This is a genomic window from Streptomyces sp. NBC_01384 (assembly GCF_045040035.1).
Lineage (GTDB): Bacteria > Actinomycetota > Actinomycetes > Streptomycetales > Streptomycetaceae > Streptomyces.
This window is the reverse complement of sequence record NZ_CP109559.1, coordinates 4,698,889-4,755,437: the sequence shown is the minus strand read 5'-3', so window position 1 is coordinate 4,755,437 and position 56,549 is coordinate 4,698,889. Positions and strand designations below refer to the sequence as shown.

At 70.6% G+C, this 56,549-nt stretch carries 53 protein-coding genes and 2 pseudogenes (1 of these 55 running past the window's edge); 41 read left to right on the top strand and 14 right to left on the bottom strand.

Features of this window, described 5'->3' with window-relative positions:
- Both OG747_RS21740 and OG747_RS21735 read left to right on the top strand, forming a co-directional pair.
- Positions 1 to 367, top strand: the end of a protein-coding gene (locus OG747_RS21740) for a diiron oxygenase (protein ID WP_405881007.1). It extends 731 nt beyond the left edge of the window; 367 of the gene's 1,098 nt are visible here — the last part of the coding sequence; its start codon lies off the left edge, out of view; its stop codon occupies positions 365 to 367.
- A gap of 12 nt (positions 368 to 379) precedes the next feature.
- Entirely contained in the window at positions 380 to 1,705 is a 1,326-nt protein-coding gene (locus OG747_RS21735) for an MFS transporter (protein ID WP_405881006.1), read from the top strand.
- Here OG747_RS21735 and OG747_RS21730 read toward each other — a convergent pair.
- Positions 1,687 to 2,214, bottom strand: a complete 528-nt coding sequence (locus OG747_RS21730) for a GNAT family N-acetyltransferase (RefSeq protein WP_405881005.1) — start codon at positions 2,212 to 2,214, stop codon at positions 1,687 to 1,689. The genes OG747_RS21735 and OG747_RS21730 overlap by 19 nt on opposite strands.
- Positions 2,215 to 2,403: 189 nt before the next feature.
- Between OG747_RS21730 and OG747_RS21725 the strand changes: the two genes are divergently transcribed.
- Positions 2,404 to 3,036, top strand: a complete 633-nt coding sequence (locus tag OG747_RS21725) for an O-methyltransferase (RefSeq protein ID WP_405881004.1) — start codon at positions 2,404 to 2,406, stop codon at positions 3,034 to 3,036.
- Between the two features lie 63 nt (positions 3,037 to 3,099).
- Here the strand turns inward: OG747_RS21725 and OG747_RS21720 are convergent, their stop codons facing one another.
- Positions 3,100 to 4,890, bottom strand: a complete 1,791-nt coding sequence (locus OG747_RS21720) for an FAD-dependent oxidoreductase (protein ID WP_405881003.1) — start codon at positions 4,888 to 4,890, stop codon at positions 3,100 to 3,102.
- A gap of 721 nt (positions 4,891 to 5,611) precedes the next feature.
- Between OG747_RS21720 and OG747_RS21715 the strand changes: the two genes are divergently transcribed.
- From OG747_RS21715 to OG747_RS21640, 16 genes and pseudogenes are all read left to right on the top strand, one after another.
- Complete coding sequence (locus OG747_RS21715; RefSeq protein ID WP_405881002.1) at positions 5,612 to 7,084, top strand: FAD-binding oxidoreductase; 1,473 nt, start codon at positions 5,612 to 5,614, stop codon at positions 7,082 to 7,084.
- Positions 7,068 to 8,060: an aspartate carbamoyltransferase gene (locus OG747_RS21710; protein WP_405881001.1), complete on the top strand. Its 993-nt coding sequence runs from the start codon at positions 7,068 to 7,070 to the stop codon at positions 8,058 to 8,060. Before OG747_RS21715 ends, OG747_RS21710 begins: the two co-directional genes overlap by 17 nt.
- A gap of 53 nt (positions 8,061 to 8,113) precedes the next feature.
- On the top strand, positions 8,114 to 9,340 hold the full coding sequence (locus tag OG747_RS21705) for an acyl-CoA dehydrogenase family protein (protein WP_405881000.1): 1,227 nt from the start codon (positions 8,114 to 8,116) through the stop codon (positions 9,338 to 9,340).
- A gap of 38 nt (positions 9,341 to 9,378) precedes the next feature.
- Positions 9,379 to 10,425, top strand: coding sequence for a phosphotransferase (locus OG747_RS21700; protein ID WP_405880999.1), 1,047 nt, complete (start codon positions 9,379 to 9,381; stop codon positions 10,423 to 10,425).
- Entirely contained in the window at positions 10,412 to 11,230 is an 819-nt protein-coding gene (locus tag OG747_RS21695) for a hypothetical protein (RefSeq protein ID WP_405880998.1), read from the top strand. Before OG747_RS21700 ends, OG747_RS21695 begins: the two co-directional genes overlap by 14 nt.
- A 124-nt stretch (positions 11,231 to 11,354) precedes the next feature.
- Positions 11,355 to 11,633 (top strand): hypothetical protein, encoded by a 279-nt coding sequence (locus OG747_RS21690; protein WP_405880997.1) that lies wholly within the window; start codon positions 11,355 to 11,357, stop codon positions 11,631 to 11,633.
- Positions 11,634 to 11,666: 33 nt separating this feature from the next.
- Positions 11,667 to 13,310, top strand: coding sequence for a carbamoyltransferase N-terminal domain-containing protein (locus tag OG747_RS21685; RefSeq protein ID WP_405880996.1), 1,644 nt, complete (start codon positions 11,667 to 11,669; stop codon positions 13,308 to 13,310).
- A gap of 22 nt (positions 13,311 to 13,332) precedes the next feature.
- Positions 13,333 to 14,394, top strand: a complete 1,062-nt coding sequence (locus tag OG747_RS21680; RefSeq protein WP_405880995.1) for a pyruvate kinase — start codon at positions 13,333 to 13,335, stop codon at positions 14,392 to 14,394.
- A 108-nt stretch (positions 14,395 to 14,502) separates the two neighbouring features.
- Positions 14,503 to 15,579 (top strand): pyruvate kinase, encoded by a 1,077-nt coding sequence (locus OG747_RS21675; RefSeq protein ID WP_405880994.1) that lies wholly within the window; start codon positions 14,503 to 14,505, stop codon positions 15,577 to 15,579.
- A gap of 2 nt (positions 15,580 to 15,581) precedes the next feature.
- Entirely contained in the window at positions 15,582 to 16,145 is a 564-nt protein-coding gene (locus OG747_RS21670; RefSeq protein ID WP_405880993.1) for an NUDIX hydrolase, read from the top strand.
- A gap of 81 nt (positions 16,146 to 16,226) precedes the next feature.
- Positions 16,227 to 16,982: a hypothetical protein gene (locus OG747_RS21665; protein ID WP_405880992.1), complete on the top strand. Its 756-nt coding sequence runs from the start codon at positions 16,227 to 16,229 to the stop codon at positions 16,980 to 16,982.
- Positions 16,979 to 18,325 (top strand): flavin-containing monooxygenase, encoded by a 1,347-nt coding sequence (locus OG747_RS21660; protein ID WP_405880991.1) that lies wholly within the window; start codon positions 16,979 to 16,981, stop codon positions 18,323 to 18,325. Before OG747_RS21665 ends, OG747_RS21660 begins: the two co-directional genes overlap by 4 nt.
- A gap of 68 nt (positions 18,326 to 18,393) precedes the next feature.
- Positions 18,394 to 19,053, top strand: a complete 660-nt coding sequence (locus OG747_RS21655) for a hypothetical protein (RefSeq protein ID WP_405880990.1) — start codon at positions 18,394 to 18,396, stop codon at positions 19,051 to 19,053.
- A 5-nt stretch (positions 19,054 to 19,058) separates the two neighbouring features.
- Positions 19,059 to 19,874 carry an aldo/keto reductase gene (locus tag OG747_RS21650; protein ID WP_405880988.1) on the top strand — a complete coding sequence of 272 codons (816 nt, stop codon included), beginning with the start codon at positions 19,059 to 19,061 and terminating at the stop codon, positions 19,872 to 19,874.
- Positions 19,875 to 20,238: 364 nt separating this feature from the next.
- A pseudogene (locus OG747_RS21645) lies at positions 20,239 to 20,508 on the top strand (carboxyl transferase domain-containing protein); the annotation flags it as partial.
- 34 nt (positions 20,509 to 20,542) lie between these two features.
- On the top strand, positions 20,543 to 20,773 hold the full coding sequence (locus OG747_RS21640; RefSeq protein ID WP_405880987.1) for an acyl-CoA carboxylase subunit epsilon: 231 nt from the start codon (positions 20,543 to 20,545) through the stop codon (positions 20,771 to 20,773).
- A 486-nt stretch (positions 20,774 to 21,259) separates the two neighbouring features.
- On the opposite strand, the gene OG747_RS21635 is transcribed toward OG747_RS21640, so the two are convergent.
- Together OG747_RS21635 and OG747_RS21630 are read right to left on the bottom strand one after the other, a co-directional pair.
- Complete coding sequence (locus OG747_RS21635; protein WP_405880986.1) at positions 21,260 to 21,565, bottom strand: antibiotic biosynthesis monooxygenase family protein; 306 nt, start codon at positions 21,563 to 21,565, stop codon at positions 21,260 to 21,262.
- 230 nt (positions 21,566 to 21,795) lie between these two features.
- On the bottom strand, positions 21,796 to 22,260 hold the full coding sequence (locus tag OG747_RS21630) for a winged helix-turn-helix transcriptional regulator (protein ID WP_405880985.1): 465 nt from the start codon (positions 22,258 to 22,260) through the stop codon (positions 21,796 to 21,798).
- A 137-nt stretch (positions 22,261 to 22,397) separates the two neighbouring features.
- On the opposite strand from OG747_RS21630, the gene OG747_RS21625 reads away from it, so the two are divergent.
- The 3 genes and pseudogenes from OG747_RS21625 to OG747_RS21615 all read left to right on the top strand — a co-directional run.
- Complete coding sequence (locus OG747_RS21625; RefSeq protein WP_405880984.1) at positions 22,398 to 23,891, top strand: MFS transporter; 1,494 nt, start codon at positions 22,398 to 22,400, stop codon at positions 23,889 to 23,891.
- 90 nt (positions 23,892 to 23,981) lie between these two features.
- Positions 23,982 to 24,377, top strand: coding sequence for a pyridoxamine 5'-phosphate oxidase family protein (locus tag OG747_RS21620; protein ID WP_405880983.1), 396 nt, complete (start codon positions 23,982 to 23,984; stop codon positions 24,375 to 24,377).
- 362 nt (positions 24,378 to 24,739) lie between these two features.
- A pseudogene (locus OG747_RS21615) lies at positions 24,740 to 25,180 on the top strand (FAD-dependent monooxygenase); the annotation flags it as partial.
- A gap of 63 nt (positions 25,181 to 25,243) precedes the next feature.
- Here the strand turns inward: OG747_RS21615 and OG747_RS21610 are convergent.
- On the bottom strand, positions 25,244 to 25,834 hold the full coding sequence (locus OG747_RS21610; RefSeq protein WP_405880981.1) for a TIGR03086 family metal-binding protein: 591 nt from the start codon (positions 25,832 to 25,834) through the stop codon (positions 25,244 to 25,246).
- Between the two features lie 133 nt (positions 25,835 to 25,967).
- On the opposite strand from OG747_RS21610, the gene OG747_RS21605 reads away from it, so the two are divergent.
- A complete protein-coding gene (locus OG747_RS21605; RefSeq protein ID WP_405880980.1) occupies positions 25,968 to 27,080 on the top strand; it encodes a helix-turn-helix transcriptional regulator in 1,113 nt (370 codons plus the stop codon).
- Positions 27,081 to 27,179: 99 nt separating this feature from the next.
- Positions 27,180 to 28,022 (top strand): NAD(P)H-binding protein, encoded by an 843-nt coding sequence (locus OG747_RS21600; RefSeq protein ID WP_405880979.1) that lies wholly within the window; start codon positions 27,180 to 27,182, stop codon positions 28,020 to 28,022.
- A 198-nt stretch (positions 28,023 to 28,220) separates the two neighbouring features.
- Here the strand turns inward: OG747_RS21600 and OG747_RS21595 are convergent, their stop codons facing one another.
- On the bottom strand, positions 28,221 to 28,874 hold the full coding sequence (locus OG747_RS21595) for an FMN-dependent NADH-azoreductase (protein WP_405880978.1): 654 nt from the start codon (positions 28,872 to 28,874) through the stop codon (positions 28,221 to 28,223).
- 105 nt (positions 28,875 to 28,979) lie between these two features.
- Between OG747_RS21595 and OG747_RS21590 the strand changes: the two genes are divergently transcribed.
- From OG747_RS21590 to OG747_RS21575, 4 genes are all read left to right on the top strand, one after another.
- Complete coding sequence (locus OG747_RS21590) at positions 28,980 to 29,351, top strand: winged helix-turn-helix transcriptional regulator (protein ID WP_405880977.1); 372 nt, start codon at positions 28,980 to 28,982, stop codon at positions 29,349 to 29,351.
- Between the two features lie 162 nt (positions 29,352 to 29,513).
- Positions 29,514 to 30,944 (top strand): DUF2252 domain-containing protein, encoded by a 1,431-nt coding sequence (locus tag OG747_RS21585; RefSeq protein WP_405880976.1) that lies wholly within the window; start codon positions 29,514 to 29,516, stop codon positions 30,942 to 30,944.
- A 345-nt stretch (positions 30,945 to 31,289) separates the two neighbouring features.
- Positions 31,290 to 32,120, top strand: coding sequence for a hypothetical protein (locus OG747_RS21580; RefSeq protein WP_405885623.1), 831 nt, complete (start codon positions 31,290 to 31,292; stop codon positions 32,118 to 32,120).
- A 115-nt stretch (positions 32,121 to 32,235) separates the two neighbouring features.
- A complete protein-coding gene (locus tag OG747_RS21575) occupies positions 32,236 to 32,565 on the top strand; it encodes a rhodanese-like domain-containing protein (protein WP_405885622.1) in 330 nt (109 codons plus the stop codon).
- A gap of 46 nt (positions 32,566 to 32,611) precedes the next feature.
- Here the strand turns inward: OG747_RS21575 and OG747_RS21570 are convergent, their stop codons facing one another.
- On the bottom strand, positions 32,612 to 33,745 hold the full coding sequence (locus OG747_RS21570) for an acyl-CoA dehydrogenase family protein (RefSeq protein WP_405880975.1): 1,134 nt from the start codon (positions 33,743 to 33,745) through the stop codon (positions 32,612 to 32,614).
- A gap of 370 nt (positions 33,746 to 34,115) precedes the next feature.
- Between OG747_RS21570 and OG747_RS21565 the strand changes: the two genes are divergently transcribed.
- From OG747_RS21565 to OG747_RS21555, 3 genes are all read left to right on the top strand, one after another.
- Positions 34,116 to 35,012, top strand: coding sequence for a DUF5819 family protein (locus tag OG747_RS21565; RefSeq protein ID WP_405880974.1), 897 nt, complete (start codon positions 34,116 to 34,118; stop codon positions 35,010 to 35,012).
- On the top strand, positions 35,009 to 36,325 hold the full coding sequence (locus tag OG747_RS21560; RefSeq protein WP_405880973.1) for an HTTM domain-containing protein: 1,317 nt from the start codon (positions 35,009 to 35,011) through the stop codon (positions 36,323 to 36,325). The genes OG747_RS21565 and OG747_RS21560 overlap by 4 nt, the downstream gene beginning before the upstream one ends.
- Positions 36,326 to 36,438: 113 nt before the next feature.
- A complete protein-coding gene (locus OG747_RS21555) occupies positions 36,439 to 37,161 on the top strand; it encodes a TrmH family RNA methyltransferase (RefSeq protein WP_405880972.1) in 723 nt (240 codons plus the stop codon).
- Between the two features lie 20 nt (positions 37,162 to 37,181).
- Here OG747_RS21555 and paaN read toward each other — a convergent pair whose 3' ends face one another.
- The gene (gene paaN / locus OG747_RS21550) at positions 37,182 to 38,882 is read right to left on the bottom strand and encodes a phenylacetic acid degradation protein PaaN (protein ID WP_405880971.1); all 1,701 of its coding nucleotides are present in this window, start codon (positions 38,880 to 38,882) and stop codon (positions 37,182 to 37,184) included.
- Between the two features lie 148 nt (positions 38,883 to 39,030).
- Between paaN and OG747_RS21545 the strand changes: the two genes are divergently transcribed.
- Both OG747_RS21545 and OG747_RS21540 read left to right on the top strand, forming a co-directional pair.
- Positions 39,031 to 40,545 (top strand): 3-hydroxyacyl-CoA dehydrogenase, encoded by a 1,515-nt coding sequence (locus tag OG747_RS21545; RefSeq protein ID WP_405880970.1) that lies wholly within the window; start codon positions 39,031 to 39,033, stop codon positions 40,543 to 40,545.
- Between the two features lie 25 nt (positions 40,546 to 40,570).
- Positions 40,571 to 41,161 (top strand): TetR/AcrR family transcriptional regulator, encoded by a 591-nt coding sequence (locus tag OG747_RS21540; RefSeq protein WP_405880969.1) that lies wholly within the window; start codon positions 40,571 to 40,573, stop codon positions 41,159 to 41,161.
- 67 nt (positions 41,162 to 41,228) lie between these two features.
- Here OG747_RS21540 and OG747_RS21535 read toward each other — a convergent pair whose 3' ends face one another.
- On the bottom strand, positions 41,229 to 41,729 hold the full coding sequence (locus OG747_RS21535; protein ID WP_373558965.1) for an Lrp/AsnC family transcriptional regulator: 501 nt from the start codon (positions 41,727 to 41,729) through the stop codon (positions 41,229 to 41,231).
- Between the two features lie 174 nt (positions 41,730 to 41,903).
- On the opposite strand from OG747_RS21535, the gene pdhA reads away from it, so the two are divergent.
- From pdhA to OG747_RS21505, 6 genes are all read left to right on the top strand, one after another.
- Positions 41,904 to 43,070, top strand: coding sequence for a pyruvate dehydrogenase (acetyl-transferring) E1 component subunit alpha (pdhA, locus tag OG747_RS21530; protein WP_405880968.1), 1,167 nt, complete (start codon positions 41,904 to 41,906; stop codon positions 43,068 to 43,070).
- Positions 43,067 to 44,071 carry an alpha-ketoacid dehydrogenase subunit beta gene (locus OG747_RS21525; protein ID WP_405880966.1) on the top strand — a complete coding sequence of 335 codons (1,005 nt, stop codon included), beginning with the start codon at positions 43,067 to 43,069 and terminating at the stop codon, positions 44,069 to 44,071. The genes pdhA and OG747_RS21525 overlap by 4 nt, the downstream gene beginning before the upstream one ends.
- A complete protein-coding gene (locus OG747_RS21520; protein ID WP_405880965.1) occupies positions 44,071 to 45,450 on the top strand; it encodes a dihydrolipoamide acetyltransferase family protein in 1,380 nt (459 codons plus the stop codon). Before OG747_RS21525 ends, OG747_RS21520 begins: the two co-directional genes overlap by 1 nt.
- A gap of 25 nt (positions 45,451 to 45,475) precedes the next feature.
- Entirely contained in the window at positions 45,476 to 46,423 is a 948-nt protein-coding gene (locus OG747_RS21515) for an NTP transferase domain-containing protein (RefSeq protein ID WP_405880964.1), read from the top strand.
- Positions 46,420 to 47,775 carry a molybdopterin molybdotransferase MoeA gene (locus OG747_RS21510; protein ID WP_405880962.1) on the top strand — a complete coding sequence of 452 codons (1,356 nt, stop codon included), beginning with the start codon at positions 46,420 to 46,422 and terminating at the stop codon, positions 47,773 to 47,775. Before OG747_RS21515 ends, OG747_RS21510 begins: the two co-directional genes overlap by 4 nt.
- A gap of 285 nt (positions 47,776 to 48,060) precedes the next feature.
- Positions 48,061 to 49,065: an NAD(P)H-quinone oxidoreductase gene (locus OG747_RS21505; RefSeq protein ID WP_405880961.1), complete on the top strand. Its 1,005-nt coding sequence runs from the start codon at positions 48,061 to 48,063 to the stop codon at positions 49,063 to 49,065.
- 46 nt (positions 49,066 to 49,111) lie between these two features.
- On the opposite strand, the gene OG747_RS21500 is transcribed toward OG747_RS21505, so the two are convergent.
- On the bottom strand, positions 49,112 to 49,603 hold the full coding sequence (locus OG747_RS21500) for a hypothetical protein (RefSeq protein ID WP_405880960.1): 492 nt from the start codon (positions 49,601 to 49,603) through the stop codon (positions 49,112 to 49,114).
- Between the two features lie 194 nt (positions 49,604 to 49,797).
- Here OG747_RS21500 and OG747_RS21495 point away from each other — a divergent pair, with 194 nt between their 5' ends.
- Positions 49,798 to 50,340 (top strand): bacterial proteasome activator family protein, encoded by a 543-nt coding sequence (locus OG747_RS21495; RefSeq protein ID WP_405880959.1) that lies wholly within the window; start codon positions 49,798 to 49,800, stop codon positions 50,338 to 50,340.
- Between the two features lie 85 nt (positions 50,341 to 50,425).
- Here the strand turns inward: OG747_RS21495 and OG747_RS21490 are convergent, their stop codons facing one another.
- On the bottom strand, positions 50,426 to 52,069 hold the full coding sequence (locus OG747_RS21490; RefSeq protein WP_405880957.1) for a protein kinase domain-containing protein: 1,644 nt from the start codon (positions 52,067 to 52,069) through the stop codon (positions 50,426 to 50,428).
- 354 nt (positions 52,070 to 52,423) lie between these two features.
- Between OG747_RS21490 and OG747_RS21485 the strand changes: the two genes are divergently transcribed.
- A complete protein-coding gene (locus OG747_RS21485) occupies positions 52,424 to 53,992 on the top strand; it encodes a protein kinase domain-containing protein (RefSeq protein WP_405880956.1) in 1,569 nt (522 codons plus the stop codon).
- A 128-nt stretch (positions 53,993 to 54,120) separates the two neighbouring features.
- Here OG747_RS21485 and OG747_RS21480 read toward each other — a convergent pair whose 3' ends face one another.
- From OG747_RS21480 to OG747_RS21470, 3 genes are all read right to left on the bottom strand, one after another.
- Entirely contained in the window at positions 54,121 to 55,191 is a 1,071-nt protein-coding gene (locus OG747_RS21480) for a phosphotransferase (RefSeq protein WP_405880955.1), read from the bottom strand.
- Positions 55,192 to 55,294: 103 nt separating this feature from the next.
- On the bottom strand, positions 55,295 to 55,717 hold the full coding sequence (locus tag OG747_RS21475) for a pyridoxamine 5'-phosphate oxidase family protein (protein ID WP_405880954.1): 423 nt from the start codon (positions 55,715 to 55,717) through the stop codon (positions 55,295 to 55,297).
- 161 nt (positions 55,718 to 55,878) lie between these two features.
- Entirely contained in the window at positions 55,879 to 56,541 is a 663-nt protein-coding gene (locus OG747_RS21470) for a response regulator (protein WP_405880953.1), read from the bottom strand.
- Between the last annotated feature and the right edge of the window lie 8 nt (positions 56,542 to 56,549).

The window sequence follows — 56,549 nt, the reverse complement described above, 5'->3', positions numbered from 1 at the left end:
GCTGACGCTCCGCGAGCGGCGTGCCGTCGGCCCGCATGTGCCGGCGATCATCCAGGCGTTCCTCACCCCCGACCAGGCGCAGGTGGCGACCCGGCTCGCGGCTGTCGGACTTTCGGACGAGGAGATCGTCCAGGTCGTCACGGAGTGCTGGCCGGAGCACGAACTGACGCGCGCGACAGCGGAGTCGGCGGCTCCCGCCGTCAGGTACTTCATCGAGGTGGGGGCCCTCGACGACAGCCGCACGCGGTGCGCCTTCATGGAGGCGGGGCTGCTCGCGGACGACGCGGGCTCCGACACCGGCGGGTCCGGGCGCCTCTTGGAAGTGGTGTCGAGGACGCCACGGGACTCGAACACACCTAGGAGTTAGGAGTACGACGTCATGACCGATGTCATCGCCAAGAGGTCGACTGCGATCGCCAGGAGGGCGGCGGGGCCGACCACGTCCTCCTCGGCCTCATTGTTCTGGCGTTTCTGGACGGCGACGACCGTGAGCGGGGTCGGCTCGGCCGTCACCCTGGTCGCTCTGCCGCTGGTGGCCGTGACCGTACTTGACGCGTCGGTCGTCCAGGTCAGTCTTCTCGCCGCCGCCGGACAGGTCGGGTGGCTGATCCTCGGTCTCCCCGCGGGCGTCATTGTCCAGCGGTACCCCCTACGCGGGCTCCAGGTCATCACCGACCTCATACGTCTTGTCGCCCTCGCCTCCGTCCCCGTCGCGTGGTGGCTGGGACACCTGACCTACGCGCATCTTGTCGTGGCTGCCTTGGTCGTCGGTCTCGCGACGGTGGTGTTCGACGTCGGCAACGCCACCTTCCTGCCGGCCATCATCGACAAGAAGGACCTGACCGCCCGCAACGGCCTGATGTCGGGAACCCTCGCCGTGACCCAGACGGGAGGCCCCTCGCTCGGGGGCCTGCTGGTCCAGGTGTCCGGCCCGGTGGGGGCCCTGTGCGTCGACGCCGTGAGCTACCTCGTCTCGGCTCTGACCCTGCGCTCCCTGCCCGAGTTGCCGCGGACCACGGGTGCCTCGTCCGCCCGGACGGGATTCACCCAACAGATCCGCGAGGGGTGGCAGTTCGTGGTCAGGCACCCGGTGATGATGCCGTGCATGTGGTGGGCGACCGCCACGAATTTCGCATGCGGCGCGCTGGTGGCACTGACGCCCACCTACCTGGTGCGCGAGGCGCACCTCTCGCCCTTCATGGTGGGGCTTTTGATGGCGGCCGACGGGATCGGCGCGCTGGTCGGCTCGTTCGCCGCGGCCCGGCTCGCCGCCCGGTTCGGTACCGCGCGCATCATGATCCTGGCCTCGCTGACCGGTGCCGTGTCGGCCCTGGCCATGCCGCTGACAGTGGGGCTCGGCAGTGCCCCCTTCTTCGCGGTCGGCAATGCCGGCTTCGGTGCCGGTGTCGTGATCGGCAGCATCGTGACCCGTACGCACCGCCAGACGCAGTCACCGCCGGAACTGCTGTCGCGGGTGATGGCGACCGTCCGCTTCGTCTCGTGGGGGGCGGCGCCCGTGGGTGCGGCGGCCAGCGGCCTGGTGGCGGCGACCGCGGGACTGCGTCCTGCGCTCTGGCTCCTGTGCGCGTGCACCTTCGTCGGGCCGACCATTCTCCTGTTGAGCCGGGTCCGCGGTCGACGGGATCTGTCGGAGGAGGCAGCCGAGCCGCAGGGTGAGCCGCAGGGTCAGAGCGTTATCCAGTAACGCCGTTTCACACCGATGGGGGTGGTGCGGACGTCTTCCAGGATGCCGCCGTTCGCCTCGATCGTGCGGGCGGAGGGCGTGTTGTCGTCATCGCAGGTCAACAGGACCCGGTCGAGGCCCAGGCGGCGCGCCTCGGGCAGGACGGAGCCGAGGGCCCAGGTGGCGTGTCCTCGTCGGCGTGCCGAAGGGCGGACGCTGTAGCCGATGTTGCCTCCGCCCTCCAGGAGGAAGGCGTTCAGGTAGTGCCGTACGTCGATCGCCCCCAGATAGGTGTCGTCCTCGACGATCCACCGGTGCGTCGCGTGCACGCTGCCCTCCGGCATGGGCAGCGACCGGTCGGACTGCGCCCGTAGGCGCCTCACCCACTCCTCGAAACCCGAGACGCTGTCGAGATCCGTCCCCGCCAGTCGCAGTCCGCTTCCGTCCTGATGAGCGTCGGGGCCCCACTCCTTTCGTGCCTCCATCCAGGAGGCCCGAAAACGGGCGGTGGGCTCTATAAGTCTGGGCATGCCGAGGAGATTAACACCTATTTCATTCTACAAACAGTCCACTCCGGCCGGGCTCTTGATCTGGCCCGACAGAATATGAAATGAAAGTGTTGGCGTGATGCCCGATCGCGGGCAACGGAGGCTGATCAACACTCCCAGAGCGTTTCATTTCGAGAGAGGCCCACACCCATGAGGCAAAGCACTCTTCTGATGTCGGCAGAGCTTCACGCATACATGATGGCGCACAGCGTCGGACCCGACGCCATCCAGGAGCGCCTGGCCGAGCAGACCAAGCAGTTCGCGGACGTCGCCCATTGGCAGACCGCTCCGGAGCAGAGCCCGTTCCTGACGTTGCTGGTCCAGACGCTGGGCGTCAAGAACGCGGTTGAGGTCGGTACGTTCACCGGCATGTCGGCGCTCGCGATAGCCCGTGGCCTGGAGCCGGGTGGCAGGCTGCTCTGCTGCGACGTCGACGACACCTGGACCCCGCTCGCCCGGGAGGCGTGGCAGGCCGCCGGCGTCGAGGACCGAATCGAATTGCACATAGCGCCGGCGATAGAGACCCTGCGCTCCCTGCCGAATACCGCGGAGGTGGATTTCTCTTTCGTGGACGCGGAGAAGACCGGGTACTGGGACTACTTCAACGAGCTCGTCGTCCGTACCCGGCCCGGCGGTCTCCTGGTATTCGACAATGTCTTCCGCAAGGGGCGGGTACTCAATCCGTCCAGTGAGGTCGACGATGCCATCGTCGCCTTCAACGAGCGGCTCGCCAAGGACGACCGGGTCGACGTCGTCATCCTTCCGATCGCCGACGGGATGACCATCGCGCGCCGCAAGCCGTGACGCCCTGCCCCCGGCCCGGCGCAGCCGGCCGCCGGGCCGGGGGCAACGTGTCCGGAGGCGACGTCATCGATGGAGAACCGTCGTCAGCGCCTCGCGCAGTGCGGCGATCGCCTGTGCGGGATCGTCCACCGGTGCCGAATGGCGCCAGGCGACGACGCAGTCCGGGCGGACCAGCAGACAACCGCGCTCGTCAAGGCCGTCCGTCACCCGTTGCCAGGAACCGTAGACGTCGCGGGCGCCGTCCTCGTCGATGCGGACCACTCTCAACGCGATGCCGAACTCCGCCGCGCACACCTGTGCGGCCTCGGCCCAAGCCTGTCCGGCGAATCCCGTCACCATGGTGAAGCCTCCGCCTCCGACCAGGTCCAGGGTGGAGACGCGATGCCCCGCGGTGTCGATGAGCCACGCGTGGGGCAGTTTGGCCCCAGGTCGTGTGGACGGCTGTGCGTACAGGTCGCGGTCGCGGCACCATTCCTCGTCGGGACTCGCGTCGGGGCTTGCGTCGGGGCTTGCGTCGGGCACTACGGCCGAGGAGACGTAGCGCTGATTCATCTCCACACCATGGGCGCTGAATTCGTAGTGCTTGAGCTGCATGGCGTCGGCCAGTTCCCGTCTGCGGCGAGCCCCCTCAGCGGTCGGCAGACGTCCGCGGCGTACTCCGGCCGCGGCGTCGCCGGACGCCAGGCCGTCGCCGAGTCCCAACGCCTCGAAGAGCGGGACGAATTCGCCCGTGCTCCGATTGGCCCGGGTGACGACCTGCTCGCCCACCGGGGCGCGTTCGGCACCGTAGGTCTCCAGGAGCGCCGGACCGGCCTGGCCGCGCAGGACGAGTGCCAGTTTCCACGCCAGGTTGTAGGAGTCCTGGATCGAGGTGTTCGATCCGAGGCCGTTGGACGGCGGGTGCCGATGGACCGCGTCGCCGGCGCAGAAGACGCGTCCGACGGAATAGGACGTCGCGTACATGTCGTTGACGGTCCAGAGCGAGGTCGATTCGATCCGGACGTCGATGTCCCGGTCACCGAGGAGACCGGTCACGATGTGCCTGGCCTCCGCGTGGTCGAGCACCGGCGCGGGGCCGTTGATGTCGTACCCCCACACCGCCATCCACTTGTTCCATGGCCTGACCATGCGCAGGGCGCCCATGCCGATGCCGCCGATCCCCTCGCCGGGGCGAACCACCCAGTACAGGACGCCGGGGCGATGCTGGACGTAGCGGGTGAGGTCGGCCTCGAAGGCGATGTTCATGCTGCCCCCCTTGCCCTCCTCGCCGACGAAGGGGAGGCCGATCTGTTCCGCGACCCGGCTCCGTCCGCCGTCCGCGCCGATCAGATAGCGGGCGCGCAGGGTGAACTCGTCCCCGCGCAGCCGGTCGCGCAGCAGCGCGGTGACGCCATCGGAATCCTGCTCCAGGCTGAGGAACTCGGTGTCGAAGCGGACCTTCGCGCCACGCCGGGCGGCGTTGCCGATCAGCACGGGCTCCAGATACGGCTGCGGCAGATCGAGCATCGGGCAGGGGCTCGCGGCCGCGTACTCCGTCAGGCGCTCGTCCTCCGTGCCCCAGGTGCGAATGCGGGCGATCTCCTCACCGGCGAGGCTGGTGCAGAAGACGCTCTCACCCATCAACTGCTGTGGGGTGCCCACCGACAAGGCCTCGTCCTCGACGCCGAGGTCCCGCAGCACCTCCATGGTTCTCTGGTTGGTGATGTGGGCGCGGGGGCTGTCGGCGACCCAGCCGTACTTGCTGACGACCATGGTGCGTACGCCGTAGGTGGCCAGCGCCAGCGCGGCGGCGCCGCCGGCCGGGCCACCGCCCACGATCAGGACGTCCGTGTCGAACCGGCCATCACTTCGCATGCGCTACTCCCGTGAGAACGTGTTGATGCGATGCGTATCCGGAAATAGCGTCGGCGTCATTCCCTGCATACGCTTTTCCCGCGCGAACGATGCTGGAAATATGTGCGCCCGTGGCGCGGCCCAAGCGACAGTGCTGTTCAAGGGGCGGTCGACCGCGACAGCGGGAGCCAAGCGGTTTTTTGTGAAACACAAAAGGGCCGAGAATTTCCGACAGGAGGTTCCTCGGACCGATTACGGGTCGGAGTGAAGCACAGCACCGCCGTTGGACCAAGCCCTTGAACGCGGGCCGGGCAGCCCGACCTGGTCCTCAGAGGACAACCTGCCCGAGCAGGGCTGCGCCGGTGTCCCGTCGACAGGACATTTTCGGGGATCGATCCGCAAGTGCGCCCTGAACGCCGCGGCGCCGACGCGGAACCCGTCTCGATTCCTCGTCCCTGTTCCACATTCCCCTACAGGCCGGTAAGTTCAAGAGTGGTCGGGACCTCACCTCACAAAGAAACACAGAAGGACGTTCCCATGCCGTCTTCCATACCTTGCGACAACGCGGCCGGCTCCTCCGACGGTTCAGCTGTGGAGCGATCGGTACTTGAGTGGCTGCGCACGGAACTCGAAGATCCGGAGATCATAGGCGCCAGTGATTTGCTACAGCTAATGCTGAGCGATGGACGTTGAGATCATGGGCGTCCACTCCTTGTTCATTTCGTCCGGATTTTCGCCCGGATTGGACGAAGAGGTTCTGGCGAGATGCCTGCTGGCGGCCGGGCCGGACCGGTGCCGCGTGGTCACCCCGCGGCACCAGGACGGGATGGCGGGCAGCGGCGCCTTTCGCGACCGTGGTGCCCATATCGTCCTGTCACCCACCTCCGTCGACGAAGTCCGTTCGCTGCTCCGGAGCCTCGCCGCGGACGACCGCGGGCACGGCGCCGTCCAGGTGCAGCCCTGCAGCACAGGGCTCAACTGGGGCTTCGGCGTGGACCAGCCGGCCGACGACGGTGCCGTCCTGATGGAACTGCGGGGCCTCGAAACCATCCGTGAACTGGACTTGGAGAACGGCATCGCGGTCGTCGAACCCGGCGTCAGCCAGGGTGCGCTGGCCGAGAAACTCGAAGGCAGCCCCTACCTGCTCAACGTCACCGCCTCGTCGGCCCACACCAGTGTCGTCGGCAACGCGCTGGACCGCGGTGTCGGACTGCACCGGCAGCGCACCGAAGACGTCCTGGGGCTTGAAGTGGTCCTGGCCGACGGCACGTTACTCCACGTCGGCCGCTGGCCCGGACCGCGGGTCGCGCCGGCCCCCTACGCCTACCAGGTCGGTCCCGGCCTGGCGGAACTGTTCGTCCAGTCGGGTATGGGCGTGGTCACCGCGGCGGCCGTACGCCTGCTCCCTCGCCCCGAGACCTTCCGCGTGGTGCGGCTGGCCTTCGCCGCCACCGACCTCTCCGAGGCGATCCGCTTCCTCTCCCGAGTGCGGGCGGACCGGCTGTCATCCGGAGTGATCAAGGTCTTCAACTCGGGGGCTGCCGCCGCCTACGGCGGAACGTCCGACGCCGGCTACTTGGCCTATGTGCACGTCGGCGGCGCCGCGCGGATGGTCGACTGCGCGGTCGAATTGGTCACCGAACAAGCCGACCGGGCCGGGGTGTTCGGAACGCACCGCGTCTACGGGCCGGACGACCACGGGGCAACGGTCGCGGAGCACGCCACCCTCCGTGCCTACGCCGGTGATCCGACGGCCAACGACTCCATGGTGGAGGACATCTTCCAGGTTCCGGTCCGGGAGACCGAGATCCGGGGCACGGGAGGCTGGCTGTTCTTCACCCCTGTTCTCCCTCTGAACTCCGCGGCGGTGAGCAGGGCGGCCGAGCTGCTGGCCTCGGCGGTCGCGCGACTGGGCACCGGGATGGTCGTCGGCCACACCTTCAACGTGATGCCCGGCGCGTGGGTCGACATGGTCGTGTCCATCCGATTCCCACGGGACGCCGTCACCTCACGACGTGCCCAGGCACTTCTCGACGCACTGCACGACCGATTCGCGGAAGCCGGGTTCCTGCCGTACCGCCTCGACATCGACCACGCGGACGCCGCTCCCGGGCTGCGCGACGAACCCGAGGTGGAGAACCTGCTCGCCCGGCTCAAAGACCTTCTCGACCCACACCACTTGATATCCCGGGGACGCTATGCAGCCCGCCGATGACTTTCCCCGTCACCTCGTCGCCACCGCCGACCTGAGCACCGCGCACGTCGAGCAGCTGCTCGCCCAGGCCGCACGGCTGCGCGAGATGCCCGCGAAGCACGCGGGGACCCTCTTGGACGGCGCGATCGTCGCCACCCTGTTCTTCCAGCCCAGCACACGTACCCGGCTCGGTTTCGAGGCGGCCGCGCTCCGCCTGGGCGCACGCGTGATGGGCTTCGCCGACCCGAACACCTCGCGTTCCGTCGACTACATAGGCGAGAGCCTGGAGGACACCGCCAGGGTCGTCTCCGAGCTCAGCGACGCCCTCGTGCTGCGTCACTACGTCACCGGAGCCGCCCGCAGGGCCGCGCACGCCGCCGTCTGCCCCGTCATCAACGGCGGTGACGGGTCCAACGAGCATCCCACGCAGGCGCTCAGCGACGTCTGGACGATGACGCGCCACCTGGGCGGTCTGGGAGGAGCCGTCGTCGCCCTGGTCGGCGACCCCGGTGCCCGTGTGCTGCGCTCGCTGGTGCACCTGCTCGCGCGGCTGGAGGTGAAACGGCTGCTGTTCCTGGTTCCGCCCGCCGCACCCCTGATCATGGCGGGCGTCGACGCGGTCACGCACACCTCGCTGCCGGCCGACCTCACGGCGGTCCTGGAAGAGTCCGGCACGGCGTACGAGTTCCGCTCCGACGTCACCGAGTTGCTCGCCGAGGCGGACGTCGTCGAGATGATGCCGATCGACGTCCCGTCCCTGGAGACCCACCCCTCCGCACTGAGCTCACACGTGTATGTGACCCCGGAGCGTTACCGGATCACCGCTGCCAAGATCCGTGCTGTCGGATCCAGGGCGCTGATCCTGCATCCGGGGCCGCGCAAGGACGAACTGCACCCGGACGTGGAGGGGACGTCGGGCGGCCTGTACTTCGAACAGGTCAAGGACTCCCTGTACCTGCGGATGGCCGTGCTCACGCAGTTGGTGACGCTTCGTTGAAGACGCTGAAGACGCTGAAGACGCTGAAGACTTCGAGGACTTCGAGGACATACATGACTGGACCGGCGTTGCTCCGAGCCGACACCGACACCGACACCGACACCGACACCGATGCCGACACCGCCGTCGACGCGATCGGCTTGGACGAGATCCTCCGCCGCGTGCGTGCTCTGGCGCCGCGGATCACCGCGCGGTCCGAGGAGATCGAGGACGCGCGCCGCCTGCCCCGCGACCTGGTGGAGGCACTCCGCCACTGCGGCGTCTTCCGGGCGACGATGCCCGCCGAGTGGGGCGGACCCCAGCTCACGTCGATGGAGCAGATCGCGCTCATCGAGGAGGTGTCGGCCGCCGACGCCGCCGTCGGATGGTGCGTCATGATCGGTATGGACTCGGGCATTTACGCCGGGCACCTGACTCCCGATGCCGCCGCGGAACTCTACCCCCGGCTCGACCTCGTCACCGCGGGGTGGGTCGCCCCGGCCGGACAGGCCCACGAGACGGCCGGCGGCTACATCGTCGACGGGCATTGGCGATTCGGCAGCGGTTGCACCCACGCGGACGTCATCGCCGGTGGCTGCACCGTCTACCGCGACGGCAAGCCACTCCTGGACGACGCCGGGGAACCGGTCACCAGGATCGTGCTGGCTCCCGCCGCCTCCTTCGCCTTCGAGGACACCTGGCACACCACCGGTCTCGCCGGTACCGGGAGTTGCGACTACACGACCGAGAAGCTCTTCGTCCCTGCCGAACACACCCTTTCGTTCGACGAACCCCGTCGTGACGCCCCGATGTACCGACGCTCGGACACCGTCGTCAGGAAGATGCCGGGTGTCCCGCTCGGTCTGGCCCGTTCCGCCATCGACCATGTCCACGGCATCGTCGACCAGCGATTCGAGGGAGCCGGCGTCCCGTGGCGGTCGTCCCGTCACGTCCAAGCCGTCCTGGCCGAGTGCGAAATGCAGCTCACCGTGGCCCGCTCCGCCGTCCACGCGACCGTCGAAGCCGTGTGGGACCGCCTCGTCGCCGGCGGACAGCCGACGCGGAAGGAGCGCGCCGACGCCGCCCTGGCCCGGTACCACGCCTTCCGCAGCGCCCGCATCATCGCCACCGCGCTCTACGACCTCGTGGGCGGTGACGCCACGCACCGTTCGAGAACGCCCCTGGACCGGGCGGTCCGCGACAGCACCACCGCGTGCCAGCACGTCGTGGGCCAGCGCCGAATCCTCGAATGGAGCGGCCAGCTCCTCCTCGGTGACGAACCCGGAGCTGCGTTCGTCTGACAGCAGCCGACCTCCCGCCTCACGAACGAAGGAAAGCCGTGCCTCAGGACCGCAGACTGGCATCGATCGTCAACGCCGTGAACCCAGGCGTGCCGCCCCTCGTCGAGCCCTTCCCCGAAACCCCCACGGCGTGGGCACAGGCCTATGCCCTGAGCTGGCCGGAGTACCCGGAGCGGTACGTGGTGCGGCTGATCGACGCCGGCGCCTCCGAACGCGAGGCCGTCCGCATCGAGTTCCGGGCCGCCCGGTTGCTCGGCGAGAAGGGCATCGGTCCGGCCGTCCGGAGCGCCGACGCCGAGGAGGGCGTACTGGTGATGGACCGGGTGGACGGTCATCCCGTTCGTCCGGCCGCCCGGTGGCAGGCGTTGTCCGTGGCGGACCTGCTGGCACAGCTGCACTCCCTCGCATGGGACAACCCCGCCAGGCTGTACGCCGAGAAGCGCCGGGTCGCAGGCGACAGCGTTCTGCGGCTCACGGAACGGATTCCCGCGCTCGCCCTCTTCGGTGAGGCACTGCGCGAGTTCGACGCGCTCCGGGCCGGTCTGCGCGAACTCGCCGTCCCGCAGACCCTGTGCCACAACGACCTCAATCCGGGCAACATGCTCTTCGACGGCCGACGCGCCTGGCTGATCGACTTCGATCACGTCGGCCCCGGCGACCCCCTTTTCGACGTCGCCACGGCCATCGACTCGCTCGGCCTTCTGCCCAAGGACGCGGACGCATTCCTGGCGCGCTACTTCGGCCGTCCTCCCACCGAGGGCGAGGCGGCCCGGCTCGAACTGCTGGGATGTCTGGTCCTGCTCCGCTACGGGCTGAGCGGGCTCTCCCTCGTCCCCGAGGAGCTTCAGCCCGGCCTCGCCTCGTGGACCCCCGACGACATCGGTGAGGCGTGGGTGTTCGAGCGGGCCGCGCACGAGGCCCTTGGACGATCCGTCTTCCGCCTCAGCCTGGGCTTCGCCACGGCCGGGCTCGCCCGCCTGCGCGGGGAACCGGCCGCCCGCGCCCTGCGGACGCTCGGCATCGGGACGGCTGTCACGGCGCGGCGCGAGGCGGCACTGGTGGGGACCGGCCATGCGGAGTGGTGACCCGAAAGCGCTGGCTCGGCACATCGTCCCCCTCGTTCGGCAGTCGGACGTCCTGCTCGCGGTCGGTCCCGCCTTCGACGGGCGTGATCCCTCGGCACCGCCCCAGTTGTTGCTCATCGGCCCGGGGCAACCGCCCCAGGGCGTCACGGCCACGGTCGGCGCCATGCGGTGGGGCACGTACAGCGTCGTGGGCAGCGACCCGGTCAGACTGGGGTTCTGGACCAGTCAGGAGCTGTCGGCGATCGCCGAGACCGTCGATCGCCTCGTCCTGGCATCCCAGGTGTCCGCCGTACGGGCGCACTTCCCCCACCTCGACATCAGGACCCGCAAACTGCTGCACGACCTGCGCAGGGGAGAAGTGCTGGCCGGCCACTCGGAAGCCCAGGTCTGGCGGGAGAGGCTGGGGCTCGACCAGCTGCACCTGTACGTCGCGGCGATCCACCTGCAGCGCTTCGCCGTCCGACGCCGTCAGGTCGAGGGCCTGCTCGAGAACGGGGACGTCGAGGACGCCGGGTGGATGCTGAGCGCATGCGGGGTCGAACTCCTCGCCGCCCTGCTCGCCACGATCGGTGAGACGAACCCGAGGCGCCACTGGCATCCGCGGCTGCTCCGGCTGAACGAGGAGACCGTGGGTGCGGAGGACACGGCGCGCATCCTCGGCCTGCTCCGGGGAGGTCCGTGTGGAGCGGGCGGCGCCGACGCGATCCATGCCGCCCTGCGGGACGCGGACCGGATCCGTGCCGGAGTCCTGCGTCGCTGCCCATCCCTGGCGGGCCCGTCCGCCCGCTCCGAGACCGTGGCCTGAGCTGCAGATTCCGCGGGTTCCGCAACCAGCCCAGGGGTGCCGTCCCCCCGCTCTTCACCACCCCGTGTGCCCTCTTCACCGGCAACAACCCGTGTGCCCTGTGCACCGACGACAAGGAGACGCCATGCCCGCCATCGAGTTCATCGGCTACAGCCGGGAAGAGGCCGTCGAGCGGATGGAGCGTTACATCCCGCTCTTCGCCCACCTCGACTGGGCTGACGACTTCATCTTCCAGATCGAGTCGGACAACAAGGTCATCGGCCTCAACCGCATCGAGCAGCCGCTGGTGCGGGTGCGCTCGCGGTTCCCCGAGCGCATCGAGATCACGCGGGACATCCTCCGGGACCACGAGGACGTCGAGAGCTTCGTGATCGACTTCCGACCCCGCCGTGTGCAGGACTGACCAGGAACCGGAAGGACTGGAAGGAGACGACTGATGCTGATCTGTGGCGTCAAGACGACGCATGACGGTGGCGTCGCCCTCATCGAGGACGGCCGCCTTGTCTTCTCCACGGAGATGGAGAAGCTCGGCAACAACGAGCGCTACGCGAAGATCAAGGACTTCGCCACGGTCTTCGAACTGCTGGCCGAACACGGTTACCGGCCCGAGGACATCGACCATTTCGTCCTGGACGGCTGGTACAAGACCCACAAGATCCAGTCGTGGCACGGCCAGGAGTTCGAGGTGGTCCTCGCCCCCTACCGGCGCGGCCTGCTCGACGACGACCTGCTGCGTCCCTTCCCGGGCTCCATCCAGGACCTCCCCTATCTGAGCTTCACCCACTACGCCGGCCACGTCGCGTCCGGCTACTGCGCCAGCCCGTTCTCCCGCGCGGGACAGGGTTCGTACGTCCTCAGCTGGGACGGCTGGATGTTTCCCTTCCTCTACTACGTGGACGGGCAGAGCCGGAAGGTCACCAGCTGCGGACCGCTCATGCCGGTGATCGGCGACTCCTACCTGCAACTCGGGCAGCTCTTCGCGCCGTTCGACGAGCCGATCGAGTACCCGCACATCCTGGGCCTGGCCGGCAAGATCATGGCCTACATCGCGCTGGGGGAGGCCCGGCAGGAAGCCGTCGAGCACATCGACCGGACCATCGACGCGGCTTTTCGCGAGGTGCTGGGCGACCGGCCGGACGACGACCGGTTCTACCAGGTGGGCAACGGGATCGAGATCCTGAAGAGGATCAAGAAGAACGTGGCCCTGCCCGGGGTGGAGCCCGCGGACATGCTCGCCTCGATCCACCACGCCCTGAGCGTGAGGCTGGTCCAGGGCGTCCGGGAGAAGGTCGCGACGGCGGACTTCCCCGACCGGAACCTGGTGGTCGTCGGCGGCTGCGGACTCAACATCAAGTGGAACAGCGCCCTGCGCGACAGCGGGGTCTTCGACAACGTGTGGGTGCCGCCCTTCCCCAACGACTCCGGCAGCTCCATCGGGACCGCCTGTGCCGCGATGCTCAGCCGGACCGAGCGGGCGGCGCTGGACTGGGACGTGTACTCGGGGCCGGCCCTGAGGGACTCCACCCCGCTGCCGGGCTGGCGCGAGGAGAGCTGCGACCTGCGTGACCTGGCCCGGCTGTTGCACGAGGGCGACGAACCGGTGGTCTTCCTCAACGGGCGGGCCGAGATCGGTCCGAGGGCGCTGGGCAACCGCAGCATCCTCGCCCCCGCCGGTTCCCCGAAGATGAAGGACCTGCTCAACGAGGTCAAGGACCGCGAGTTCTACCGGCCGGTCGCCCCGATCTGCCTGGAGGAGTTCGCCCCCGGGATCTTCTCCCCCGGAACCCCGGACCCGTACATGTTGTTCGACCACACCGTTCGCGACTCCTGGAAGGACCGGGTCCCCGCGGTGTGCCACCTCGACGGCACCGCCCGCCTCCAGACGGTCAACCGCGACGAGAACGAGGCCGTCTTCGACCTCCTCACGCACTACCACGACCTGAGCGGGATTCCGCTGCTGTGCAACACCAGCGCGAATCTCAAGGGCTCCGGATTCTTCCCCGACGTCCGTTCGGCCATGGAATGGGGCCGCGTCCGCCTCATCTGGTCCGACGGACGACTCTTCACGCGCGCCCACTGACGGCCCGGCAAGGACGAACACCATGACCAGTCTGATCGCCACCATGGGCCCTGCCCTTCTCTCCCCCAAGACCCTGCACGACGCGGTCGCCCGGGGAGTGTCGGCCCTCCGTTTCTCGGCGTCGAAGTTCTCCTCGGACGAGCTCGCCGCCCAGGCGGAGCGGGCGGCCGAGATCGGGGCGGCGCTGGGCCGGCCCCTCGACCTGCTCCTCGACCTGCCGGGCGCCAAGACCCGACTGACCAACGAGGACTGGTTCCCCCTGGCCGGGGTGGAACGCCTGCGCGTCCTGTTCGGCCCCGCTCCGGCCCGGCGGGACCTGCCCATGCCGGAGATCGGCACGACGGGCAGGGCGATCGCGCCGTACATCGAGCCCGGCGACGTCCTGGTGCTGGGCGACGGGGAGAACGCGCTGCGGGTCGAGTCGTGCACCGCCGACGGTTGCGTGACCCTCCCGCTCACCCACGGGGACGTAGGGCGGCAGAAGGGAATCAGCCCGCACGGCAAGCCTCAGGCGTACCAGGCGCTGGGTGACGCCGAGAGCACCGCCTTGAAGGGACTCAACGACAGCATCTTCTCGGGCGTCATCGTCTCGTTCGTCGAGGGTCCGGACACAGTGGAGGAGGTGCGGTTTCTCATCGGGGAGGCACCGGCCGACGGCCGTCCGGCCCCTGCGGTCATCGCGAAGATCGAGACCCGGGCCGGCGCCGAGCGGGCCGCCGAGGTGGCGCGCTCGGCGGACGGTGTGCTGCTCGGGCGCGGCGACCTCCTTCTCGACGCCGGTGAACTGGACTTCTACGACCTTGGCAAGAAGGTCATGAAGGAAACCCAGAAGGCCGGGCGTCCGATCATCGTCGGCACCCAGCTCATCCCGAGCCTCTCCGACGGCTGGCTCCCCAACCGGTCCGAACTCGCCTACCTCTCGCACCTCGTCGAGAAGGAGGTGGACGGCCTGATGCTGGCGACCGAGACAACGGTGGGCAGCGCGCCGCTGCGCACCGTCGAGTTGGTGACCGCCCTGATCGAGCGGTACGGATCGGGCGCCGTGCCGGCGCCGCTCTTCCCGAGCCGGACCGCCGTCGCCTGACCTGCGGCGGTCCGGCGCCCAGGGGAGAGGGCATGACCTCCAGCCCTCTTCCCACCCCGCGCCTTCACGCCCCAACGCCCCCACGCTCCCAGTACGTAGAGAGGCCTCATGTCCAGAATCGTCGTCACCGTCGGTCCCGCGACACAGGAACCCGCGGTCCTCGAACAGGTCGTCAAGGCAGGGGCGGACTCCTTCCGGTTCCCGGCGTCGAAGGCGTCGGTCGCCTCCCTGGCCGACCTGGCGTCCAGTGTGTCCTCGGTGGCCGCCGGGTTCGGCCGGACACCGGACCTGCTGCTGGACCTGCCGGGCTCCAAGACACGCTTCACCAACGACGATCAGTTCTCCCTGGCGGGGATCTCGCGGGTGCGGGTGCACTTCGGCCCCGTGCCCTCCGACGTCCATCGCGACGTGCCCGTGCTGGGGCTCACCGGTTCGGACATCTCCGGGCAGGTCGATCCCGGTGACATCATCCTGATCGGCGACGGCGAGGACGCCCTCCGGGTGGAGCGGGTCGAATCGGACCACTGCGTCGCGATCCCCCTGAGCGCCGGGTTCCTCGGCAAACGCCGGGGCGTGGCGCTGCCGGGCAAGAGCGTCTCGTCGTCCGGGCTCACCGACAAGGACCGGGCCGCGCTGGAGACGCTCCCGGGATCGATCTTCAGCGCTGTGATCATCTCCTTCGTCGAGTCGGCGGACAGCGTGCGCGAGGCCCGCGACATCATGGCGGCCTCCGCCGCCGGCGAAGACGTCCTGCCGGTGATCGCCAAGGTGGAGACGCGGGCCGGTGCGGCCGCCGTGCGGGAGATCGCCGAATGCGCCGACGCGGTTCTGCTGGGCCGGGGCGACCTGCTGCTCGACTCCGGCCCGCTCGAGTTCTTCGACCTCTGCGAGACCGTTCGCACGGGTACGGCCGAGGTGGGCTGCCCTCTCATCGTCGGCACACAGCTACTGACCAGCCTGTCCGCCGGCTGGATGCCGCACCGGTCCGAACTCGCCTACGTCAGCGGGCTGCTCAGATCCGGCACGGCCGGACTGATGCTCGCCGACGAGACGGCCGCCGGGACGGCCCCGGTGCGCACCGTCGAGCTGCTGCGCGAACTCCGCGAGCGCTACACCGGATCCACCGAGGTCGCGCCCCTGTTCTCCGCCCGTACGGGCGCCGCGCCCGGTAGTGGGGGAGAGTGACCGTGGGACACCACATCCGGCTGCCGCGGGTGGTCCCGGACCTGGCGGCCGCGGCCACGGCCGCGCACCGTGACCCGTATGGCGCCCGCGACCTGCTGACATGTTCCGCGAACGGCGGTCCCGGACCCGACTCCGACGTGATCGTCGCCGGCTGGGTCTTCTCCCACGACTTCCGGCGGACGCTCCTTGTCCGACACCGCCGGTTCGGCTGGCTGAGCCCCGGTGGACGTCTGGAGCGGGGAGAGTCCCCGCTGGACGGCGCCCGCCGCGAAGTGGCGGAGGAAACCGGAATGGACCTGCGCCCGCTGCTGCCCGATCCGGTGGCGCTGCTCGGCAACCGGGAGCACCCCGAACGGGTCCACGAGAGCCCTGAACGGGTCTACGGGCTGGCCTACGCCTTCGGGGCCGACCCCGCGACACCCCTCACCCCGGAAACGGGTCAGCCCGCGGGCTGGTTCACCATCGCGGACATGCCGCCCTGCCCGGTGTTCCCACTCGACCACGAGGTGCTGGCCGAAACGGCCCGCGACCTCGCTCGCGCGCTCCGCGAGCCCTCTCGGCCGTAGGAACCCGCCGAGCGGGGTGCCCGTGAGGGCGAGCCGACGGCACACCGAGATCCACGCTGGAGAAGACTGGAGAAGACAGACATGGACAGACCGCCCGTGCCCGGCATTCTCATAGAGGGCCACGAGTACAGCGGGAAAAGCACGTTGGCGCAACGTGTCGCGGACGGCCTGCGGCTCCGTGGACTGGCGGTGCGCGCTTCGCACGGAACCCTGACGCGGGACCCGCTCGGGCGGTCGCTGCTGGACGAGGCACTGACGGTCTTCGAAGGCACCGAGCACCACGAGTTCCGCCACCCGGAGACCTGGCGCCGTTTCAACAGCCGGCGGTCGGCACAACTCATCCTGGACACCGAACTGTTCGGGGAACTGGGGCCCGGCCCCGGCGAGATCCTCGTGCAGGACCGCTACTGGCTTCCGCAGTACGCCTTCAACCAGTACTTCACTCCCGCCGAGGGCTACCTCAGCGAGGCATGGACCGCCTCCCGCGTGCCGAGGTTCGCCGTGCAGGTCTACCTGACCTGCGACACCGCGACCCGTCGCCGTCGGGCCGCGACGCGCGACGGCGACGGTGCCAAGCACCCGCTCAACGCGTTCCTGCGGCGGCACCTCGACGAAGTCGCCGGGCTGGACCGGTTCACCACCGGTCTCGTCCAGGACAGTCCGCACTGGCTGGTGCTGCGGTCCGACCGGCTCTCGCCGGAGGAAATGACCGACGTGGTCCTCAAGCGGTTCGACACCCGTCCGGCCTCTCGACCCGCGGAACCGGTACCGGCCTCCCGACCGGTGGAGCCGGTACCGGCCTTTGGGGCCCGGGCGGATCGGTGGTCGACGGAGTGAGATCGCCGCTGACCGGGCCGACCGGCCACGACGATCGCAGGGACCGCTGGTGCGTCATCGGAGCGGGCCCTGCCGGCCTGGCCACCGCCAAGAACTTCCGCGACGCCGGTCTGCCCTTCGAGATCGTGGAGCGTCACGACAGCCTGGGCGGGATCTGGCGCTACGGCGAACCGGGCAGCGCCGTGTACCGGTCCACCTGCATGATCTCGTCCAAGCGTCTCAGCGCCTTTCACGGATTCCCGATGCCGGCGGCCTCGCAGGACTTCCTGGGGCACCGTGAGGCGCTCACCTATCTCACCGACTACGCGCACGCCAACGGTCTGCTGGAACACATCCGGTACGGACGCGCGGTGAGCCGGGTCGAGCGGGAGGGCGAGGCGTGGTCGGTGACGTTCGAGGACGGCGGCGCATGTCTCTACCGGGGCGTCGTCGTCGCGTCCGGACACCACTGGGATCCGAAGTCGGCCCAGTTCCCCGGACGCTTCGACGGCCGGGTCCTGCACTCCAGCGAGTACCGGACCCCCGGGGTGCTCCAGGGCAAGCGTGTGCTGATCGTCGGAACCGGCAACTCCGGGACCGACATCGCGGTGGAGTCGTCACGGGTCGCGGCCCGCACCCTGCACTCGGTCCGGCAGGGCTGCCACTACCTGCCCAAGTACTTCCTGGGGCGGCCGATGGACGAGGTCATGGAGTGGTTCGTGCGCGTACGAGCCCCTCGCTTCGTCCACCGGTGGATCCGGCGGACGGCGATCTGGTGCGTCTTTGGTGATCCCACCAGATTCGGGCTGCCGCGGCCGTCCCGGCGCATCATGGACGGGCGGCTCATCCTCAACTCGGAACTGGTGCACCACGTCGCCCACGGGTCCGTCGTGTCGAAGCCCGACGTGGCGGAACTGCGCGGTGACCGGGTTCGCTTCACCGACGGCTCGGAGGAGGAGGTCGACGTCATCGTCCACGCCACGGGCTTCCACGCCTCCCTCCCCTTTCTGTCTCCCGACGACCTCCCCGTGAGGGAGTCCGGTCGGTACCCGGACCTTGCGCTGCACGTCTTCAATCCCGTACACGACGGCCTCTTCGTCGTCGGCATGATCCAGCCCGACAGCGGTGCCTGGTGGCTCTTCGACGACCAGGCCGCGACGGTGGCCGCCTACATCGGTGCCGTCAGGAGTGGCGGGCCCGCCGCCGAGAGAGCCCGCGGCCTCGTGGGCGACCACGCCGCCCGCAGGTACCAACCACCTGGAACGCCCGGCCCCCACGCGTCACTGCGGGTCGAGCACGACCGTTACGCCAGGATTCTGCGACGGCTTCGCCGGGACCTGCTCTCAGCCGCCGAGAAAGCTTGAGGAGCACGATGAAAAGTCCGCACGGTCCGCACAGTCCGTATGGTCCGCACAGGACGATGTTGAGGGGCGTGCTCCTCGAAGGGCTCAACTTCGCCGGCAAGTCGACGACGGCAACCCGGCTCACCGCGCTGCTGCGGGCCCGCGGCACCGAGGTCCACTCGCGCCACTGCTACGTCTGCGACACCGAGGGCACGCAGACCCTGCAGCTGCGGGCGAAGTCGTCCATCGGCGGGAGCACCGGCCGCCCGTTCCCCGACCCGGACCTGCTGCGCCCGTTCAACGCCATGAAGTCCGCCCAGATGCTGATCGACAGCGAGCTCGCCACGGACTCCGTGTACTCGGCGGGGCCGGAGGGCCCCGTCCTCGTACAGGACCGGCATTGGTTCACGCAGTACTGCAACAACGGGTTCTTCAACCCCGGCGAGGGATACCTCAGCGACTCCTGGGTTCTCACCTGTGCGCCGCGGTTCACCGTCCAGGTGTATCTGACCTGTTCCCCGGCCGAACGAGAACGCCGGGCCGGCAGGAGGGACGGCGATGCCCACGGACTGAACGCCTATCTGCGGGCGAACCCGAAAGGCCTCGCGGCGCTCGACACGTTCTGCATCGAGCGGATCGTCGACGACCCGTCCTGGATCGTTCTGGCCACCGACGATCTTTCACAGGACGAGATCGCCGCGCATCTCCTCGGCCTCTTCGACGCGCGGCACAACGCGGTCCGGGGATGACCTTCGTGCCGTTTCACGGCCCCGTCCTCCAACAGGGCCCACCCGGTGGATCGGTCAGGCTGGCGGGCAAGAACGTCTCCCGTCTTGGCCTGGGTACGATGCGCCTGGCCGGCCCGGGCAACTGGGGAGCGCCCCCGAACGCCCCCGAAGCCGTCCGACTCCTGCGCTCAGCTGTCGGTGACAACGGCGTGACGCATATCGACACCGCCGACTCGTACGGCCCGCACACGGTCGAAGAGCTGATCCGTCGGGCGCTGCACCCGTACGGGGACGATCTGCTCGTGGCCACGAAGGTCGGACTGGTCCGTCCCGGCCCCGGTGTGTACGAGCCGCTGTGTCGCCCGGCGTACCTGCGCCATGCCGTCGAGGCGTCATTGCGCCGACTGGGGTGCGAGCGCCTGTCCCTCTGCTACCTGCACCGCGTGGACGCGACCGTGCCTCTCTCCGACCAGCTGGGCACCCTTGCCGACCTGCGGCACGAGGGGAAAATCGCCCACATCGGACTGTCCCGCGTCACCGTCGACGAGATCGATCGAGCACGCGGCGTTGCCCCGATCGCCGCGGTCCAGAACCCGATGAACTCGGCGCAGGGCCACGATCCGGCCCTGAACCACTGTCGCTCCCTTGGTATCCCTTACGTCGCCTATCGCCCGCTGGGGAAGGGGCGGCTCATCGAGGACGGTCTGCTCCCCGTCCTCAGTCGGCTGCTGAACCTCGGCCCCCACGTCGCCCTCGTCCCCGGCACGACGCGCGTCGACCACCTCCGGCAACTGGTGGAGGCGGCACGGGCGGCAGAGCCCGAGTCCGAGTCCCTGGCGTGAAGCGCGGACGGTGACCGTGCCTGATCATCAGCCGGAGTTCAGCGCGGCAGGGGCGGTCGTTGCGCGTTGCACCTTGGCGTCGTGGGGCTCGGCGAGGCCCGCGTCGGTGACGTAGAGGCGGTTGCCGCGCACCGCGGCGGAGGGTGGGTGAGACGAGGCCGTCCGCCGCGGTCAGGACGGTCTTGGTGGTGCCGCCGGGGGTGATCCGGGTCCGGCCGCCGAGATCCTCGACGCGGTCGGTGACGGAGCGCGGGGCTTCCGCGGGGGGCCGGCAGCGGGGCCATGGCCGTCGTCGGTCACCTTCGCGTCCGACCGCCCGGTGGCCGGGGGCCGCTGCCTGCCGGAGGCGCAGACCCGCTGGTGTGAGATCGCGGTCATGGGTGCGGAGGGGGCCGCCAACGTGGTCTTCCGGCGGGAGACCACGGCCGCGGACGACCCCGACGCGATGCGTCTAGAGAAAATCGACCAGTACAAGAAGGAGCTGGTCCACCCTTACTACGCCGCCGAACGCGGGCTGGTCGACGACGTCATCGACCCGCGCGAGACCCGGGCGGCCTTGGCCCGGTCGCTCGCCATGCTCGCCGCCAAGCACGCCGAGCTGCCACGCCGCAAGCACGGCAACCCGCCCCAGTGAGTGAGTAAGTGAGTGAGTAAGTGAGGGAGGAAGCATGACCGCACAGCACAACGACCCCACGGCCGGTCCGTCTTTCCGGATCGAGCGCGGCTGCCCCACTCCGGAGGAGCTCGCCGCGCTGACCGCGGTGTTGATGGCCGTCACCGCGGGCCCCGGTGTCGCACCGGACGACACGGCCCGCAAGTACCAGGTCGTCGCCCTGTGGCGCCGCCCCGAACGCATCACCAGCTACGACGGCCCCCGCACCTGGCGAGCGGTGGCCTGAGTCCGCCACCAGCACAAAGGCCCGAAGGGGCCGGAGAGCCGACCAGACTCTCCGGCCCCTTCGCTGTATTCCCTACGGTTTCAAGAGCGCCCCGTGAGGGGCGCGGGGAACCGTGCGACAAGCCAACGACGACCCGCAGCCCGAAGACGACCGCAGTCCCCTCACCTCCTCAGAGCTCCAGATCCCCGTGCCGGGCAGGATCCCGAAAAGCCGCTGCCAGGTAGGGGATTCCCGGCGGCCGGCCAGCGGGGATGGGAACGCGCCCGTGCGTCCGCGTCCGTGCGCGATCTGTCGCGCGTGGTTCTGTCGCGCGTGGTTCTGCCGTGTGTGGTTCTGCTGTGGGTGGTTCTGCCGTACGGGCGGGGCTGCCGCGTGTTCAGGGCCGCCGAGAGTTCAGGGCCGCCGTGCGGTGTTTCACGTGAAACAACGTTCAGACCCGGCGGCGAGCCGCCCGCCGCCCGACCGGTCGGCCCACCGCCGGGTGGCTCACTCGCCCGCGGAGCGGGTGTGCACGACCTGGTAGGTGTTCTCGTCCTGCCAGGTCTGCAGCGCGGCGACGCGGGCATCGACCTTCTGGCGCTCCGGGGAGCGCTCCGCCGCGGGCGCGGGACGGAAGGCGTCGTACGCCTCCTTGCCGTCCCACTGGGAGGAGACGACGACGAACTTGCCCTCCAGGCCTCGGGCGCGCAGGCCGCGCAGGACCGTGTGGGTGCGGTAGCCGGGGGCGTCGACCAGCCACGTCCGGGACTCGCCCAGGGCGTCGATCAGGTCCTCCTGGTCGTCCGGCAGCACACCGAACAGCTCGATGGCCGTGTAGTCGTCGCGGTCCGGGGAGATCTCCGTGACTCCGCCGAGTTCCGGCTTCTGCTGCGTGAACGCGATCTCGTGCTCGGCGAGGTCGTCGGTCTCGGCGAGCCCTCCGAGGCCGGACAGGAGGACCCGCTGATCTTCTTCCAGGGCTCCATGCGGACACCGGCATGGACTTAGCGGACACCGGCATGGACTTGAGGGACCTACCGAACTCAGTGGTGGCGGCCCGCGGCCTGCTCCTCCGCCTCGTCGAACTGCTGCCGCGCCTGCTCCACCAGCGGCAGGTGGTCGGTGGACCAGTCGAAGAGCGAGGCGAACAGCGGGGCCAGGGTCCGTCCCAGGTCGCTGATCTCGTACTCCACCCGGGGCGGCACCTCCGGGTAGTACGTGCGGATCACCAGTCCGTCGCGCTCCAGCTGGCGCAGCCGCTGGGTCAGCACCTTCGGAGTGATGGTGCCGATGTTGCGGTGCAGCTCCACGAAGCGCTGGGTGCCGAACGCGTTGAGCGTCCACAGGATCGGCGTGGTCCAGCGGCTGAACACGATGTCGAGGACCGGGGCGATCGGGCACTTCTGCGGGGTGCCGGCGCCGGCCGCGTGCGCGGCTTCGGGGCTGGTCACGGCGGGCGTACCGCCCTTTGTGGACCGGGTGCCGCTCGTGGGCGCAGTGCTCGTCATACCGACCATCACCTTCCGGGAAGTCACTTTCCTCTAGGTACCTACTTTACCCAGGATGCTAGCTTCCGAGGAGCCGGCAAAGCCAGTACCTCCCTGTACGTCCCCGTCCGAGAATCCTCATGCTCCTAGGGAGTGACATGTCCATCCAAGAGTCCACCCACAGCCCCGCCACGGCGGCGGGCGAGTCCGGACCGGTCCGCCGCCCCGGCCTCATCCTGGCCTTCCTCTGCCTCGCCGGCTTCATGACCTTCCTCGACGTGTCGATCGTGAACGTCGCCCTGCCGACCATCGAGGACGAGCTCAACATCTCCGCGACCGCCCTGCAGTACGTGGTCACCACCTACGGCATGCTCCTCGGCGGCTTCCTGCTGCTGACCGGCCGGCTCGCCGACACCCTCGGCCGCCGCCGGATGCTGCAGACCGGTCTGCTCCTGTTCGCCGGTGCCTCGCTGCTCGCCGGGGTCTCGCAGAACGCCGCGATGCTGATCGGCGCCCGCGGTGCCCAGGGCCTGGGGGCCGCGTTCATCGCCACCGCCGCGCTGAGCCTGCTGACCAACAACTTCGAAGAGGGCCCGGCCCGCAACAAGGCGCTCGGTGCCTGGGGCGCCCTCAGCGGTCTCGCCGCCGTCGCCGGTGTCACCCTCGGCGGTCTGCTCACCGATGGGCCCGGCTGGCGCTGGATCTTCTTCATCAACGTCCCGATCGGCATCATCGGCGCCCTCATCGCCCCGATGGTCGTCGGTGAGAGCCGCTCCGCCCGGCGCAGCAAGTCCTTCGACGTCGCCGGTGCGGTCACCCTCACCGCCGGCCTGGTCCTGCTGATCTTCACCCTCGGTCAGACCGTCTCCGACTCCAACGTCCCCACCGGCCGGGTCGTCGGCGGGTTCATCCTCTCCGCGGTCCTGCTCGTCTCCTTCCTCGTCATCGAGCGCCGCGCCAAGGAGCCGCTGATGCCGCTCGGCATCTTCCGCCGCCCCTCGCTGCGCGCCGCCAACGGCATCGCCATCCTGCTGCTCGGCACCTGCGTCACCCTGTTCTTCTTCGCCAGCCTCTTCATGCAGCAGGTCCTGGACTACTCCGCCGTCAAGACCGGCTTCGCGTACGTGCCGCTCGCGGTGCTCACCGCCGTCGGCGCGGGCGTGGCCTCCCAGGTCGTCACCAAGGTCGCCGCCAAGCCCGTGCTGCTGGTCGGCCTCGCGCTCGCCGCGACCGGCATGATGCTGCTGTGGCGTGCCCCGTCCGACGCCTCGTACCTGACGGACGTGCTGCCCGCCTTCGTCCTGATGGGCCTCGGTCTCGGGATGTCCTTCGTCCCGCTGCAGGTCTCCGCGTTCGCGGGGATCGAGGAGCGCGAGTCGGGTCTGGCCGCCGGTCTCATCAACACCGCCCAGGAAGTCGGCGGCGCGCTCGGCCTGGCCGTCGCGGCGACCTACGCCTTCCGCCGCGTCGACGAGCTGACCGCCAAGGCCCACGGTGTTCCCGCCCTGGTCCAGGAGGCCCGTACGACCGTCTTCCACGACGCGTTCCTCGTCGGTGCCTGCTTCGCCGCGGCCGCCTTCGTGGTGACCCTGGTGCTGCTGCCGCTCACCAAGTCCTCCGAGCAGTCCGCGGCCGTCCCCGCGCACGCCTGACGCGCCCGACGGACGACCTGACGCGCCGACGGACGACCTGACACGTCCGACGGACGACCTCACACGCCTGACGGAAGAACGGACCCGGCCATGCCCAAGCACCTGCCCCTGTCCGCCGCGGCGGAGGAATTCCTCGCCGAGAACGCCCTGTGCACCCTGACCACCCTGCGCCCGGACGGTACGCCGCACGTCGCGCCCGTCCGCTTCACCTGGGACGGTGAGGCGGGCCTGGCCCGGGTGATGACCACGGTGCACCGCCGCAAGTCCCGCAACCTGTTAGCCAGGGCCGGTGGCCGGGCCGCCGTGTGCCAGCTCGTGGGACCGCGCTGGATCACCCTGGAAGGCCCGGCCACCGTCTCCACCGACCCGCCCCGGGTGGTGGAGGGGATGCGCCGCTATGCCAAGCGGTACTGGTCCCAGCCGCCGCAGCCGCCGGGCCTGGCGGTCATCGAGATCGCGGTGGACCGGGTGATGGGCCTGTACTGAACTCCCGGAGCACATGCGAGGCGAGAGGGTGCCAAGCCCGCGAGAGGGTGCTGGAAGACACTTCCGGCACCCTCTCGCATGCTGCCGCTGTACCAGCCGCGTACTGACGCAGTACTGGCCGACCGGTACTGCCCAGTAGCTGCAAGGTCTCTGACGAACTTGTCAGAGCCCTGCATCGGCGGCCATTCAGCTTCCCGGGAGCCCTCGGAATACTGCAGAAAACACCAGGGGGAGAGGGAATATGGACGCTTTCAATGCCGATGTGATCGTTGCCGGAGCAGGACCCTCGGGCCTCATGCTCGCGGGGGAACTAACGCCTCTCGGGTCTCTCGGTCATCGTGCTCGACCGGCTGGAACAGCCGATGCTGCAGTCCCGTGCCCCGGGATTCTCCGCCCGTACGATCGAGGAATTCGGCCGGCGCGGACTTCTCGAGGATTTCGGCCCGCTGGAGACCATACCCGGCGGCCATTTCGGTGGACTCCCCATCGACTACCGCATTGTCGAGGGCGGTAATTTCGGTGTCCGCGGCGTTCCGCAGTCGCGCACCGAGCCCATCATCGACAAGTGGGCCGTGGGGCTGGGCGCCGAAGTCCGCCGGGGCCACGAGCTCATCGGCGTGACGCAGGACGAGGACGGGGACGAGGACGGGGTCCAGGTCGAGGTCGCCGGCCCCGAAGGCGTCGAGACGCTGCGCGCCGCGTACGTCGTCGGCTGTGACGGCGCCCGCTCCACCGTCCGTCACCTGGCCGGGATCGACTTCCCCGGTGTCAGCGCCTCCATCGAGATGAAGATGGCCGACGTCGTCGGCGCCCAGCTGCGGCTGCGCTCCACCGGTGAGGTCGGCGAGGTCGGCATCCGTTGCCGCTCAGGGGCGACGGCCGTACCAACCCACGAGCTTGTCGATGTCGGGAGCGTCCTCGTGCACCTCCACCACCGGTCCGAACGGCACCTGGCCGCCGCGGGGTTCCGCGGGCACGGCCCGGTGCATGCTGGCCAGCGGCGCGGCGAGCATCTCCGGGTCCCACTCGGGGGTCTGGCCGGTGGCCTTGGCCAGGTCCCAGGCGTGCAGTACGAACTCGTTGGTGTAGATCACCGAGGCGATCACGCCGGGAACCGGACCCCAGGGCAGGCCGATCTGGCGGCCCAGCACGGCCGGGTCCGACCAGACGGTGTCGAACTCCTTCGTCGCCGCCTCCCAGGCCTTGGCCCAGTCGCCGTCGGCGACGTCCTCGGCGAAGTGCGGAACGCTCATGAAGGAGCCGCCCGCGCCGATGACGGCGACCCGGCGCAGCACGGACACCACGTGGTTGGCCATGTCACGGACCGAGTAGTCGGGACACGGGGTGACGGTGTCGTACTGCTCGGGGCGCAGCGCGGCGAGCGTACGTCCGGTGAGCTCGACGGCCTTGAACAGGCCGCCGCGGGGGTCGGTGGGGGTTTTCGTGGTCTCAGTCATGTCGTGAGTCATGACCTCATCGTCGACGTCAAACGGGTCATCTTGTGGCCTATTACTGAAAACCCGTCAGATCTGGCTGAAAATATGTTTATTGGCTTAAAGCATCTCAAAAGTCCGGAGGGGGCTGGTTGTCGTGAAGGCCGACCGTCTGGTGGCGACCCTGCTGCTGCTCCAGGCGCGCGGGCGGGTGACCGTGCGCGAGGTGGCCAAGGAGCTGGAGGTGTCCGAACGCACCGCGCGCCGTGACCTGGAGGCCCTCACCACCGCCGGTGTCCCCGTCTACTCGCAGCGCGGCCGGGGCGGCGGCTGGAGCCTGGTCGGTGGCGCCCGTACCGACCTGACCGGTTTCACCTCGCGGGAGATCGGGGCGTTGTTCCTGGCTGCGGGGCCGCTGTCGGCCTCGCCCGAACTGCGCGCCGCGCTGAGGAAGTTGATGCGGGCGGTGCCCGCGCCCATGCGGCCGCACGCCGAAGCGGCCTCCAAGGCCATCCTCATCGACGGCGTCGACTGGTCGCGCACGGCGGGCGGCAGCGGCCCCCACCAGCACGCCCTGGAGCGCGCGGTGCTGGACGGCGAACAGATCCGGCTCGGATACACGCCCCCCGGCCGGGCGCCCGGCGAGCGCACGGTGCACCCGCTCGGCCTGGTGTCGAAGGCCGGCCGCTGGTACCTGGTGGCCGGGACCGAGGAGGAGGAAGAGGGAGGGGGAGGGGGAGGGCAAGGGGAAAAGCGGGGGGAAAGGCAAGGGGAAAGGGAGGGCCTGCGCACCTTCCGGCTCAGCCGGGTCACCTCCGTGGAGCGGACGGGTGAGCCGGTTCGCCGCCCGGAGGGGTTCGACCTCGCCTCGGCCTGGCGGGAGTTGGCCGCCGAGGTGGAGCAGCGCCTGTCCGCGGCGACCGTACGGGCCCGGGCCGACCGGGACGCCCTGCCGGTGCTGCGGCAACTGCTCGGCGGGCGGCTGCGCACCGGCGAGGTCCAGTGCGACGGGCGGGTCGAGTTCACGGCCGACGGCCCGTCGGTGGAGATCCTCGCCGCGCAACTCGCGGGCCTCGGCGGCCGGATCGAGGTGCTCGACCCTCCGGAAGCGCGGGAGTCGCTCGTACGGCTGGGTGAGTCGTTGACCGCGGTGTACGGCGCGAGCGGGGAGGAGCGCACTCCGGGGAGCCGCCTGGATAGCCACTTTCCTCTAGGTACCTACTATGCGGAGGATGCTAGCGTCCCTGTCATGGCCGCCACCCACGGATGACGGACCGATGACCCCCACTGTTGACCCCATCGATGACCACCACCAAGACCAGCAACTGATGACTACTGACTACGGATTAACGCACTAGGGAGCTGTTCCATGATTGTCGTCACCGGAGCCACCGGAAATGTCGGGCGTCCGCTGATCGAGGCGCTCGCCGAGGCGGGGGAGCAGGTCGTCGCGGTCTCGCGCCGCCCGCTGCCCTCCCCCGCGGACGGTGTCGGCCACGCCCAGGCCGACCTCGGCAGCGCCGAGAGCATGCGGCCGGTCCTCGAAGGCGCCGACGCCTTCTTCATCCTGCTGGCCGGCGAACTGCTCGGTTACGGCGAGGCCGCGACCGACCTGCTGGCCGCCGCCAAGGACGCCGGGGTCAAGCGGGTCGTCCTGCTCTCCTCGCAGATCAACGCCACCCGCCCCGACTCCGCCTCGCACGGCCGGCTGCGCGAGTTCGAGGAGGCAGTGCGCGGCTCCGGCCTGGACTTCACGATCCTGCGGGCGGGCGGTTTCGCCTCCAACGCCTTCGCCTGGGCCGAGTCGGTCCGCGCCGACCGTACGGTCTTCGCCCCGTTCGGCGATGTGGCACTGCCGGTCATCGACCCCGCGGACATCGCCGCGGTCGCGGCGGTCGTGCTGCGCGAGGACGGTCACGCCGGCCGTACGTACGAGCTGACCGGCCCGGAAGCGGTCAGCCCGCGCGTGCAGGCCGAGGTGATCGCCGGGGCCATCGGTGAGGAAGTGACCTTCGTGGAACTGACCCGCGAGGCCGCCCAGGCCCACATGGCGCAGTTCATGCCCGAGGACGTCATCGCAGGCACCCTGGACATCCTCGGCACCCCGCTCCCCGCCGAACAGCGGGTCAGCCCCGACGTGGAGAAGGTCTTCGGCCGCCCCGCCACCCCCTTCTCCGGTTGGGTCACCCGAAGCCTCCCGGCCTTCAAGTAGCCGCCCACACCGGGAGCACCCCCGTCCCCTCTCCCTCTCCCTCCCCCGGCCCAGACGACACGACAGCCCCGCAGGTTCGTGGCCTGCGGGGCTGTCGCTCCGTACGGGGCGCGCCGGGGTGCACTGGTGAGTGCTGGGGTATACGGGTGCGGTGCTTACCCGGCCGTACCTGGCCGTACCCGGCTGTTCCCGGAGGGGTTACGCGGCGAAGCGCTCGGCGAACTCCTTGGCCTTCGTGACCGCCTCGTCGACGGCCTGGGCGCGGGAGGCCTCGTACATGGGGATCAGGTCGGCCATCGCCGGGTTGTGCGGTGCCATCGTGAGCTCCGGGACGATGAAGTGGACGTCCAGGGCGAGGGTGTCGCGGAGGATGGCCTCCAGGTAGTTCTGGACGTACTCGTAGCCCTCGCGCGGGGTGCCCGGCGCGTAGGAGCCGCCGCGGCTGGCGACGACCGTGACCGGGGTGCCCGCGACCTTCGAGTCCTCGCTCATGGCGGTGCGGCCGATGAGGATCACCTGGTCCAGCCACGCCTTGAGGGTCGAGGGGATCGTGAAGTTGTACATGGGCGCGCCGATCAGGATCGCGTCCGCCTGCTCCAGCTCCTCTATGAACTTGACGCGCTCGGCGAAGGCCGCGGCCTGCTCCGGGGTGTGCGCGTCCGCGGGGGCGAAACCGGCCGTGTGGGCGTCGGCCGTGATGTGCGGCACCGGGTTCACGGCGAGGTCGCGGTAGACCACGGTGCCCTGCGGGTGCTGCTCCTCCCAGGTCTTGCGGAAGGCGTCCGTCACGGTGCGGGAGGCGGAGGCGGCGCCCGGGAACACGGACGAGTCGATGTGGAGGAGGGTGGCCATGGAGATCTCCAAGGAGAGAGTGAACGAACTTTTCGTACTGGACTAGAAATAACACAGCTACTTACTTTTTTTCATCCCCCTACGAGAACGCAGTACCCTGGACCCATGCCAGAGCCGGGGACTCACGACGCGGGGCCGTGCCAGAAGGTCGACGAGGACATGACCCGCGTCTTCCAGCTGCTCGGAAAGCGCTGGACGGGCCTGATCGTGGCCGTGCTGCTGCAGCACCCCGCGCACTTCGCCGATCTGCGCAGGGCGATCCCCGGCATCAGCGAACGGATGCTCTCCGACCGCCTCACGGAACTCGGCGCGGCGGGCCTGGTCGTGCGCGAGGTCGACGAAGGCCCCCCGCTGCGGGTCTCGTACGGCCTGACGGAAGCGGGCGCCGCACTGGAACCCGCGCTCCACGAGCTCGGAACGTGGGCGGAGAAGTACCTGCCGGGGAGCCCGCTGTGCCCGGAGGAACTCCGGAAGTGACTCGGGAGTGCCCCGGAGTGACCCGGTAGTGCCCCGGAGGCGGTAGGCGAGCTGTGGAGTTTTCCACAGGCGCGGAGTTGTCCACAGGGTCTGACGCGTTTCGGCCACCGCCTGTACGGTCATCACGAGTTGATGTTCGTGCGCACGGGGGAGGCAGTCGGAATGACGGAGCTCGGTACAGGGGATCAGGGACAGCAGACGCCCAGGGTCTCCGGGGTCTTCGCGGTGCGGGGGTTCGCGGGCCGGCCCGTACAGGGGTCACCCAAGGAAGAGGGCAAGGCACTGCGCAGGCAGGTGCCGCGCGGCGCGCACGCCGAGCTGAGCTTCGACACCGACCGGCCGGACGCGGTGAGCGCGGTCGAGGAGTCCAACCGCGGCAGGATTTCGGAGCTCACTCCGATACGGGTCGGGAGGATGGCCGCCACCCCCTTCGCCTTCCTGCGCGGTTCGGCCGGCCTCATGGCGTACGACCTCGCCCGCACCCCCATGACCGGCATCGCCGCCCAGATCTGCGGCGACGCCCACGCGGCGAACTTCGGCCTGTACGGCGACGCGCGCGGCGGCCTGGTCATCGATCTGAACGACTTCGACGAGACGGTGCACGGCCCCTGGGAGTGGGACCTCAAGCGCCTCGCCACCTCGCTCGTCCTCGCGGCCCGGGAGGCCGGCGCGGACGAGGACACCTGCCGCAAGGCGGCCCGCGACACGGTCGGTGCGTACCGACGCACGATGCGCCTGCTCGCGAAGCTCCCGGTGCTGGACGCGTGGAACGCCATCGCGGACGAGGAACTCGTCTCGCACACCGACGCTCACGACCTGCTCGGCACGCTGGAGCGGGTCATGGAGAAGGCGCGGGCCAACACCAGCGGGCGGTTCGCCGCCAAGTCGACCCGGCAGGTGGAGGGCGACGGCCGCCGCTTCGTGGACGCGCCGCCGGTGCTGCGCCGCGTACCCGACGCGGAGGCGGCGGCGGTAGCGGCCTCGCTGGAGCACTATCTGACCACTGTCTCGGAGGACCGCCTCCCCCTCCTCGCCCGTTACGCGGTGCATGACGTCGCCTTCCGCGTCGTCGGCACGGGCAGCGTCGGCACCCGCTCCTATGTCGTGCTGCTCCTGGACCACCGCGGCGAACCCCTCGTCCTCCAGGTGAAGGAGGCGCGGGCCTCGGCGCTGCTCCCGCACCTGGCGACGGCCGGCCATGCGATACCCGACGTGCCGCACGAGGGCCGCCGTGTCGTCCTCGGCCAGAAGCGCATGCAAGTCGTCAGCGACATCCTGCTGGGCTGGACCACGGTCGAGGGCCGCCCCTTCCAGGTACGCCAGTTCCGCAACCGCAAGGGCAGCGTCGACCCCGCCGCCCTCGCCGCCGACCAGGTCGACGACTACGCCCGCATGACCGGAGCCCTCCTCGCCCGCGCCCACACCCACAGCGTCGACCCCCGCCTGATTGCCGGCTACTGCGGAAAGAGCGAGGAACTCGACGAGGCCATCGCCACCTTCGCGGTCGCCTACGCGAACCGCACGGAAGCGGACCACGCGGAACTGGTGACGGCGGTCAGGGAGGGACGGGTGGCTGCGGAGTTGGGGGTTTGAGCTGCTGCCGCTGGAGTGCGCTCGAGCATGTTCTGGTGAGCGGGAGTGAGTGCCGGTGGTCTGTGTCGTGCCTAGCGCCAGGCGGGAACTGACGTTCTTGTGTCGAATGGGTGACCTTTGCGAGGGGTGCTCGTTGGATGCGGTGACAGGGATCCTTGGAGTGGGGCCGGGCGGGGGTGGAGGGGTGGGCGGGCAGTATCGCCAAGGTGTCGCACGACCAGTGGGCCAGTCGGTGGTTCTGGGTGAGCGCCGCGAGTCGTGGCCTAGGCTGGTCGGGTGACGACCCCGGAAGCCGAGCACAGCCAGTCCGACCGTACCCAGGCCGAGGATGCCCGACCCCAAGGGGTGGGGGATGTCCCTTCCCAGGGCGAGCATGCCCCGGAGGCGGTGCCCGAGGCGCAGGCACGACCCGAGGAGCGGTTGGAGCGGGCCGTGCGGGCGGCCGAGCAGGCGTTGATCGAGTTCGAGATCGCCGTGGAGACCTTCCGCGTCGAGGTCGAGAACTTCTCGCGCCTGCACCACCAGAAGCTCGGCCCGATGTACTCCCGGCTCGACGAGCTGGACGCGCAGATCGCCGAGGCGCAGGCCGCGCGCACCGGTGACCCGGAGGACCTGCGCAAGGCGGACGAGGCGCGGGCGCGGGTCATGCCCATGCCCGGGGTCGAGGAGCTGTTCCACGGCTGGATGGACTCGGAGGGCCTGTTCCCGGAGGCCGTGGCGATGCTGACGGATCAGCCCGTGCGCCCCCCGCAGCGCGTGCGCCCCAGCGACGAGGCCCGCAAGCTCTACCGCGAGCTGGCCCGCAAGGCCCACCCCGACCTGGCCCAGGACGAGAACGAGCGCAGGCGGCGCGACGAGTTCATCGCCCGGGTCAACGCCGCGTACGCCCGGGGCGACGAGGCGCTGCTCAGGGAGCTCTCCGAGGAGTGGGCCGCCGGCCCCGTGCCCGAGGAGTGGAAGCCGAGCCGCAGCGAGGAGCTCTATGCCCGCCTCGAATGGCTCTCCCAGCGCAAGGAACTGCTCACCCTGGTCGCCCGGGAACTCGAGGAGAGCGCCATCGGCGCCATGCTCAAGCTGGCCCCGGACGACCCCGACCAGCTCCTCGAACAGATCGCGGAACAGCTGCTGGCCCAGGTCGGCGAGCGCGAGCAGGAGCTGGCCCGACTGGTCGGCTAGGTCTTCCCTCCCCCCCGGCCAGGTCTTCCCTCCCCGGCCAGGTCTTCCCTCCCCCCGGCTGGGTCGGGTCGTCGGCCCGGTCGGGTAGCGTCGGGGTATGAGTTTTGGATCTGGTGTGCCCACGGTCGAGGTCGGGGATCTCGCGGACGGAGACTTCCTGCTGGACGTCCGGGAGGACGACGAGTGGCAGGCAGGCCATGCCGAAGGGGCGCTGCACATCCCCATCAGTGAGTTCGTCGCGCGCTACGGCGAGCTGACGGAGGCGGCTCCGCAGGACGGCAGGGTTCATGTGATCTGCCGCTCCGGTGGCCGTTCCGCCCAGGTCACGCAGTACCTGGTCCAGCAGGGCATCGACGCCGTGAACGTCGACGGCGGCATGCAGATCTGGGCCGCCACCGGCCGCCCGGTCGTGGACGACAAGGGCGCCCCCGGCTTCGTTCTGTAGGCGCCCGGCACCCAGCACCTGGGCACCTGGCACCCGGCACCGGCGTTCAGCCCAGTGGATACGCCGCGAGCAGATCCCCCAGCGCCTCCTCATGTGCCGCCGCCGGTCCGAGCGACAGCTCCAGCTGCTTGGCCCAGGCGTGGTAACGGTGCAGGGGATAGTCGACGTCGGCACCGAATCCCCCGTGCAGATGCTGCGCGGTCTGCACGACCCGCCGTACCCCTTCCGACGCCCAGATCTTGGCGACGGCCACATCCCCGGACGCGGGCAGCGCACCCCCCGTGCCCGTACTGATCCGCCACGCGGCCTGCCACAGCGTCGCCTCCATCGCGCGCAGGTCGATGTACCGGTCGGCCGCCTGTACGGCGACGGCCTGGAACGTGGCGACCGGGAATCCGAACTGCTCCCGCTTGCCGGTGTACGCGCTCGTCATGCCGAGCACTCGCTCACCGAGCCCGAGCGCCAGCGCGCACGTCCCGGTGGCCAACAGCTCCCGGAGCCGTTCCCACGCCCCGTCCGCGTCGATGACATCCCGGGCGGCGATCCGCGCGGACTCCAGGCGCAGCTCGCCGAGCCGCTCCCCGGTCGTGGAGATCTGCTCACCGAGGACGACGCCCTCGTGCATCCGGGGCACCAGCGCGAGAACGGTCCGGTCGTCACCCGTGTGCGCCGGTACGACGGTGAAGTCGGCGTTCTGTGCCCACGGAACGGCCGTCTGCACCCCGTCCAGCACCCACGCGTCACCGTCCTGCCGTGCGGTCACGGCGAGTTCGGCCGGGTCGTGCCCGGTCCGGCCGTTGGCGGCGACGGTCAGTACGACCTCACCCCGGCCCGCCCGCGCGAGCAGTTCCGCCTTCGACTCCTCCCCGCCGTACATCTGTATGACCAGCGCCGCCGCAGTGTTCTCCAGCAGCGGCACCCGTGCGAGCACCTTCGCCGCCTCGCGGAGCACCAGACACAACGCGATCGCGTCGAGGCCCGCCCCGCCGTACGCGGAGTCCAGCAACAGGCTCAACAGGTCCGCGTCCGCGAGCCTCGCCCACAGCGCCCGGTCGAAGTCTTCGGCGACGGCGCCCGTGGTGAGCGCGGGGCTGGGCACCCCGTCCGGCGCGACCCCGCCGAACACCGCCCTCGCCGCCTCGGCCGCCGCCTGCTGCTCCTCGGTGAAGGTGAAGTCCACGGTCCTGTCCTCCCACGCACCGGCCCACCGACCAGGCGGGACACCTGATCTGACGGAGCGTCAAGATAGAACAGGTTCTACAAGAAGGGAACGGCCGGCCATGCTCGACTGTCGAAGCCTCTCCCCTTATCTACCGAACGTTCGGTTTGCTCGTTTCCATGGCGGGACGGGCGCCGTAAGGTGTCAATCGCTCAATCGCTGTGGATAACCTCGGGGCCGCCGCTGGGCTCGCTGTGCCTTTTGGGGCTGTGCCGGGCGGTCCGGCCTGAGTACCGTTCCCGTGCGCACGCCGCGGTGTGGTGCGCGCCGGTGCCACGGTGTCGCGCGGCCCGGCGGCGGGAATCGGACGGGGATCGGGAATCGGGGCGGAATGGACGCGTACGACGAGGGCTCGAACGCCCGGCACCGGCCGGACGCACCCGACGGCTCCCCGCCAGAGGGCCCCGCCTCCACGGGTTCCGCCCCCGACAGCTCCCCCTCCACCGACCGGGAACCCCCTGGTCAGGAGCCCGCCGCCCAAGACTTCTCGGGTCACGAACCTCCCGTCCAGGAGCCTGCCGTTCAGGAACCCGCACCCGAGACACCCACCCCCACCCCCACACCCACCGGCATCGCCGCCCTCCCCCTCCGCTACCAGATCGCCGCCGCCCTCGCCCTCGCGGTCGTCGCGGTCACCGCCTGTGTGCACCTCGGCATGGTGTTCCTGCACGTCGCGCCCTCGAACACGGTCACCAAGCAGCACGGCCGGGCGATCGACGAGTGGATCTACCCGGAGTTCGAACAGAACTGGAAGCTCTTCGCGCCCAACCCGCTGCAGCAGAACATCGACGTCCAGGTCCGTGCCCAGGTCCGCACCGCGGACGACGGCATCAGCGAAACCGGCTGGTACGACCTGTCCGCGCTCGACGGCGCGGCGATCGACGGCAATCTGCTGCCGAGCCACACCCAGCAGAACGAGTTGCGCCGGGCCTGGGACTTCTACATCGGCACGCACGACAACGAGAACCGCCCGGCGGGCCTGCGCGGCGACCTCTCCGAACGCTATCTGCGCCGCATCGTCGTGCTGCGCCTCGAACGCGAGCGGGCGGGCGGCGGGGGCGCCGTCGTCGAACGCGTCCAGGTCCGCTCCCGCACCACCGACGTACAGCCCCCCAAGTGGAGCGAGGAGCAGGTGTCCGACAAGCCCGTCCTGCGTGAGCTGCCCTGGTGGACCGTCCCCGAGGAAGACGTGACGAACGCGCGGACGACGGAGGCGAGCGCCCGATGAACCGCTTCGCGCTGTCGATCTCGCGCGGCATCGCCCAGGTCACCGACGCCGCCCTCGGCCCGTACCAGGCGGCCGTGATCCGCATCGGCTTCTCCGCCACCTGGCTGCTGTTCCTGCTGCGCGAGTTCCCGCACCGCCAGGAGTTGTACGGCCCCGACGGACCGTGGAGCTGGGACCTCGCCCAGCGGCTCATCGGGGACAACCACGCCTTCACGGTCCTGATGTGGTCCGACAGCCAGGTGTGGTTCGAGACCGTCTACGCCCTCGCCGTCCTGTCCAGCGCCCTGCTGCTGGTGGGCTGGCGGACCCGCACGATGTCCGTGCTCTTCATGGTCGGCGTGCTCTCGCTGCAGAACCGCAGCATCTTCATGGGCGACGGCGGCGACAACGTCATCCACCTGATGGCGATCTACCTGGTGTTCACGCGCTGCGGACAGGTGTGGTCGCTGGACGCCCGGCGGGCCCGGCATACCCGGCTCGCCCGAGAGGCACGCGCGCGTGGAGACCTTCCCCGGGCCGAGGGCTCACGGGCCGAGGACTTCCGGGCCGAGGACTCCCGCGTCGAGGACTCCCGCGTCGAGGGCTTCCGGTCCGAGGGCCTGGACCGGGTCGGTCTCGCCCTGTGGGGAGGCCTCGGCCTGCTGCTGGCCGCGGTGACGTTCACGGGGCGGCTCGGCTCCGGCTGGCTGGTGGTCTTCTGGGGGATGTGGGCGGTGCAGGCGCTGTGGTGGGCCGTCGGCCGCCACGCGCGCACCGCGGCCCCGCGGATCCTGCTGGACGTCATCGCCAACGCCGTGCACAACGCGGCCCTGCTGGTGATCATGGCCGAGGCATGTCTGATCTACGCGACCGCCGGCTGGTACAAGATCCAGGGTTCGCGCTGGCAGGACGGCACGGCCGTCTACTACCCGCTCCACCTGGACTACTTCTCGCCCTGGCCCGCCCTCTCCAACCTGCTGGCCGCGCACGGCACGATGGTGATGCTGGTGACCTACGGGACGGTCATCGTGCAGGTCGCGTTCCCCTTCACCCTGTTCAACCGGCGGGTCAAGAACGTCCTGCTGGCTGCCATGATGACCGAGCACGCCGTGATCGCCGTGGTCCTCGGGCTGCCGTTCTTCTCGCTGGCGATGATCGCCGCCGACGCGGTGTTCCTGCCGACGTCCTTCCTGCGGCGCCTCGGCGGATGGGCGGCACGCGCGCGTGGGCGGCTGTTTCGGGGCGGCGTCCGCAAGCTGCCGGGCCAGCGCGTCGCACGGGGCCCGCGCACCCCGGAGCCCGTCGAGGACCCGCCCGTAGGCTTCACCACATGAAGGACCCCGCAAGCGACCGTACGGACCGTCCACAAGACTGCCCACAAGACCGCCCACAAGACCGCCCACAAGACCGTCCACAGGACTCGGTGTGCGACCGCCCGCAGGCCCCTGTGAGCGCCTGGCACCGCCTCGCCGACACCTCCGTCCTGCTCGACGGCTTCCACGCCCTCAAGCACGCGGTGCGCTTCCGCGCCGAGGTCCTGGTGGCGGTCGCCGTCGACCGGCAGGCGGCGCTCGCCCTCGCCGACGAGCTGGCTCCGGATGTACGGGACACCCTGGACGGCCTCCTGGTGGAGGTCCCGGAGGCCACCTACCGGTCCCTCGTCGCGCGTCCGCACCCCACCGCGGTGGCCGCTTTGGCGGTACGTCCTTCCCGTGACGCCAATCTGCGGGCGCTGGCCCGCACCCCCCGCACCGCGCCCGTGGTCGTCCTCGACCACCCGCGCAACCTCGGGAACGCCGGGGCCGTGATCCGTCTCGCGGCCGGTTTCGGCGCGACCGGTGTCGTGACGACGGGCACCCTCGACCCCTGGCATCCCACGGTGGTGCGCGGTGGGGCGGGTCTGCACTTCGCGACCGCGGTGGAGCGGCTGACGGTGGCCGAGCTGCCGTCCGGGCCGGTGTTCGCCCTCGACCCGGAGGGCGAGGACATCCGGGGGCTGAAGCTCCCGGACGACGCCGTGCTCGCCTTCGGCTCCGAGCGCAGTGGCCTTTCCCCCGAGCTACGCGCGCGTGCCGACCACTTGGTGTCCCTTCCTATGCGCCCCCAGGTCTCCAGTTACAACCTGGCGACGAGCGTGGCCATGACTTTGTTCCACTGGAGCGCCGCGTAAGGGGCGCCCCCGGCGGACACCTAACGCCGAACCTCCACCACCCGGAACCGATTGGCCACGAACGCGCCGTCGCACAGGGCGGCGTTGGCGGCCGGGTTGCCACCCGACCCGTGGAAGTCCGAGAACGCCGCCGTCTGATTGACGTACACCCCGCCCGTCAGATTCAGCGACAGCTGGGCACACTCCTCCAGGCAGGCCTCCTGTACGGCCTGCTCGACGACCTCGTCGGTGGTGTACGCCCCGACGGTCATCGCCCCCTTGTCCCGGACGGTCCGCCGCAGCAGCTCCACCGCGTCCGCCGCCGAGTCGACCGCGACCGCGAAGGAGACCGGCCCGAAGCACTCGCTCATGTAAGCGGCCTCGTCGTCCGCCCCCTCCCAGTACTTCCGCGCCCCGTCGAGCTTCACGATCACCGGCGTGCGGACCACGGCGTCCGGGAACTCCGAGTTGCTGATCTCCCGTGAGGCGAGCGCGACCTCGCCGAGCCCCGCCGCGGCCTCGAGCCGGGCCTTCACGTCAGGGTTCACGATGGCGCCCAGCAGCCCATTGGCCCGCGCGTCGTCCCCGAGGAGTCCGTCGACCGACCTGGCGAGGTCGGCGACCACCTCGTCGTACGACTTGGGGCCCTCCTCCGTACGGATGCCGTCGCGCGGGATGAGGAGGTTCTGCGGGGTCGTGCACATCTGGCCGCTGTACAGGGACAAGGAGAAGGCCAGGTTGGACAGCATCCCCTTGTAGTCGTCGGTCGACTCCACGATCACCGTGTTGACGCCGGCCTTCTCCGTGTAGACCTGCGCCTGGCGGGCGTGGGTCTCCAGCCAGTCGCCGAACGCCGTCGAGCCGGTGTAGTCGATGATCCGGATCTCGGGGCGCACGGCGAGGGTCTTGGCGATGCCCTCTCCGGCGCGTTCGGCGGCCAGCGCCACCAGGTTCGGGTCGAAGCCCGCCGCGGTGAGCACCTGGCGCGCGACCTGCACGGTGAGCGCGAGCGGCAGCACCGCGCGCGGGTGGGGCTTGACGAGCACAGCGTTGCCGGTGGCCAGGGAGGCGAACAGGCCCGGATAGCCGTTCCACGTCGGGAAGGTGTTGCAGCCGATCACCAGCGCGGTGCCGCGCGGCACCGGCGTGAACCGCTTGGTCATCGCGAGCGGGTCGCGCTTGCCCTGGGGCTTGGTCCACTCCGCGGTGTCCGGGGTGCGGACCTGCTCCGCGTACGCGTACGCCACCGCCTCCAGGCCGCGGTCCTGCGCGTGCGGGCCGCCCGCCTGGAACGCCATCATGAAGGCCTGGCCGCTGGTGTGCATGACCGCGTGCGCGAACTCGTGCGTGCGGTCGGCGATCCGCTTGAGGATCTCCAGACAGACCACGGCGCGGGTTTCCGCGCCCGCGTCCCGCCAGGCCCGCTGTCCGGCCCGCATGGCGGGCAGCAGCACGTCGACGTCCGCGTGCGGGTAGGTGACGCCCAGCTCGATGCCGTACGGGGAGACCTCGCCGCCCACCCAGTCGTCGGTGCCGGGCTGGCCGAGGTCGAGGCGGCTGCCGAGGAGGGCGTCGAAGGCGGCCTTGCCCTCGGCCATGCTCAGACTGCCGTTCTCCCCGTATGCCTTCGGGTGCTCGGGGTGCGGGGACCAGTACGCGCGCGTACGGATCGCTTCCAGCGCCTGGTCGAGGGTGGGCCGGTGCTGGGCGATCAGCTCGTGTGCGGTCGGTTCGGCGGCCATCAGGGACCATCTCCTCGTCTCAAGAACTCTTCTTCGAGCTCATGACCTGGGCAGAAACAGCCGGACAGAGTTAGAGTAACCGAACGATCGGTCGGGACAAGGGGGTCCGCCGCATCTGTGGAAAACCCCGTGCGGGAGGATCGCGCACATGACAGCACTCGACCTCAGCAGCCCCGTGGCCGTCGTCGGCACCGGCACCATGGGCCAGGGCATCGCCCAGGTCGCGCTGGTCGCGGGCCACCCCGTGCGGCTCTACGACACGATTCCCGGGCGTGCCGACGCGGCGGCCGAAGCGATCGGCGTCCGCCTCGACCGGCTTGTCGAGAAGGACCGGCTCACCGGCGCCGACCGAGACGCCGCCCGCGCCCGGCTGCACCCCGCGCAGAGCCTCGCCGAGCTGGCGGACTGCGCGCTCGTCGTCGAGGCCGTGCTCGAACAACTCGAGGTGAAACAGCAGCTGTTCCGCGAACTCGAGGACATCGTCGAGCACGACTGTCTGCTCGCCACCAACACCTCCTCCCTGTCCGTCACGGCCATCGGCGGCGCCCTGCGCAACCCCGGCCGCCTGGTCGGACTGCACTTCTTCAACCCCGCGCCGCTGCTGCCGCTGGTGGAAGTCGTCTCCGGGTACGCGAGCGACTTCTCGTCGGCCACGCGCGCGTACGAGACGGCACGCGCCTGGGGGAAGACCCCCGTCGCCTGCGCCGACACCCCCGGATTCATCGTCAACCGCATCGCCCGGCCCTTCTACGCCGAGGCCTTCGCGGTGTACGAGGCGCAGGCCGCCGACCCCGCCACCATCGACGCGGTCCTGCGCGAGTCCGGCGGCTTCCGGATGGGCGCCTTCGAGCTGACCGACCTGATCGGCCAGGACGTCAACGAGTCCGTCACGCACTCCGTGTGGCAGTCCTTCTTCCAGGACGTGCGCTTCACGCCCTCGCTCGCCCAGCGGCGGCTCGTCGAGTCCGGCCGGCTCGGCCGCAAGACGGGGCACGGCTGGTACGACCACGGGGCCGACGCCGAGCGCCCCGAACCGCATACCGCGGAGTCGGCCCAGGCGCCCGCGTACGTCGTCGCCGAGGGCGATCTGGGCCCGGCCTCCGAACTGCTCGCGCTGATCCGCGAGGCGGGCATCCAGGTCCGTGAGGACGAGGAGGACCACGGGACCCGCCTGGTGCTGCCCAGCGGCGGGCAGCTGGTCCTCGCCGACGGTCAGACCTCGGTCGAGTTCCGCGACGTCGTCTACTTCGACCTGGCGCTCGACTACCGCAGGGCGACCCGGATCGCCCTGTCGGCCTCTCAGGACACCGCCCCCCAGACCCTCTCCGAGGCCGTCGGCCTCTTCCAGGCGCTCGGCAAGAGCGTCAGCGTCATCGGTGACGTCCCCGGCATGATCGTCGCCCGGACCGTGGCCCGGATCGTCGACCTGGCGCACGACGCCGTCGCCAAGGGAGTCGCCACCGAGGAGGACATCGACACCGCGATGCGACTCGGCGTCAACTACCCCCTGGGCCCCTTCGAATGGTGCCGCAGACTCGGCCGCAGCTGGGCGTGCTCCCTCCTGGACGACCTGCACCAGCGTGACCCCTCCGGACGCTACGCACCCTCCCTCGCGCTCTACCGCCACGCCTACGCCACCGAGAAGCGGGAGGGCACCTCATGACCACCGAGCCGCGGGAGGGAACCTCATGACCACCGCCAAGCGCGACACGTACACCCCCGAGACCCTGCTCTCCGTCGCCGTCCAGGTCTTCAACGAGCGCGGCTACGACGGCACCTCCATGGAGCACCTCTCCAAGGCCGCCGGTATCTCCAAATCGTCGATATACCACCACGTCGCGGGCAAGGAGGAGCTGCTGCGCCGCGCCGTCAGCCGGGCCCTCGACGGCCTCTTCGGGATCCTCGACGAGGAGCACGCGCGCGTGGGGCGTGCCGTGGAGCGCCTGGAGTACGTCGTACGGCGCATGGTCGAGGTACTCACCGCCGAGCTGCCGTACGTGACCCTGCTGCTGCGCGTGCGCGGCAACACGGACACCGAGCGCTGGGCCCTGGAGCGGCGCCGCGACTTCGACCACCAGGTCGCCGAGCTGCTGAAGGCCGCGGCCGCCGACGGGGACGTACGGGGCGACGTGGAGGTACGGCTCGCCACCCGGCTGGTCTTCGGAATGATCAACTCGATAGTGGAGTGGTACCGGCCGGACGGGCGGGGCATGAGCGAGCGGGAAGTCGCCGACGCGGTGGCGCAGTTGGTTTTCGGAGGGCTCCGAAAGGAGTCCTGAACGCCCGCGATCGCCGGCGGATCAGCCCTGCCGGTCGAGCCGGTCAGCCCTGCCGGTCAAGAGGGGCTCAGCCCTCCGGTTCCAGATCCTCCTCCTCGAACACCAGCAGCGTCCGCGTGCTCAGCACCTCGGGGATGGCCTGGAGCCGGGTGAGGACCAGCTCGCGCAGCGCCCTGTTGTCCGGCGTGTGCACCAGCAGCAGTACGTCGAAGTCGCCGCCCACCAGCGCGATGTGGGAGGCCCCGGGAAGCACCCTGAGCTGCTCGCGGACCGTGCGCCAGGAGTTCTGCACGATCTTGAGGGTGATGTACGCCGAGGTGCCCTGCCCGGCGCGTTCGTGGTCGACGCGCGCTCCGAAGCCGCGGATCACGCCGTCCTCGATGAGCCGGTTGATCCGCGCGTAGGCGTTGGCGCGGGACACATGGACCCGTTCGGCCACGGACCGTATCGAGGCGCGGCCGTCCGCCTGGAGCATCTGCAGGATGTCCTGATCGATGGCGTCGAGCGGGCGGGCGGGTGGCGGGACGGGGCCGGCCTCCGGCGGCTCGGCCATTTGTTCAGGTGCCATGTCCCCCCGCCTCCCTACCATGGACGTACTGCGTCCATCTCAGGCTGTGCAGAACCGTTTGTCCACAGCCTGGCCGTGCCTGTAGCCAAAATGTGCCGACGACCGAACAATCGGTAGGTGAGGCGCCTCACACTCGTGACGCGTCCGAAGCCGCTCCCACGAGGAGGTGCCGTCATGACGGTCATGGAGCAGCGAGGCGCTTACCGGCCCACGCCGCCGCCCGCCTGGCAGCCCCGCACCGACCCCGCGCCGCTGCTGCCCGACGCGCTGCCCCACCGCGTCCTCGGCACCGAAGCGGCCGCGCAGGTCGACCCGGGTCTGCTGCGCCGGCTCTACGCGGAGCTGGTGCGCGGCCGCCGCTACAACGCGCAGGCCACCGCCCTCACCAAGCAGGGCCGCCTTGCCGTCTACCCCTCCAGCACCGGTCAGGAGGCCTGCGAGGTCGCCGCCGCGCTCGTCCTTCAGGAGCGCGACTGGCTCTTCCCGAGCTACCGCGACACCCTCGCCGCCGTCGCCCGCGGCCTGGACCCCGTCCAGGCCCTGACCCTCCTGCGCGGCGACTGGCACACCGGGTACGACCCCCACGAGCACCGCATCGCGCCCCTGTGCACCCCCCTCGCCACCCAGCTCCCGCACGCCGTGGGTCTCGCGCACGCCGCCCGCCTCAAGGGCGACGACGTGGTCGCGCTCGCCCTGGTCGGCGACGGCGGCACCAGTGAGGGCGACTTCCACGAGGCGCTGAACTTCGCCGCCGTCTGGCAGGCCCCGGTCGTCTTCCTCGTCCAGAACAACGGCTTCGCCATCTCCGTCCCGCTCGCCAAGCAGACCGCCGCCCCCTCCCTGGCCCACAAGGCCGTCGGCTACGGCATGCCCGGGCGACTGGTCGACGGCAACGACGCCGCCGCCGTGCACGAGGTGCTGAGCGACGCCGTGCGCCACGCGCGCGCGGGAGGCGGTCCGACCCTCGTCGAGGCCGTGACGTACCGCATCGAGGCCCACACCAACGCCGACGACGCCACCCGCTACCGCGGCGACGCCGAGGTCGAGACCTGGCGCGCACACGACCCGATCGCCCTCCTGGAACACGAGTTGACCGAGCGCGGCCTGCTCGACGACGACGGCATACGGGCCGCCCGCGAGGCCGCCGAGACGATGGCCGCGGACCTGCGCGCGCGGATGAACCAGGACCCGGTGCTCGACCCCATGGACCTCTTCGCCCACGTCTATGCCGAACCCACTCCGCAACTGCTCGAACAGGAGGCGCAGTTGCGCGCGGAGCTCGCGGCCGAGGCCGCATCGGGGCCGGAATCCGGGGCCGCGTCGGAAGGTACGGGCCGATGACCACCGTCGCGCTCAAACCCGCCACCATGGCGCAGGCCCTCACGCGCGCGCTGCGCGACGCGATGGCCGCCGACCCGGCTGTCCACGTCATGGGCGAGGACGTCGGCACCCTCGGCGGAGTCTTCCGTGTCACCGACGGACTCGCCAAGGAGTTCGGCGAGGACCGCTGCACGGACACCCCGCTCGCCGAGGCGGGCATCCTCGGGGCGGCCGTCGGCATGGCCATGTACGGGCTGCGGCCGGTCGTGGAGATGCAGTTCGACGCGTTCGCCTACCCGGCGTTCGAGCAGCTGATCTCGCACGTGGCCCGGATGCGCAACCGCACCCGCGGCGCCATGCCGCTGCCGATCACCATCCGTGTCCCGTACGGCGGCGGCATCGGCGGAGTCGAACACCACAGCGACTCCTCCGAGGCGTACTACATGGCGACTCCGGGGCTCCATGTCGTCACGCCCGCGACGGTCGCCGACGCCTACGGACTGCTGCGCGCCGCCATCGCCTCCGACGACCCGGTCGTCTTCCTGGAGCCCAAGCGCCTGTACTGGTCGAAGGATTCCTGGAACCCCGACGAGCCGGGGGCCGTTGAACCGATAGGCCGCGCGGTGGTGCGGCGCTCGGGCCGCAGCGCCACGCTCATCACCTACGGGCCGTCCGTGCCCGTCTGCCTGGAGGCGGCCGAGGCGGCGCGGGCCGAGGGCTGGGACCTCGAAGTCGTCGACCTGCGCTCCCTGGTGCCGTTCGACGACGAGACGGTGGCCGCGTCCGTGCGGCGGACCGGCCGCGCGGTCGTCGTGCACGAGTCGGGCGGGTTCGGCGGCCCCGGCGGGGAGATCGCGGCCCGCGTCACCGAGCGCTGCTTCCACCACCTGGAGGCGCCGGTGCTGCGTGTCGCCGGCTTCGACATCCCGTATCCGCCGCCGATGCTGGAGCGGCACCACCTGCCCGGCGTCGACCGGATCCTGGACGCCGTGGGGCGCCTGCAATGGGAGGCGGACAGCTGATGGCCCAAGTGCTCGAGTTCAAGCTCCCCGACCTCGGGGAGGGCCTCACCGAGGCGGAGATCGTCCGCTGGCTGGTGGAGGTCGGCGACGTCGTCGCCGTCGACCAGCCCGTCGTGGAGGTCGAGACCGCCAAGGCGATGGTCGAGGTCCCCTGCCCCTACGGGGGCGTGGTCACCGCCCGCTTCGGCGAGGAGGGAACGGAACTGCCCGTGGGCTCGCCCCTGCTGACCGTCGCGGTCGGCGCGCCGGCCTCCGGCGGCGAGGAGGAGGGCTCCGGCAACGTACTGGTGGGGTACGGCACCGGGGCGCCTCCGGCGCGGCGCAGGAGGGTACGCCCGCAGCGGCCCGACCCCGCGGGAGGCCCCAGCGGTGCCTCTCGCGCCACGGGCCCGGCAGAGCCCGCCCCAGGCGCGCCCGCCGTGGAGAGCGGGGACGGGCCCGTGCCGGTGATCTCCCCGCTGGTGCGCCGGCTCGCCCGCGAGAACGGCGTGGATCTGCGGGAGGTGAGGGGCTCAGGACCCGACGGGCTCATTCTGCGGACGGATGTCGAGCACGCGCTGCGCGCGGCGACCGGGCGGGCGCGCCCGCCCGCTGTGGCGTCGGCCCTCGAGGTGCTGCCACCCGTCCCGCCCGTCGTCCACGAGGCGGCGGCACCCGTGTTCCGGCCCGCGCAGGCGCCCGCTCCCGCACAGGGCGCCCGCATCCCCCTCCGCGGCATCCGCGGCGCGGTCGCCGACAAGCTCTCCCGCAGTCGGCGCGAGATCCCCGACGCGACCTGCTGGGTGGATGCCGACGCCACGGAACTGATGCACGCGCGCGTGGCGATGAATTCCACCGGCGGCCCGAAGATCTCCCTCCTCGCGCTGCTCGCCCGCATCTGCACCGCCGCCCTGGCCCGCTACCCGGAGCTCAACTCCACGGTCGACATGGAAGCCCGCGAGATCGTCCGACTCGACCAGGTCCACCTGGGCTTCGCGGCGCAGACCGAGCGTGGCCTCGTCGTTCCCGTCGTACGGGACGCCCACGCGCGCGACGCGGAGTCGCTGAGCGCGGAGTTCGTCCGGCTCACCGAGGCCGCGCACACGGGGACGCTGACGCCCGCGGAACTCACGGGCGGCACCTTCACCTTGAACAACTACGGAGTGTTCGGCGTGGACGGCTCCACGCCGATCATCAACCACCCCGAGGCGGCCATGCTCGGCGTCGGCCGGATCGTCCCCAAGCCCTGGGTGTACGAGGGCGAGCTGGCCGTGCGGCAGGTCGTCCAGCTTTCGCTGACCTTCGACCACCGGGTGTGCGACGGCGGCACGGCGGGCGGCTTCCTGCGCCATGTGGCGGACTGCGTCGAACAGCCGGCGGTACTCCTGCGTTCCCTGTGATCGAGGCGGCACGCATACTCGGGGGATGACCGCGTACGAGCCGCCGGGCACCCCCGGCCCCGCCGCCCCGTACGAGCCACCGGGCACCCTGGGTCCCGTTGCCACGTACGACGCCGTGGTGCTCGCGGGCGGCGCCGCCCGCAGGCTGGGCGGCGCGGACAAGCCCGGCCTGCGCGTGGGCGGGCGCCCGCTCCTCGACCGGGTGCTCGCCGCCTGCGCCGGTGCCACTGCCACGGTGGTCGTCGCCGAGCCCAGGGCGACCGCGCGCCCGGTGGCGTGGGCCCGCGAGGACCCGCCCGGCGGGGGGCCGCTCGCGGCGCTCGACGCCGGACTGCGGAGCACCACCGCGGAGTACGTCGTGGTGCTCTCCGCCGACCTGCCGTTCTTGGACGACGGGACGGTACGGCGCCTGCTGAGCGCCCTTCGGGCCGGCGGCGCACCCGAGGACTCGGCGAAACCCGAAGGCGTGCTGCTCACCGACCCCGACGGCCGCGACCAGCCGCTCGTGGCCGCCTACCGCGCGGGGGCCCTGCGCCGGGAGCTGGCCGAGCTCGCCGCCGCGCACGGCGGACTGACCGGGCTGCCGCTGCGGCGCCTCACCGCCGTGCTCGACCTCACCCGCATCTCCGACCCCGTCGCGTCCTTCGACTGCGACACCTGGGACGACATCGCCGCCGCCCGGGCACGTATCAGGGAGCATGGGCACGTGTTGGATGAATGGATCTCCGCAGTCAAGGACGAGCTGGGCATCGACCTGGACGTCGATACCGGCGTGCTGCTCGACCTGGCCCGCGACGCCGCGCACGGTGTGGCCCGGCCCGCGGCACCGCTGACCACGTTCCTCGTCGGGTACGCCGCCGCGCGGGCCGGGGGAGGCCCCGAGGCCGTGGCCGAGGCCGCCCGCAAGGCCGCCGCGCTGGCGCTCCGCTGGGCGGACGAGGACACCCCCGACGCCAAGCCGGACGCCGGATGAGCGTGCCACGCGCCCGACCGGCCGGCCAGGACGCCGACGACCTCGACGTGGAGGAGGCCCTGGCCTTGGTCAAGGACCCCCGAGGCGCGGCCGTCCCCGCGCCCACCCCCGAGGGCGAGAGCCACGCGCACGCCCCCAAGGACAGCCGGCACCACAAGGCCACCCCCTGGCCCGGGGCCCGTACGACCGCCGAGCGGGCCGCCCGTTCCACCCCGCGCCGTGCCCCCGTCTCCGTGCCCCTCGACGCCGCCCTCGGCCTGGTCCTCGCCGCCCCGCTCACCGCGCTCACCGACCTCCCCTCCTTCGACACCTCCGCGATGGACGGCTGGGCGGTCGCCGGACCCGGCCCCTGGGACGTCCGCGAGGAGCGCGTGCTCGCGGGCCACGCGAAGCCCGAGCCGCTCACCGACGGTGAGGCGGTGCGGATCGCCACCGGCGCGCGCATCCCTCAGGACGCCACCGCCGTGCTGCGCAGTGAGCACGGGCGCCTCGACGACAAGGGGCGGCTGCACGCCACCTTGGAGGCCATGCACGGGCAGGACATCCGCCCGCGCGGCCAGGAGTGCCGCAGCGGCGACCAACTCCTTCCGCCCGGCGCCCTGGTCACCCCCGCCGTACTCGGCCTCGCCGCGGCCGCCGGATACGACACCCTCACCGCCGTCCCCCGCCCCCGCGCCGAAGTCATCGTCCTGGGCGACGAGTTGCTGACTGAGGGACTCCCCCAGGAGGGCCTGATCCGGGACGCGCTCGGCCCGATGCTGCCGCCCTGGCTGCGCGCGCTCGGCGCCGAGGTCGTCGCGGTGCGCAGGCTCGGCGACGACGCCAAGGACCTGCACAAGGCGATCACCCGCTCCGACGCCGACCTGATCGTCACGACCGGCGGCACCGCCGCGGGCCCCGTCGACCACGTCCACCCCACCCTGAGCCGCATCGGTGCCCAACTCCTCGTGGACGGCGTCAAGGTCCGCCCGGGCCACCCCATGCTCCTGGCCCGCACCAAGGAGAACCAGCACCTCGTCGGCCTGCCCGGCAACCCCCTGGCGGCCGTCTCCGGCCTGCTCACGCTCGCCGAGCCCCTCCTGCGCACCCTGGCGGGACGCACGGCCCCGGAGCCGTACACGCTGCCTCTGAAGGACGCGGTGCACGGGCACCCGTACGACACCCGGCTCGTCCCCGTCGTGGTGCGTGCCGACCGGGCCGTGCCGCTGCACTACAGCGGTCCGGCCATGCTGCGCGGTATCGCGGCGGCCGACGCCCTCGTGGTCGTACCGCCCGGCGGCGCCCACCCGGGCCAGGAACTGGAGCTCCTGGACCTGCCCTGGGCGTTGGCCGGTATCGGGGGGCATGCCTGACCTGAGTCGGGGCATGAACCGGACGGTATGCCGGACCGATGAGTGTTTCACGTGAAACATCCGGGCCATGATGCGATCGCCCGTCTCCAAGACGGTCGAGGCGGCGACCGCCGAGGGGTGTGCGGGGTCGTCGAGGACGCGACGCGCGGCGTGCGGGTCACCCCGAGCACCCGGGTGGTACCGGACACCCGGCCGGTGCCCAAGGCGTAGTCAGTGGTCGCGACCCGTTTCCCGCGGGAGACGGGGCCGCGCCCCGTCCCGTCCCGCAGGAGTAGCGTCCCTCTCATGTACGCGATCACCATTCCTGAACCTGGTGGGCCCGAGGCGCTGGTGTGGGACGAGGTCCCGGACCCCGTGCCCGGCGAGGGTGAAGTGCTCGTCGAGGTGGTGGCCAGTGCCGTCAACCGCGCCGATCTGATGCAACGGCAGGGCTTCTACGATCCGCCGCCCGGCGCCTCCCCGTACCCCGGTCTCGAGTGCTCGGGCCGGATTGTCGAGATCGGGCCCGGTGTCTCCGGGTGGACCGTCGGCGACGAGGTGTGCGCGCTGCTCGCGGGCGGTGGATACGCGCAGAAGGTCGCCGTCCCGGCCGGGCAGCTGCTGCCCGTGCCCGAGGGCCTGGACCTCAAGCAGGCGGCCGCCCTGCCGGAGGTGACCTGCACCGTCTGGTCGAACGTCTTCATGATCGCCCACCTGCGCCCCGCCGAGACCCTCCTCGTGCACGGCGGCTCCAGCGGCATCGGCACCATGGCGATCCAGCTCGCCAAGGCCGTCGGCGCGAAGGTCGCGGTCACGGCGGGTACCAAGGAGAAGCTCGACGTCTGCGCCGAGCTCGGCGCGGACATCCTCATCAACTACCGCGAGCAGGACTTCGTCGAGGAGATCGACCAGGCCACGGACGGCGCCGGTGCCGACGTCATCCTCGACAACATGGGCGCCAAGTACCTCGACCGGAATGTGCGGGCCCTCGCGGTCAACGGACGGCTCGCGATCATCGGCCTGCAGGGGGGCGTCAAGGGCGAGCTGAACATCGGTGCGCTCCTCGCCAAGCGCGCCGCGATCAGCGCCACCTCGCTGCGCGCCCGCCCGCTCGGCGAGAAGGCGGCGATCGTCGCGGCCGTACGCGAGCACGTGTGGCCGCTGATCGCCTCCGGTCACGTACGCCCGGTCATCGACCGCGAGCTGCCGATGAGCGAGGCCGCGGCGGGACACCGGGTCCTGGAGGGGAGCGGTCACATCGGGAAGGTACTGCTCGTCGCTCCCGACCAGGTCCAGGTCGACCAGGTCTAGTTAGGTCGACCAGGTCGACGGGGCCCGGCGCCGCGGAGTGATCCGCTCAGCTGCGCCGCAGGCGCAGGGCGAAGAAGGCCAGGCCCAGGCCCAGGCCGATGAGGATCAGCCCGCTGCCGAGGGGCAGGATCCGCAGCACCGGTTCCGAAGCGGTGCCGGGGCGCACGACGTGCTGCTCGGCGGGGACGGCCGCGTGCCGCGACGCCTCGGGGGTGACGGTGGCCTCCGGGCGGTCCGGGACGGCGCTCTCTCCGGACTCCGCCGGCTCCCCGGTCTCGCCGGCCCCCGCGGTCTTCCCGGTCTCTCCGGTCTTTCCGGTGGGGTCGCGGTCCGTGTACGTCGGCGCGGTGTCCTCGTCGCCCGCGCCGTCGTCCTCGTCCCGCCGCGCGGGCTTCTCGCGCCCCGGCCGCGCACGGCCCTCACCCGCGCCGCTCCCCGCGCGGGAGGCGCCCGCGGTCGGGACCGGCTGGGTGGGGCCCGAGGCAGCGTACGAAGGGGGTAACGCGCCGGTTGCCAGGACCAGCAGCAGTCCGGCCACGCGCAGCGCGCCAGGGCATGGTGTGTGGCATGGAGTCACGAGGGTGCCCCCTCCCGATGAGGAGTTCCATGATCAATGGGGCAAGCCTCACATGCCGCCTCCTTCCTGGCATCTCGACGATCGCCCGGATGGTGGATCACGCTACGCGGGGGCCACCACCGTGATGGGGTGTAGGGGTGCGAGAGAATGGCGGCATGGAGATGCCGAGGAGCGAAAGGTCGCCGGAGAACCCCCAGATCCTGGTCGTGGGCCAGGACGGGATGGCTCTCGGCGGCACCGGTGACGAGGACTCCCGCGAGGTCCCGGTGACAGAGATGGTCGAACAGCCCGCCAAGGTCATGCGTATCGGGAGCATGATCAAGCAACTTCTCGAAGAGGTGCGCGCCGCACCTCTGGACGAGGCGAGCCGGGTCCGGCTCAAGGAGATCCACGCCAGTTCCGTGAAGGAGTTGGAGGACGGCCTGGCGCCCGAGCTGGTCGAGGAGCTGGAGCGGCTCTCGCTGCCCTTCACGGACGAAGCGATTCCCAGCGACGCCGAGCTGCGCATCGCGCAGGCCCAGCTGGTGGGCTGGCTCGAGGGCCTCTTCCACGGGATCCAGACGGCGCTGTTCGCCCAGCAGATGGCGGCCAGGGCCCAGCTGGAGCAGATGCGCCGCGCGCTCCCGCCGGGGGTCGGCGGTATGGACGGCGACGAGGACCCGCGCGCGGGCAGCCGCTCGGGCGGCCCGTACCTGTAGCCCCGGACCGCACCGCATCCGAAACGGGCCCGGCACGAGAGTGCCGGGCCCGCTGTCCGCGTCGATCCTCCGCAGGCGCCGATCGTCAGGACGGGTTGCCCGTCGAGACGCTCAGCTCGATCTCCGGCATGTTCTTGGGGTCGACGTCGTAACCCGCGGACGGGAACTGGTCCATGACCGTGTCCTGGCCGTAGGTGCTCTCGTCGACGTTCTTGATCTTCATCTGCCAGCCCGCGGCCTGGAAGCAGGACTTCACGGACGCCAGGTTCTTGTACTGGAAATCCGGGATCTGGATCTTGTGCGGGTCGTTGTACGACTCCTGCGGATCCGTGCACTTCTCCTTGTCGATCGTCTTCGACGTGTCCGGACCCTTGTGCCCCGCAGCCACGGACGGCGACTGACTGGTGGTGGTGCCGCCTCCTCCTTGGTTGTCGCCGTTGCCGCCGTTCAGGGCGAGGGCGGTGATCAGGCCGCCGACGGCGACGAGGGCGACCACGATCGAGCCGATGACGACTGCCTTGTTGCCCTCGTTGCCCTGGCGGCCGCCGCCCGGGACGGGGGCCGTGGACTGGGGCATGAGGTGGTACGGCGGCGGGGTCGACACGCCCTGCTGCGGGCCGTAGGCCGTGCTCTGCGGCGGCGCCTGATAGCCGCCCTGCTGCGGATAGCCGTAGGCGGGAGCAGAGGCCGGGAACGGCGCGGGCGTCGGGGCCGGCGGACCGTACGGACCGGGCTGGTACGGCGTCTGTACGGGGCCCGGGGCCGGCATCGCCCGGTCGACGGGCGGGAAGACGGCGGAGGCGACGCCCGCGCCGTTCGACGTCCTGGCTCCCGGCACGATGCTCGGCGCCGCGGCCTGCAACGACTGGGCCACGCGCAGGCACTCGTCGCGCATGGTCTCGGCGCTCGGGAAACGTTCGTTCGGGTTCTTCTTCAGCGCGCGGGCGACCAGCGCGTCCACCGCCGGGGGCAGCGAGCGATTGATCGAGGAGGGCGCGACCGGCTCCTCCTGGACATGCGCGTACGCGATGGCCAGCGGCGAGTCCGCCTCGAACGGCAGCCGCCCGGTGACCAGTTGGAACAGCATGATGCCGACGGAGTACAGATCGGATCTGGCGTCCACGCCTCTGCCGAGCGCCTGCTCCGGCGAGAGGTACTGCGGGGTGCCGACGACCATGCCGGTCTGCGTCATCGAGGTGACACCGGACTGCATGGCGCGGGCGATGCCGAAGTCCATCACCTTGACGACACCGCGCTTCGTCATCATCACGTTGCCCGGCTTGATGTCCCGGTGGACCAGGCCCATCTCATGGCTGATCTCCAGGGCCGCCAGCACGTCCACGGTGACCTTCAGGGCCTTGTCGGCGGGTATGGCGCCGTACTGCGCGATGTCCTGGTCGAGCACGGAGCCGAGCGGGCGGCCCTCGACGACGATGTACGGAGTCGTCGCGCCGCCCAGGTCGTCCTCGCCGGTGTCGAAGACGGAGACGATGTTCGTGTGCGTGAGTTTCGCCACCACCTGGGCCTCACGGCGGAAGCGCTCGCGGAAGGCCTGCTCGCGGCCGAGCTCGGTGTGCAGTGTCTTGATCGCGACCTGGCGGTCGAGCACCGAGTCGTACGCGAGATGCACCGAGGCCATGCCGCCCTCGCCGAGCAGATCGCGCAGCTGGTAGCGGCCGCCGGCGACCGCGCGCCGCGCGTACCGGCCCTGTGCGCCGTCCTGGCTCATGTTCTGCGTCCCCCATCGGCGCAGCGGCAGCGGCCGATCGGCCCCCGCGGTCCGTGATCGATCTGTGTTTCGGTGATCGATTGGCTGATTCCCGGCCAAGTCTGCCGTAGGGCACTTACACGTCAAGCGCGGTGCCCGTTCCGTGACCGTCTGCGAAAGAAGCGTCGCGGAAGCGTTACAGGTGACGTGCGGGCGGTGCACAGAATTTGCACGTGGGTACCTGTGACGGGTTTGATGACCGGTCCATCTCACTTCCATCTCGGGCCGGAGCCTTGCGCAAAGCCTGTAGCGTGGCCCGACGGAGACCGTAACAACCACCGCGCAGACCGCGGGCAGAAACGACGGCGAGGACTGATGGCACAGCAGCAGCGCGCTCAGGGCCCGTCCGACCCCGAGGCGACTGGCGGCGGTATGTCAGATGCGCCGGAGATGTGGGGTAACGGCGGACTTGTGGGGGACGGCCGGTATCGGCTGACCCACAGACTAGGCCGGGGCGGCATGGCCGAGGTGTTTGCGGCCGAGGACGTGCGCCTCGGGCGCACCGTGGCGGTCAAGCTGCTCCGCTCCGACCTGGCCGAGGACCCGGTGTCCAAGGCCCGCTTCACGCGTGAGGCACAGTCGGTGGCCGGACTCAACCACCATGCCGTCGTCGCCGTGTACGACTCGGGCGAGGACGCGGTCGGCCACGGAGTCGTCCCGTACATCGTGATGGAGCTCGTCGAGGGCCGCACGATCCGCGATCTGCTGATCAACGCCGAGGCCCCCGGGCCCGAGCAGGCGCTGATCATCGTCTCCGGTGTCCTGGAGGCGCTCGCCTACTCGCACCAGCACGGCATCGTGCACCGCGACATCAAGCCGGCGAACGTGATCATCACGAACACCGGCGCCGTGAAGGTGATGGACTTCGGCATCGCGCGCGCCCTGCACGGCGCGCAGTCGACGATGACCCAGACCGGCATGGTCATGGGCACGCCGCAGTACCTCTCCCCGGAGCAGGCGCTGGGCAAGGCCGTCGACTACCGCTCCGACCTGTACGCGACCGGCTGTCTGCTCTACGAACTCCTCGCGCTGCGGCCCCCGTTCATCGGCGAGACGCCGCTGTCGGTGGTCTACCAGCACGTCCAGGACATCCCGGTGCCCCCGTCGGAGGTCGCGCAGGGGGCGCCGCCGGAGCTCGACGGGCTCGTCATGCGCTCGCTCGCGAAGGAGCCGGACGACCGCTTCCAGACCGCCGAGGAGATGCGCGGCCTGGTCCAGTACGGCCTGCAGATGCTGTACGACCAGGGCAGTCACACCGGCACCTGGAACACCGGCCCGGTCACCATGCACGAGGGGCTGCACACCCCGGCGTCCGGCTTCGCCGGCACGACCGCCCTACCGCACCCCGGTGACGCCGGCACCACGCAGATCCCGGCGCCGATCATCCCGCCGTACGGCAGCGGCGGGGACGACGGCGGCTTCGAGGGGCATGGCAACCACGGCAGCGGCCGCGGCAAGCTGTGGATCCTCGCGGTCCTCGCGGTGATCGCGATCGCGGCGGGGGTCGCGCTCGCGCTCCACAAGACGGGTGGCAGCGGCAGCGGCGGCGGGACCGGCACGACCCAGTCGCCGACGACCACGCCGTCCAGCAAGGACGACCAGTCCAGCGCGAGTCCCAGCGACGAGTCCACGGACACCGCGACGGACACGTCCACGGACGACAGCACCAACACGGGCGGCGGTTCGCACTACACCCCGTCGTACACACCGTCCCCGAGCTACACGAGCCAGCCCTCGGACGAGCCGTCGGATCCCGCCACGGAAACGACGCCGACGAACACGGCGTCTTCGCAGCCGTCGACCGGGACGAGCAGTGAGCCGCCGGTGTCGCAGGGTCCGACGGACGGCGGCGGCGACACCGCGGGCGACACGTCAGGTCCTTGAAGGACACCGACCGAAACGCCCCCCACGCGCGCGTGAAGCCCAAAACGGGCGCCACGCGCGCGTGGTGTTTTCCGCCGCTCGGTCCGCTCCCGGGGCAGCCCGCTCCCCCGGGGCAGTCCGCCCCCGGGTCAGCCCGCGAACGCCTCGCACACCGCGTCGTACTCCCGTGTCCACCACACCGCCAGCGCCGAGGCCGCCGGGAACTGCGGGTCGGCACGGGTGTCGCCGCGCTCGTAGTGCCAGCGCAGCATCCAGAAGTCGTTGAGGCGCTCCCACCACACGCGGTGTACGGCGGCCGCGAGTTCGGAGGGGGTGGCGCCCGCGGTACGCCGGTACGCGCGCGCGTAGGCCCGCACCTTGGCCAGGTCGAGTGTGCCGACGGGACGTACGAAGAAGATCACCGCGGCGCGTACCGCCTCCTCGGCGCGGGGATGGACGCCCAGTCGGTCCCAGTCGACGATCGCGGCCGGTTCGCCGTCGCGGTAGAGCAGGTTGAACGGGTGGAAGTCGCCGTGCACCCAGCCCACCGAACCGCCCTGCGGGGGCCGTCGGTCGGCGTGCCGCTCCAGGAGGGCGCGCCGCTCCAGGAGCCGGTGCAGGGCCAGTTCGTCGAAGGAGTCGCAGGGGCGGTGACGGCGCACCTGGGCGAGCAGGCGGTCGATGAGCGCGAAGGTGTCGGCGGGGTCGGCACCCCGGGCCGGATCGGCACCCTCGGCACCCTTTGCGTCGGAACCGGTGGCCCCGGTCGGCCCGGCGCCCTCGGCCGGTGCCGCCGGAGCCCGGCCCTCCGTCGGCATCACCCGTTCCAGACTCGCGTGGACGACGCCCAGGAGCGCCCCCAGCCGCGCGCACTGCTGCGTGGTGAGCTGACCGCCGTGCCGGTGCCGGCCGTCGATCCAGGGGTGCAGCGCGTACGCATGGCCCCCGATGACGGCGACCGTGCGCCCGTCTGCGCCGGTCAGCGGTGGCGCGACGGGGACGCCGAGGTCGGCCAGGCGCTGGGTCGCCCGGTGCTGGCGGTCGATCGCGACCGGGTCGGCGGTCTCGGGGTCGAAATGGTGCTTGAGGAAGTAGCGGCCGTGGGTGGTGCGGAGCCGGTAGCCGCGGTTGAGCAGCCCCTGTTCGACCGGGTCGCAGGTCAGCGCGGACCCGGCGGCGTACTGGCGGAGGAGGGCGCCCAGAGGGGGAGTGTGAGACACCAGGGGTGGTATGGATGAGCGCGGCACGCGCCAGATGCTAGGGCACGAGCCGGGCCCCTGACCTGGCACATGTCACAGACAGTCGTCTTCGATCACAGAGTGGTCACAGGACGTGCTGGAACTGCCGTTCCAGGCCGTCGTCCAAGGAGTGCACGGTGGAGAACTGGGGCTCGATGCCCAGATAGACCGGGTCGAAAGGCTCGCCGTCCACGAGCCGCGGTGGGGGACCGAAGAACTCCCGGTGGGCCGCGGTCGGCTCGACGGTCTCGCACCGGCCCACGATCTGTACGGACCACAGACTCTCGCCGGACCGCGCGGAACCAAGGTTGTCGGTGCCGTACGCGACGACGTTCCCGGCGCAGGCCCGGTGGTACCCCCAGCCCCGGTGCATGCGCAGCAGCACACGGCCGTCCATCACGACGTGGCGGGCGGAGGCGAGTAAGGGCATGGCGCGCATGCTGGTGGCCACCCGGCCGTGGTCGGTGCGGCCGATCAGTTCCACGGCGAGGTCGTCGTCGATGGGCATGCCCCCAAATCTCCGGCACCCCGAAGGTCCCGAAAAGAGGCGCCCGCCCCCAGAGGAGGGGCCATAAGTCCCGAATAAGTCACCGATCCTGTCACCGATCCGCGTAAGTCACCGATCCGTGCCGGTGCTGATCGGCGATGTACTGATCGGCGATGTGCTGATCAGTGATGCTGCTTTTCCGCCTGAATGCGCGCTACATAAGCGGCCGCCTGGGAACGCCGTTCCATGCCCAGTTTGGACAGCAGGCTCGACACGTAATTCTTGATCGTCTTCTCGGCGAGATGCAGCCGCTCGCCGATCACGCGGTTGGTGAGCCCTTCGCCGATCAGGTCGAGGATCTTGCGCTCCTGCTCGGTGAGGTGCGTGAGCCGGTCGTCGCTCTTGGGACCGCCGCCGCGCAGCCGCTTCAGGACCTGGGCGGTGGCCACCGGGTCGAGCAGGGATTTTCCGGCCGCGACATCGCGTACGGCGGAGAGCAGTTCATTGCCGCGGATCGCCTTCAGCACATAGCCCGAGGCGCCCGCCATGATCGCGTCGAAGAGGGCCTCGTCGTCGGCGAAGGACGTCAGCATCAGGCACTTGATGTTCCCGTTCTGGGACCGGATCTCGCGGCAGACCTCCACGCCACTGCCGTCCGGGAGCCGTACGTCGAGCACTGCGACGTCCGGGCGCGCGGCCGGAATCCGTATCAGCGCGTCGGCCGCGGTACCGGCCTCGCCGACCACCTCGATGTCGTCCTCCACCGAGAGCAGCTCATGGACGCCCCGGCGCACCACCTCGTGATCGTCGAGGAGGAATACGGTAATTTTCCCTTTTTCGGGCACAAAGTTAG

Bases quoted from the DNA above. Each gene is read 5' to 3' on its own strand.
- OG747_RS21695 (WP_405880998.1), top strand. From the start codon at position 10,412: ATGCGGAGTGGTGACCCGAAAGCGCTGGCTCGGCACATCGTCCCCCTC.
- OG747_RS21495 (WP_405880959.1), top strand. From the start codon at position 49,798: ATGGAGATGCCGAGGAGCGAAAGGTCGCCGGAGAACCCCCAGATCCTG.
- OG747_RS21585 (WP_405880976.1), top strand. From the start codon at position 29,514: ATGACGGAGCTCGGTACAGGGGATCAGGGACAGCAGACGCCCAGGGTC.
- OG747_RS21540 (WP_405880969.1), top strand. From the start codon at position 40,571: ATGACCACCGCCAAGCGCGACACGTACACCCCCGAGACCCTGCTCTCC.
- OG747_RS21590 (WP_405880977.1), top strand. From the start codon at position 28,980: ATGCCAGAGCCGGGGACTCACGACGCGGGGCCGTGCCAGAAGGTCGAC.
- OG747_RS21485 (WP_405880956.1), top strand. From the start codon at position 52,424: ATGGCACAGCAGCAGCGCGCTCAGGGCCCGTCCGACCCCGAGGCGACT.
- OG747_RS21625 (WP_405880984.1), top strand. From the start codon at position 22,398: ATGTCCATCCAAGAGTCCACCCACAGCCCCGCCACGGCGGCGGGCGAG.
- OG747_RS21560 (WP_405880973.1), top strand. From the start codon at position 35,009: ATGAACCGCTTCGCGCTGTCGATCTCGCGCGGCATCGCCCAGGTCACC.
- OG747_RS21675 (WP_405880994.1), top strand. From the start codon at position 14,503: ATGTCCAGAATCGTCGTCACCGTCGGTCCCGCGACACAGGAACCCGCG.
- OG747_RS21545 (WP_405880970.1), top strand. From the start codon at position 39,031: ATGACAGCACTCGACCTCAGCAGCCCCGTGGCCGTCGTCGGCACCGGC.
- paaN (WP_405880971.1), bottom strand. From the start codon at position 38,882: ATGGCCGCCGAACCGACCGCACACGAGCTGATCGCCCAGCACCGGCCC.
- OG747_RS21735 (WP_405881006.1), top strand. From the start codon at position 380: ATGACCGATGTCATCGCCAAGAGGTCGACTGCGATCGCCAGGAGGGCG.
- pdhA (WP_405880968.1), top strand. From the start codon at position 41,904: ATGACGGTCATGGAGCAGCGAGGCGCTTACCGGCCCACGCCGCCGCCC.
- OG747_RS21510 (WP_405880962.1), top strand. From the start codon at position 46,420: ATGAGCGTGCCACGCGCCCGACCGGCCGGCCAGGACGCCGACGACCTC.
- OG747_RS21710 (WP_405881001.1), top strand. From the start codon at position 7,068: ATGCAGCCCGCCGATGACTTTCCCCGTCACCTCGTCGCCACCGCCGAC.
- OG747_RS21725 (WP_405881004.1), top strand. From the start codon at position 2,404: ATGTCGGCAGAGCTTCACGCATACATGATGGCGCACAGCGTCGGACCC.
- OG747_RS21665 (WP_405880992.1), top strand. From the start codon at position 16,227: ATGGACAGACCGCCCGTGCCCGGCATTCTCATAGAGGGCCACGAGTAC.
- OG747_RS21730 (WP_405881005.1), bottom strand. From the start codon at position 2,214: ATGCCCAGACTTATAGAGCCCACCGCCCGTTTTCGGGCCTCCTGGATG.
- OG747_RS21630 (WP_405880985.1), bottom strand. From the start codon at position 22,260: ATGACGAGCACTGCGCCCACGAGCGGCACCCGGTCCACAAAGGGCGGT.
- OG747_RS21620 (WP_405880983.1), top strand. From the start codon at position 23,982: ATGCCCAAGCACCTGCCCCTGTCCGCCGCGGCGGAGGAATTCCTCGCC.
- OG747_RS21720 (WP_405881003.1), bottom strand. From the start codon at position 4,890: ATGCGAAGTGATGGCCGGTTCGACACGGACGTCCTGATCGTGGGCGGT.
- OG747_RS21685 (WP_405880996.1), top strand. From the start codon at position 11,667: ATGCTGATCTGTGGCGTCAAGACGACGCATGACGGTGGCGTCGCCCTC.
- OG747_RS21520 (WP_405880965.1), top strand. From the start codon at position 44,071: ATGGCCCAAGTGCTCGAGTTCAAGCTCCCCGACCTCGGGGAGGGCCTC.
- OG747_RS21525 (WP_405880966.1), top strand. From the start codon at position 43,067: ATGACCACCGTCGCGCTCAAACCCGCCACCATGGCGCAGGCCCTCACG.
- OG747_RS21595 (WP_405880978.1), bottom strand. From the start codon at position 28,874: ATGGCCACCCTCCTCCACATCGACTCGTCCGTGTTCCCGGGCGCCGCC.
- OG747_RS21680 (WP_405880995.1), top strand. From the start codon at position 13,333: ATGACCAGTCTGATCGCCACCATGGGCCCTGCCCTTCTCTCCCCCAAG.
- OG747_RS21515 (WP_405880964.1), top strand. From the start codon at position 45,476: ATGACCGCGTACGAGCCGCCGGGCACCCCCGGCCCCGCCGCCCCGTAC.
- OG747_RS21535 (WP_373558965.1), bottom strand. From the start codon at position 41,729: ATGGCACCTGAACAAATGGCCGAGCCGCCGGAGGCCGGCCCCGTCCCG.
- OG747_RS21690 (WP_405880997.1), top strand. From the start codon at position 11,355: ATGCCCGCCATCGAGTTCATCGGCTACAGCCGGGAAGAGGCCGTCGAG.
- OG747_RS21490 (WP_405880957.1), bottom strand. From the start codon at position 52,069: ATGAGCCAGGACGGCGCACAGGGCCGGTACGCGCGGCGCGCGGTCGCC.
- OG747_RS21475 (WP_405880954.1), bottom strand. From the start codon at position 55,717: ATGCCCATCGACGACGACCTCGCCGTGGAACTGATCGGCCGCACCGAC.
- OG747_RS21600 (WP_405880979.1), top strand. From the start codon at position 27,180: ATGATTGTCGTCACCGGAGCCACCGGAAATGTCGGGCGTCCGCTGATC.
- OG747_RS21705 (WP_405881000.1), top strand. From the start codon at position 8,114: ATGACTGGACCGGCGTTGCTCCGAGCCGACACCGACACCGACACCGAC.
- OG747_RS21505 (WP_405880961.1), top strand. From the start codon at position 48,061: ATGTACGCGATCACCATTCCTGAACCTGGTGGGCCCGAGGCGCTGGTG.
- OG747_RS21640 (WP_405880987.1), top strand. From the start codon at position 20,543: ATGACCGCACAGCACAACGACCCCACGGCCGGTCCGTCTTTCCGGATC.
- OG747_RS21610 (WP_405880981.1), bottom strand. From the start codon at position 25,834: ATGACTGAGACCACGAAAACCCCCACCGACCCCCGCGGCGGCCTGTTC.
- OG747_RS21565 (WP_405880974.1), top strand. From the start codon at position 34,116: ATGGACGCGTACGACGAGGGCTCGAACGCCCGGCACCGGCCGGACGCA.